The organism is Flavobacterium anseongense (assembly GCF_021608185.1).
GTDB classification, from domain to species: domain Bacteria; phylum Bacteroidota; class Bacteroidia; order Flavobacteriales; family Flavobacteriaceae; genus Flavobacterium; species Flavobacterium anseongense.
The window spans coordinates 1-42714 of record NZ_JAKIHN010000013.1 but is presented as its reverse complement, the minus strand read 5'-3'; the positions used below and the strand labels follow the sequence as shown (position 1 = coordinate 42714).

The window sequence follows — 42714 nt, the reverse complement described above, 5'->3', positions numbered from 1 at the left end:
TAAAGTGATTCCTGCATTAGTTGAAGACACAAAAGTTGTATTCACCTGAGAAGGAACAACCGGAGCACCGTTAAGTGTATCGTTTGAAAGTACATTAGTGTAAGCCGTTCCACCAACATAACCGTTGATAGGAGCAGCTGTATCATTCACAGCATCAATCACGGCAGCCGTAACTGAAACAGAAACTATAGCTTGGTCGCAATTCGATGGATTTAAAACTTCACAGATTTGGTATGTTAATGTATATGAGCCGGCAGGTGTACCAGGAGCAACGATTACGTCAGTTCCTGATAAAGTGATTCCTGCGTTAGTTGAAGACACAAAAGTTGTATTTACCTGAGAAGGAACAACCGGAGCACCGTTAAGTGTATCATTTGAAAGTACATTAGTGTAAGCCGTTCCACCAACATAACCGTTGATAGGAGCAGCAGTATCATTCACCGCATCAATTACTGCAGCAGTAACTGAAACAGAAACTACAGCTTGGTCGCAATTCGATGGATTTAAGATTTCACATATTTGGTATGTTAATGTATAAGATCCTGCAGGTGTTCCAGGAGCAACAAGTACGTTTGTTCCTGATAAAGTGATTCCTGCATTAGTTGAAGACACAAAAGTGGTATTCACTTGAGAAGGAATAACTGCAGCACCGTTAAGCGTATCGTTAGCCAAAACGTTAGTAAATGCCGTTCCACCAACATAACCGTTGATAGGAGCAGCAGCATCATTCACAGCATCAATAAGAGTAGCGGTAACAGGAACAGTAACTACTGCAGTTGAACAACTACATGTTGCTGAAACTCCGCAAATTTGATAAGTTAAAGTATAATTTCCGGCAGGAGTTCCCGGAGCAACAACTACATTAGTTCCCGACAATGTAACTCCGGGATTAGTTGAAGAAATAAAAGTAGTAGTTACTTGTGAACTTGTTATTGGGCTTCCGTCTAATGTATCGTTTACTAGAACATTAGTAAATGAAGTTCCACCTAAATAACCATTAACAGAACTTCCGGAATCATTATTAGCTGCAAATACTGCGGCACTAACATTAATTGTTTGTGATTCAGTACTTGTATTGTTACAAACGTCTTTTGCAGTCCAAGTTCTTGTAATTGAATACGAGCCATTACAATTTGTTGGAGTAGGCACATCATTAAATGTCAATGTTACTGAACTACAAGCATCAGTTGCAACAGCTTGTTGGAATGATGGAGTTGTACCATAACTCACAGTACTCGGTGCAGGTAAAGCAGTAAATGTAGGAGCCGTTGTATCGTCAATAGTAATTGTTCTTGATACAGAAGCTAAAGCCCTGCCACAGATGTCTGTTGCAGTCCATGTTTGAGTTACTTTTCCGTTACAACTACCAGGAACTGTTGTTGTGAATGTTGATGAATTTGAAGTTCCGTTAATTAAACAGCCACCACTTAATCCATTACTAAACGGAAGTGTACTGGCAGCAGGCAATCCACCACAAGTTACTGTAATATCCGCAGGAGCAGTCATTGTTGGTAAAGCAGCCGGACTAACAGTAATAATTCTTGAAACAGAAGCTAAAGCTCTGCCACAAGAATCCGTTGCTGTCCATGTTTCAGTTACGTTTCCTCCACAAGCATTTGGAGTTGCAGTAAATGTTGATGTGTTTGAAGTTCCACTTATCAAACAGCCACCACTCAATCCATTAGTAAACGGAAGTGTGCTTGAAGCTGGAAGTGCACCACAAGTTACTGTAATATCTGCCGGAGCAGTCATTGTAGGTAAAGCTGCTGGACTTACTGTAATAATTCTTGAAACCGGAGCCAAAGCTCTACCGCAACTATCTGTTGCTGTCCATGTTTCAGTTACTGTTCCGCCACAAGCATTAGGGGTTGCTGAAAAAGTCGAAGGATTTGAAGTTCCGTTAATTAAACAGCCACCACTTAATCCATTAGTAAAAGGCAGTGTGCTTGATGCAGGTAAACCTCCACAAGCGACAGTTATATTTGCAGGAGCAGTCATGGTTGGCAATGCAGCCGGACTTACTGTTATGTTTCTGGATTGTGTAATTGTTCTGCCATAGATGTCTGTATATGTCCAAGTTTCAACTACTGTTCCACCACATGCACCACTTGGTGTTTGGGAACTTAAAGACGAGGTAACGGAGCCACTTATTAAACAAGCTCCCGAGGCACCATTTGTATAGCTTAATGAGCTTGTTGTGGCAGTACCACAAGGAACCGTAATGGCATTTGCAGTAGTAAATACAGGAACAGGTGCTATAGAAGCGACAACTGTTCGAGATTTAGTAATAGTACAACCGTTAGCATCTGTAATTACTACAGTATAGGTTCCAGGTACCAAACCTGTAAGATCTTGGCTTGTCGATTGCCCAGAAGGGATAACACCACCGCCTGAAGCAGTCCATAAATAAGTATAAGGAGCTGTCCCTCCTGTTGGTGTTAAATCTAATGATCCGGTTGCTGAACCACATTGTGAATCAATGTTCGCAAATTCTCCGTTTACACCACCGTTAACTGTTATAGATGGAATTTTTCCGCACTTAGGCGAAATGTTCAGTGGATCTAACGGACAGGTTTCATTATTAGCAGAAGTAGTCCAAGCTTCCCAGATATTAGAAATTTTGATAACATCCCCACAGGTGTAAGTAATATTACCAAAGTTCAAATAGGTTATTGTTCCACCTGGTAGTGGACCGTTACATCCTGTTCTCGTTGTGGAAGAAATTAATGCACCTGTGGTACCACTGTAGATTTCTATCGTTCCCCAAAAGGCAAACGAAGTTCTGGTGGACCCCGTGGTGTTATTAATTCCCAGCATTAAGTTTCGTGTAATTGTTGTCGGGGTAGGACATGAATTACATGGACCTCCACCGGTTAATGTGGCCGCAACAACCTCAAGGTCTTTAGACGTACACGATGTATTGGCTGGTGGAAAAGTCTGCGCAAAGGACATTGAGATACAAAGTAAATTCAGTATCAAGAAAGCGCACAAATTCTTCGAAAGTGTAAAATTTGATTTCATACAGTTAGGTTTAGTCGAATAGATTTGAAAAACAGCATTTTGGGCAGGGAGTACTTTTGTAGGCGTTTATGAAGTTGATAGAAAATTGGGGCTATTCTATTATACACAAAATTAGTTTTGGTGCATTTTTAAAAACCATTTTATCTATGAACGGCATAAAAAATCGACGAAATGCAATTTTTCCTAACGATTCTAGTTCTCGATTATGTTTTTTTTGGGGTTAATATTGATTTTTGACATGATAGATTTGGGTATTTTTAGGGTTAATTTTTTGTAATTATTTATGTTTTACAATTCGAAAGTAGATAGTTTTAATCAAACTACCAAAAAAAACATCGATAAAGTGCATAATTTTATAGATAAAGTGCATAATTTAACGTTTTTATATAGAAAAATACTACAAGAATTAAATTTTAATAACTTGTTTATAACATATTTTATTTTTAACAATTATTTATAATTCTTTTTAGTTTCAATTTCAAAATGAAAGTAAAGTTGAATTTAACCTCTATAACCAATTTTAGAAATTAATTATTTTGACAGTATTTACGTTTCTAAACTCTTTAAATAAAATAGATTTTGTATGATATAAAAACTTAAATTTATGCTATTAATAATCTTGGATATTTTATCATGAAACAGCTAATAGTAATTCGACACGCCAAATCAAGTTGGGAAGCACCGCTTCGTGATATTGACAGACCGCTAACAAACAAAGGCATTCATGATGCACATTTAGTTTCCTCATATATTAGTGACCTAATCCCAAAATCATTTGTCGTTTGGAGCAGCATTGCTAAAAGAGCTTCGGAAACCGCCATTATTTTTGCCCAAAACATTTCATTTCCTATAGAAAGTATTACGTTTAAAGAAGAGTTATACACTTTTGATGAAAGAAAACTGGAACAAATTATCAAATCATGTCCAAATGATTATGATAACTTAATTCTTTTTGGGCACAATGAGGCAATTACAAATTTTGTCAATAAATTTGGGAACATCTTTATAGATAATGTTTCTACTTCCGGATTTGTAAATATTATATTTGACAATAGTTCTTGGAGTGAAATTGAAAAAGGTGTTACCAAGAAAGTTGTTTTTCCAAGTGATTTAAAATAAATATGAGTATAGGTACAGGTTTTAGATATATAGACAGAGAAAAAAGTTGGCTGGCATTTAACGCCAGAGTTTTACAGGAAGCAGCTGATGAAGCTGTTCCTTTATTAGAAAGACTTCGTTTTATAGGTATTTTTTCAAATAATTTAGATGAATTTTTCCGTGTCCGATTTGCCGCTATTCGTCGTTTGAGTTTATCGGGCGTTTCGGGAGAAAAGATTTTAGGCGGAATTTCAGCCCAACAACTCGTTAAAGATATTACCGAAATTGTAATAAAACAGCAGGCAGAAAGCTTGCGTGTACTCAATGAAATTGAAAAGGAATTAGTAAAACAAAATATCATCATCATCGATGAAAATGAAGTTTCTGAAGAGCATGAAAATTTTATTAAAGATTTTTTTATTCAAAAAATAAGCCCGGAACTAGTTACGATTATCTTAAATGACTTAGCAGAATTTCCTCTGTTAAAAGACACATCGGGTTATTTAGCAGTCAAATTGGTAATGAAAAGCGAGCAAAAATCGGGTATGTTGGGCTTGGTAAAAAAAACAAAACCGGAAGTGCGTTATGCTATTATCGAAATTCCAAAAAACACCAATCGTATCGTAGAACTTCCCAACAAAGACGGTAAGCAGTATTTGATATTACTTGATGATTTAATTCGCTATAACCTGAGCAGTATTTTTAGCATTTTTGATTACGAAAGCATTTCGGCTCACATGATAAAAATCACTCGCGATGCCCAGTTGGATATTGATAGTGACATGAGCAAAAGCATGCTAGAGAAGATTGCAACATCAGTAAAAGACAGACGTATTGGCGAACCGGTTCGGTTTGTTTACGATCAACATATTGAAAAAGACACACTCAAATTTTTCCTTTCCAAAATGGGAATTGATGTTAATGATGGAGTTATTCCCGGAGGAAGGTATCACAACCGTCGTGATTATATGAACTTTCCAAACCTTGGACGATTTGATTTACTGTATCCTCCAAGAGTGCCACTTCCTGTGGATGGTTTATCATTTGAAGGTAGTCTTTTGAATAAAATTGCCAAAAAAGATTATCTGATAAATGCACCGTTTCAGTCTTTTTCTTATGTTATAAAATTCCTGCGAGAAGCCGCTCTCGATCCAAAAGTAACTTCGATAAAAATTACTTTGTATCGTTTGGCAAAAAATTCTCAAATCATAAGTTCGCTTATTAATGCAGCCAAAAACGGAAAGAAAGTTACAGTTCAAATCGAGCTTCAGGCGCGTTTTGATGAAGCCAGTAATATTTCCTATGCAGAACAGATGCAACAAGAAGGCATCGAACTTATATTTGGAATCAAAGGATTGAAAGTGCACAGTAAAATATGTTTGATTGAGCGAATTGAAGACGGAAAGCTTAAGAGATATGGTTTTATTTCTACCGGAAATTTCAACGAAAGTACTGCCAAAATCTACACCGATTTAACGCTTTTTACCAGTCACCAACAAATCCTGAAAGACGTCTCTAAAATCTTTGATTTCTTCGATGTTAATTACAGAATTCATCGCTACAAACACTTAATCGTATCACCGCATTACACGCGTACTAAGTTCTACAAGTTAATTGATAGAGAAATAAACAATGCCATCATAGGTCGTCCCGCTTACATTAATTTAAAAATGAACAGTATTTCTGATTACCCAATGATTGATAAATTATACGAAGCCAGTAATGCCGGAGTAAAGATTAAATTACAGGTGCGAGGAATTTGTTCCTTAATTCCAGGCGTGAAAGGAATGAGCGAAAATATAGAAGCCGTTAGTATTGTGGATTACTTTTTAGAACATACTCGCTCTTTTATTTTTTGCAATAACGATGATCCGGAAGTTTATATTTCCTCAGCCGATTTTATGACACGAAATTTAGACGGAAGGGTAGAAGTGACCTGTCCGATATATGATGAAGATATCAAAAAACAAATTATTGATACCTTTAATGTAGGCTGGAAAGGAAACGTAAAAGCCCGATATCATTCAGAAAAATTCGAAAACAAATACCGTGTTCGTGCGGAAGGAGAACCTATTTTCAGAGCCCAACACGAAACCTACAACTATTATAAGGAAAGACTTGAAGGAAACCCAAATAACCAAATAACCGAATAACCAGATTTAATGATTTCAATTAAAAAATATGCAGCGATTGATATTGGTTCCAATGCCATGCGATTGCTCATTACCAACATTGTTGAACAACAGGATAAAGAAACCCAATTTAACAAAAGTGCCTTGATTCGGGTGCCAATTCGTTTGGGACAGGATGCATTTACCGTTGGTGAAATCTCGGATGAAAATATTGACAGAATGATTGATGCCATGAAAGCATTCAAACTGTTAATGAAAGTATATAAGGTAGAAAAATACAAAGCCTGTGCAACATCTGCTATGCGAGAAGCTTATAACGGCAAAGAAGTAGCTACTATTATAAGAGAAAAGTGCAATATAGATATTGATATCATCGACGGAAAAATTGAAGCTACTATAATCGCGTCATCCGATTTGCACGATTTCCTAAAAACCGACAAAACTTATTTATATGTTGATGTTGGTGGCGGAAGTACCGAATTCTCTTTGTTTGACGATGGTAAGATGATAGCATCCAAATCGTTCAAAATTGGAACAGTTCGTATGCTTAATAATATGGTAAGCGATATTGTTTGGGAAGAAATAGAAAAATGGATTAAGTGCAACACGGAAGAATTTGATGAAGTAATCCTCATTGGTTCCGGTGGAAACATCAATAAACTATTCAAACTTTCAGGAAAACTGCAAGACAAACCGTTGTCGTATTTATATTTAAATTCACAATACCAATACTTGAATTCATTGACTTATGAACAACGCATTGCCGAGTTAGCATTAAACACTGACCGTGCCGACGTTATAATACCAGCAACAAAAGTCTATTTAAATGCTATGAAATGGAGTGGTGCCCGACAATTGTTTGTCCCAAAAATTGGTTTGGCTGACGGAATTGTAAAAGCAATGTATCAGGGAAGTTTATAAAATTACTCATTCACTTCCAACCCAAACAAATTCCGCATCAGTTCTAAATTCGGATTCAATTCAACCAAACGATTGTATTTGTCTTGTGCTGTATAGCTTTTTTTGAGCACCAAAGTTTCATTCACTTTTACTTCTATAGAAATATCGTGATTGTGCAGTTTTCCGCGTAAGTAACCCAAAAGATCAGGTCTTTCTTTTTCAAAATCTATCTTTGAGCTTTCATTCGGCAACTCATGAATAATGGTTGTCCCTTCAAGAATTGGGTCATTAATAGTTAACAAAGAGGCTATGATTCGGTAGCCTTTATCTTCCATACGTTGCGCGTATTTTAACCATTGCTCGAGCATTTCCGTTTCGGTAAAAGGTTCATTAACGTGCTGAACTACTTCTTTAACGGTTGATTTCAGTGTCTCGGCCATTTCTTTCTTAGCACGAATGCTGGCTAAAGACATAGCGGAAACTTTTGGTTGTCCGTTATCTGTTATCGGTTGTGGGTTATGGGTTGTCGGTTGTCGGTTGTCTGTTATCGGTTTTGGATTAATAGTTGGGAGTTCTTCAACTTTTTGAATAACTTCATCTACTTTTATTTCTTCCAACTTTTGGCTTCCAGCTTCCAGCTTTCTGCTTTCAGAAACGTCAACACTTTGTACTTCGTACTTCGTACCTCGTACTTCAGCAATCGAATAATCATTTTTACGATAATACGTAGGCGGAATTATAAACTCAGGCTTTTTTTTTTCTCCATCAAAACCGATAGAGCTTAATTGCATTAGCGCGAGTTCTACCAAAAGGCGTTGGTTTTGAGAAACTTTATATTTCAAATCACAATCGTTTGCAATGTCGATGCCTTTTAACAAAAACTCCTGCGATACTTTTTGCGATTGTTGCCCGTATAATTTTTGTGCTGCTTCACCCATTTCTAACAACGAAAGTGTAGCCGGGTTTTTGGCAACTAATAAGTCTCTGAAATGCGATGCCAATCCGGCAATGAAATGATGACCATCAAATCCTTTGGATAAAATATCATTATACGCCAACAATACTTCCGGGATTTTGTGTTCCAAAATCAAATCGGTTATGTTAATGTAGGTTTCATAATCCAAAACATTCAGATTCTCCGTAACCGCCTGACGCGTTAAGTTATTTCCGCAATACGAAACTACTCGGTCAAAAATCGACAAAGCATCACGCATAGCCCCATCTGCTTTTTGTGCAATGATGTGCAAAGCGTCGTCTTCAAATGCTACACCCTGACTTTTCGCTACTTCAGCCAAATGTTCTTTAGCATCTTTAACCGTAATTCTTTTAAAGTCAAAAATCTGGCAACGCGATAATATCGTTGGAATAATTTTATGTTTTTCGGTCGTAGCCAAAATAAATATAGCGTGCTTTGGTGGCTCTTCCAAAGTTTTCAGAAAAGCATTGAAAGCAGCCGAAGAAAGCATGTGAACCTCGTCAATGATATATACTTTATATTGTCCGGTTTGTGGTGGGATTCGAACCTGATCAATCAGGTTTCTAATGTCATCAACCGAGTTGTTTGAAGCAGCATCCAATTCAAATACATTAAAAGCAAAATCTTCATTTGGATCATCATAACCGGGCTGGTTAATTTTACGAGCCAAAATTCGGGCGCAGGTAGTTTTTCCAACACCTCTCGGACCCGTAAATAAAAGGGCAGAAGCCAGGTGATTGCTTTCTATGGCGTTGAGCAAAGTGTTGGTAATCGCTTGTTGTCCGACAACGTCTTTAAACGTTTGCGGGCGATACTTACGGGCTGATACTACAAATTGTTCCATTAGCATTTTACTGGATTACAAATATAGAATAATAGTTGATTTGGTTATTTGGTTATTCGGTTATTTGAAGATTTTTTACTAACAATTAGAAGTCTTAATAGTTAATAATTTAATTGAATCAGCGTTTAAAATTAGTGAACTGCCAACCGACAACTGACAACCAACAACTTATTTATTTCCTTTGATGCTCAATTCAAGTAAAACCTGTGCGGCATGACTTTCGGAATTGGCGGAAAAACCAGCCACAAAAACGCCTTTTTCTCCTGTATTCGATTTGATGCCATAAACAACAGCTTCTTCATCCGGACTTGTATCACCCTCATAACGATATATATGCAGAATTTGATAATTCTCAGGATTGTTCATAATCGCTTCCTCCTGCAGATTAAAATCCACAACAAAATCCATAGCTTTAAGTTCTTCCAAAGCCTTTAAAACAGAAGCGTAATGATACCTGTTTTTCATGATAAGTTCTTTCTATAAAGGTAAAAAATATTTCCCAAATCTTAAACTTCGTACTTCGTATATCGAAAATCGTACTTTAATTGGTTACTTTTGCCTCGCAGACCGCCTTATCGATTCGCCTAAGGCGAATAGGAAAGTCCGGACACCAGAGAGTAGCATATTGGGTAACACCCAACCGTCGAAAGACGAGGACAAGTGCAACAGAAAGCAAGTACAGTTCGGCTGTAGTGAAACCAGGTAAACTCTATGCGGTGAAATTCCAAGTATATCGGCATTTAAGGATTACTCGTCCGTTGTCGAAGGGTAGGAAGCTTGAATCAATGAGTAATTGTTGGTCTAGATAAATGATAAGGGTTCACTTCGGTGAATACAGAATCCGGCTTATAGGTCTGCTTTTTTTTCTTTAGAAGCACACGTTTTGTCTTTCAATCACTAATGCTCCCGCCATCCGCGCTACATGCCTGCCTGTCGGCAGACAGGGTAGCTTGCTACTGTCGGGGCTATCGGGACGTTATTCTTCTTCTTCCTCTGATTCAAATTCAAAAAAAGAAAACACCGAACCACCATAATTCTTTTGGAAAGAATAATTAGGCATTTGATCAAGCTTGGTGTATTTTGAATGCTCTACGACTAATATGCCTTCTTCGTCTAACAATTCGTTTTCAAAGATTAGTTCAATGATTTTTTCGAATTCCTTTTGTTCCATTCCGTAAGGCGGATCAGCAAATATAATATCGTAATTGCCGGTATGTTTTTCCAGAAATTTAAAGACATCACTTTTTATTGCTGTAATATCAAAGTCAAATTCTTTTGAAGTCTTTTTGATGAAGTTTACGCAGCCCATATCTCCATCAATACAAAGAATTGGCGAACAACCACGAGAGGCAAATTCATAGCTAATACTCCCTGTGCCGGCAAAAAGTTCCAAAACTTTCAGTTCCGAAAAATTAAAATGATTATTCAAAACATTGAACAAAGCTTCTTTGCTCATATCAGTCGTAGGACGAACCGGAAGATTTTTTGGAGGCGTTATTCTTCGACCTTTATATTTACCCGAAATAATTCTCATGAATGTAACAAGATAAAATGCTCACGCTTTTCAGCATCAGTCAAATTGCTTTGCATAAAACTTACATCAAACAAATTGGTGTTTCGCACATATTTATAAGCAATCTTATAAAGCGCATCATCTTCGGCAATTTTGCCTAATAGTTCCAATTTGAAATTCTCAGGATTCAGTTGCAATTGCTCTGCGGTAAATAAGATATAATAAATAAAATCTTCTGGAGTTTTGTATTCAAACGTATTGTAAAGTTGCAGCCTCTGATTTTGGATAACTACAATTTCAAAATGAGTATCGCTTACATGCACAAACATTTGGCGCTCTTCGTTGTTTTTTGAAACATCCAACAATTTTTTTACCAAAATGGTGTTCGCGTGTTTGTAATCAAAAGTGCCAAATTGGTCGATGAAATAATTGTTCAGATTCACATACGGAATATACACATTGTTCATTTCGTAATTTCCCAATTCATCATACGCAAAGAAATCGGTTTCAAAAACCTTGGTATTGAACTGAAGATAACTTCCTAAATAGTCTTCATCAAATAAAGCAGTCGGCACAAAAGTCGAAAGATTATTGCTGTGAATAATAACAACTTCGTCGTAACCGGCTTTGAGTTCGGGATTATTCTCAAATGCTTCGGCAAACAAATCTTCAATTTTGGTCGTGAGTTGGAATTTACCTAAAACAACATTTTGTAACTTGGTAGCTTTGTTCGTAAGCGTATCAAACGTAGCAAAAGACAAACCTTTCAGCGAAACCTGAATTGCCAGTTTTTGATACATTTTGTCTATAACACTACTGTTTTGCCACATAATCGTCTTTGTTTGTTGCGGAAGGCAAACTTACAAATTTATGCTGAACTTGTTTCAGTATCTGGAATATATATAGTAAAAATGTACCATAAATAGAAATCGAACACCTATATTTGAAATTCAATTTTATAGTATTTCCAAAATGACTTCCAGCCAGTTTTACAGTGAGTTACAAAAACAGTTTCCGTTTCAACCGACTGTAAAGCAGGATATTTTTTTTCAAAAGATTGCTGATTTCCTTACCAATTCTAATTCCAACGAAATTTTTGTCCTAAAAGGTTACGCCGGAACCGGAAAAACCACAGTGATTTCGACCATAGTAAATAATCTTGGTGCAATTAATAAAAAGTATGTTTTGCTGGCACCAACCGGAAGAGCTGCTAAAGTCATCGCCAATTATTCGGAGAAACCTGCATTTACAATTCACAAGAAAATTTATTTTCCCAAAAAAGGAAAATCAGGTGGTGTTACGTTTACGATGAAGGACAATAAGCATACAAATACGGTGTTTATCGTCGATGAATCGTCAATGATTTCGGATGTGAATACTGAAGCCAAACTTTATGAAAATGGTTCGTTGCTGGATGATTTAATTTCCTTTGTCTATAACGGAAAAAACTGCAAGATGATTATGCTTGGGGATACAGCTCAGTTGCCACCGGTACAATTAGATGTTAGTCCGGCTTTGGATACCGAAAAATTGGCGTTGAATTATGGCAAAGAAATTTTTTCAATCGAGTTGGATGAAGTAATGCGTCAGGAAGAATATTCCGGGATTTTGTATAATGCAACCGAACTACGGGAATTATTAAAAAGTCATTTTCCGGATGATTTCAAATTCAGCTTAAAAGGTTACAAAGATATTGTTCGTTTGACGGACGGTTTCGATATTCAGGATGCTATTCAAAGTGCCTACAGTAATTACAGTATTGAAGACACTTGTTTTATTGTGCGTTCCAACAAAAGAGCGAATCAGTATAACCAGCAAATTCGTTCCAAAATTTTGGATAAAGAAAGCGATTTGTCGGTTGGTGATTATCTGATGGTTGTAAAAAACAATTATTTTTGGTTAAAAGAAACTGATGAGGCAGGATTTATTGCCAATGGCGATATTATTGAGGTTTTAGAAATCTTTGGTTTCAAGGAATTATACGATTTCAAATTTGCCAAAGTCAAAATCAGAATGGTCGATTATCCCAACCAGAAACCTTTTGAAACGGTTTTGCTATTAGATACAATTACAAGCGAATCACCATCATTAACCTATGAAGAAAGCAACCGATTGTATCACGAAGTAGTAAAAGATTACGAAGGCGAAGCTCAATACCGAAAATTTTTAAAAGTAAAAAGCAATGAATATTTTAATGCGCTTCAGGTAAAATTCTCCTATGCAATTACGTGTCACAAATCACAGGGCGGACAATGGAATACTGTTTTTATTGAACAACCATACCTGCCAAACGGCATTGATATTGATTATATTCGCTGGCTTTACACAGCAGTGACGCGTGCCAAAGACAAACTGTATTTGATTGGATTTAAAGATGAAAATTTTGAAGACTAAGTCTCTATTCTAGTAGACTTTGTCAATAAAGCTACACTCATCCAATACAAAGCGAGAATTGGTCCGGCCGGAATAAAGAAAAATAGTAAAAATTTTATGTTATCCGGAAAGTCAAAACCATAGATATAAACTCTTATTCCGGTATAAACACCAAGAAGGCAGTAGATTGTCAATAGTACAAATGACCATTTCTTCATAAGGTAGGATTTCGCCAAAATCAACCCAAGCCATATAATTAAAGTGTATTCTATTATTCTGCCAACACCTCCAATAGGAAGTCCGGGTAATTGGTAGTGGGCTTCAAAATCGGCTGCATTTTTTCCTTCATTTACCCATAGTTGTAAATTTTCAGCATAATGGTAATTCATGTTAAACTCCCAAAGAAATTCGGCAACAGCAGCAATAAAAAGAAGTACAATTAATTTATTCCAATTGGCAAATTTATCCCAGCGATTTTTGATAATCAATATAAATCCGGCTGCAAAAAGCAAGGCCGCTAATGTTAGTATTATATATCTATAATGTTCTCTTTCGGTATGTTGCAGCATATTGACACTAAAATCGGGTTCGCCTAAGCCTAAAACACCTGCAATCACTGCTCCCAAAAGATAAAGCAATACATAACCAAGTAATAGTTGTTTGGGTAAATTTTTGTTTACAAGTAACAACAAAAGACCAACAGAAATAATTGCATAAACAAAATTTAATATGGCAAAAGTGCTTAAAGAATTCCCTTCTGTATATGGTGAGTGACCGAATAAAAAAACGACACCAACAAATGGTAATAAAAACAAAAATAGACTTCCGATAAACTTTAATATTTTCATAACCAGAGTTTTAAGTTAATCAAATATAGTAAAGAACTTTCGATAAGAAAAATGAGTAGTAATTAAAACTACCACAGTTTATTTACTCTTTAACAATCTTCTCCGTATTTGTTCCTTTATCAAAATTCATTCTTAAAAAGTAAATGCCTTTTGGTTGGTTGGAGACGTCTAATCTTAAGTTGGTATCATTTGACTTTTTTGAAATCAATACTTTTCCCTGAATATCAACTAGCTCATACGAATTTATGATTTCGGTTGCTCTGACATTAATCATATCTACGGTTGGATTTGGATAGATATCATAGCTATAGGTATTAAAATCATCCATGCCAAGCGTGGTATATTCGCCCTGCAAATACAACGATACCGGAATATAACCTTGTGCATCAACAAATACAGCAGTTGGAACCGTGATTTTAAACGAGTGATTTCCGGAAGCTAAGTTTGTTAAATTTATAGTTCTTATAGGTATTACGGCACCCGGACACCAATTACTAAATTGTTGCCACTGAAACGGAGCTCTTGGACTGCTGCCATAAATTCCGTTTGGTTGGGTATTATAAACTCTGTATGGCTCACACGTTAATTCTCCCGGTCTGTAATTTAAGATTTCTACATCGTCATGATATATATAATGATATCTTCTGTTGTATTCCTCGCCACCTGCATTGGAACCATGATTAGAAGTTATTAGGGTATATTTAGCATTGTTAATGTTCTGTGGCAAAGTATAGTTTATCGTTCTGATAGTTTCACCAATTACGTCAGTTGCTCCGACTTGATAATTGTTTAAGTCTTTTTTGAAATTCAAAGGCAATAAAAAAGTATCGTTAGGAATTGTTGTGTCAGTATTGGTAACAAAATTCAGCGTTCCATAAAATACATCAGTTCTGCCACTACAGCCTGCTACTTGTGTTTGCGCCGCATACGGAACACCAAAAACTTCTAATTCTACCCAAAAATCATAAGCATAATTCAAAGCACTATCCTTTAAAATTTTGGCAGCGTTATCAACAGTAAAGGTATATGGTACATCAACAGGCGATATGTTTTTGTTCATAAACGGAGTAATAAAACGTCCTAATTCGATTTTTTGTGCTGTATTTGTGTTGTAGGTAGCATCGCCTTTTGGTACCAAAACCAAATTAACATTACCAATTCGGTCATAATTATCACAGGCAGCCGAAATTGTAACATCAAGTCGTAATGTACTTCCAATTTGAGCAAGTTGTTCAGCCGATAATTTAGTGGTAAATAAATCATTTCGTAATCTCACAATTCCGGGATCGGTTGGTTCATTAACTAAACCGGCATAACCGTCATAAAATAAAGCGCGATTGTAAACAGAAATTGTAGTTTGTGCTTTTGTTGAATTTAAAAACAAGAAAGCCAGAAAAAGAAATAGTAGTTTTGTTTTCATTTTTAAGTAGTTAGTGTTGTTGTCTACAAACCTACAAAAAACATTCAATATTTTTATTTAAAAATACTTAGTAACTTAGCCACTCAGAAACTCAGTAACTTAAAAAATGAAAATCATCGCCGTTATTCCAGCTCGTTATGCTTCAACACGTTTTCCTGCCAAGCTGATGCAGGATTTGTGTGGGAAAACCGTTATTCTGAGAACCTATGAAGCAGCCGTAAATACCGGATTATTTGACGATGTATTTGTAGTTACTGATTCGATTCTGATTTATGACGAAATCATTAACAATGATGGCAAAGCAATTATGAGTGTCAAAGAGCACGAAAGTGGCAGCGACCGAATTGCAGAAGCAGTAGAAAATCTGGATGTTGATATTGTTGTTAATGTACAGGGCGATGAGCCATTTATCAACAAAGAGCCATTAGCAAAAGTATTGGATGTTTTCAGAAATGATTTTGATAACAAAGTCGATTTGGCTTCGCTTATGTTTGAGATAACAGACAAATCAGAAATAGAAAATCCAAATAACGTAAAAGTCGTAACCGATCAAAACGAATTTGCACTCTACTTTTCACGTTCTGTGATTCCGTATCCGCGCGATGAAAATGCCGGAGTTCGCTATATGAAACACATCGGGATTTATGCCTTCCGCAAACAAGCGCTTTTAGATTTTTATCGTTTACCGATGAAATCGCTCGAAGCTTCCGAAAAATTAGAACAACTTCGCTACTTAGAATTTGGGAAACGTATCAAAATGGTTGAAACCAACCAAGGAAGCATCGGAATTGATACGCCCGAGGATTTAGAACAGGCAAGAAAGCTGCTTTAAGACTACTCTATTTTATCTTCTTCAAAATAACCTTTGCTTTTGACCTTTGTTGTGAAGAAGTTCAAAAATAAAACCACAAAAGATAGGAAGAACATAGCTTGCGATGTAACCAATACTTTTCCGTAAGTTGTAATGGGATAATAATCCCCAAATCCAATTGAATTTGAACTCACCACACTGAAATAAATGGAATCAAACCAATGTTCAAAAGGTTTATTCATGTTATTTCCTAAAGTGTATAAAACGCCAAATGCAATAGTAATCTCGAGATAATTAAAAAACAACAACAGCATAGAACGTTTATAGGAACGTGGACGCGAAAATAAATCGGATGCAAATATCAATGTTGGAATATAGAGCACCGTTTCCATCAATACATATACTAAAATATAAATGAAAAATTGATGCTTTTGCCAACTGTTATATAGTATTAAAAAAGGGAAAGCGACTTTCATCAAAATATAGAAATCCATAGCCAAGTCCTTATAAACAGGATTTACTTTACTGGCAAATGTTTTTATGTAAATTCCCGGAAAAAGCAATTGGCTAATCGACAAAAAGAGACGAAATATTTTTTCAATTCCATTGTCACTTTGATGGTCATTGTTCCAAATGGATTTAATGTTTAATATCCTTTTCTGGAAGGGACTATATCTTGGAATCACAATTGACGAAACCTCTCCGATTAATAATTTTCTAAAAAATCCCATTAGCTTAATTTTTTTATGGTAAACAATTCATTGTGCACTTCCACTTTGGGATACATTCTTAGAGAATAATTTCCGCCAAATTTCGATTTATAAATCTGATTGCGTTCTTCCTGAGCTTTGTTAATCACCATCGTATTAAACAAAATAAAACCGTTAAGATTCAGCAGGGAATTGATTCTTTGGATAAAAAAATCCTGAAATAAAAAGTTCGGCATATTCGTATCTTCAAAAATATCAATGATGATCAAATCGTATTTTAATTTGGTTTTTAAAACATATTCAAACGCATCATCAATCACAATTTCAAGATTCGGAATTTTATCCAATTCAAAATAGCTTTTGGCGATATCAATAACGGCGGAGTCAATTTCAACACCGGTAATTTTTCCTTTGAATTTGATTTCATTTACCAAAGTTTTAATGACACTGCCACCAGCGACACCAAGAACTAAAATGTTTTCAAAATTCCTAATCCGCTCAAAGCCTATGTATTTCAGACCTTTTCTGAGAATTCGTTGCAAACTTCCATACGAATAATTGGTGCTTTTACTGTCTAAAACCAATTCGCCATTGTTCCAGGTAACTTCAAGCGATTTGCTTACCGCAGAGTTTTTTTGGTGAACGTTAATCGGAATAAAATAGCTGAACAGTTTTCGAATCATCAATAAATATTTTTCTCAAAAGTAAGGCAGAAATACTAAATTTACACAAAATATTGAGCATGAAACAGCGACTTTATAAATTTATTTTCTTCCGATTACTTGGCTGGAATTTGATTGGTACCTTCGATGACTCAATCAAGAAATGCGTTGTCATTGTTATTCCACATACAGCGAATGTTGATTTTTTTATTGCCTTATTGGTTCGCGGAATCTGGAATGTTAAAATCAATTTTGTCGGTAAAAAAGAATTGTTTGTTTTTCCGTTTGGTTATTATTTCAGAAGTGTTGGCGGCGCACCATTAGACAGAAGTGGTGGGAAAAACAATGTAGATGCAACGGTTGATGTTTTCAATAAGCATGAAACTTTCAGATTAGCATTATCGCCCGAAGGCACACGGAAAAAAGTAACAGAACTCCGCACGGGATTTTATTATATTGCGTTTAAAGCCAATGTTCCTATCATTCCGGTTGCATTAGATTATGGCAAAAAGGAAGTCAAAGTCGGCAATCCGTTTGTGGTAACGGGCAATTACGAAGAAGATATGAAAGGTATTTTGCCATTCTTCAAAGGTGTCAAGGGCAAAAATCCGGAAAGAGGATTCGAAGTTTAAAACCAACTAAAAAGTTTTCTCGTAAATGGTTAAGTCAATATTAACTAATAAAACTATTTACAATGAAAAGAACAATTTTAACTTCGGCCTTGTTGTCTTTAATCATGATTTCATGTTCAGACGACACTAATTCTTCTGCAAACACTGAAAACCGTTCTGCAAACAAAGACTTTAAATTATTTACAACCAGTAACACCAGCGGAAGGGTTTCTGTTACTGATTTGAACACCTCAATGACTTCGAGTTTTACCGTAGCTTCAACAGATGCTGATGGTGCTTACTACTTTGATGACAGTGATGAATTTATTTTAGCTTCACGTTCCAACAACAAAATAGAATTGTATTATGATGTTTCCGAAGCAGTTGCCACTAATGCAGCATCACTTTCTTATGGAACTTCAAGCACTTCCGATTTTAATAATGCAAGAGAAATTGCTGTAGTTGGAAACAAAATTGTGGTAACACAAGACCAAAATGCAGCTAACGGTAACACCAATAAACTATTAGTTTATGAAAGAAATGCTACCGGAATTAGTTTGCTAAACAGTTATACCGTGAATTTTAAAACATGGGGAATTCATTTAGATGGCAACACTTTATACGCAGTTGCAGATCTTACTTCTGATTTAGTTGTTTTTGAAAACTTCTTTGCTAATGCAGATGGTGCAATTACCCCAACCAAAAGAGTTGTCATTGAAGGATTAGTAAGAACACATGGAATTACTTATGTCAACAGAAGCAATACTATGGTTTTGACCGATGTGGGAAGTGCAACCTCAGATTCTGATGGTGGAGTTATTATAATCAAAGGATTTACAGATGTGTTGGCTGAAACACCAAATATGGGAACGATTGCTATGAAAAAACAAATCAGAATCTATGGGGCAGCAACTTCTTTAGGAAATCCGGTGGACGTGGCTTATGACAATTTTACTAAAACAATTTATGTAGCCGAAAGATTAAACGGTGGCGGAAAATTGCTGACTTTTGACTTGCCACAGACGAATGGTAATTATGCTCCAACAAGTTCACGAACTGAAGCTGGAGTTAGTAGTGTGTACCTTTTGAGAAAATAATTTTTCTCTTTTAACGTTCACAAAAAACCTTTGATAGTTATTATCAAAGGTTTTTTTATGCAAATGATTTTCGTTACTTACATTTGTATAAATTTAGTTTATGGATTATTTACAGCTACATCAACAGTATAAAGAAGAATCAATTTTTGGGCGCTATATTACTTTAGAACATATAGAACCCTTAATTTTAAAACATCAAGCTGAAATTATTGGTCAATCCGTTTTAGGGAAACCAATTTATAAATTGCAATTCGGAACCGGGAAAACCAAAATCCTGATGTGGTCACAAATGCACGGAAACGAAGGCACAACCACAAAAGCATTGTTTGATTTTATAAATTTTTTACATTCCAATACAAAAGAAAGTAATGCTATTTTAGCTAATTTCACCTTTTGTATGCTGCCAATGCTTAATCCTGATGGAGCAAAATTATATACCAGAGAAAACGCCAACGGCATTGATTTAAACCGCGATGCACAAAATCTTTCACAACCGGAAAGCAAAATTTTAAGAAAAGCATTTGAACTATTCCAACCCAATTATTGCTACAATCTTCACGATCAAAGAACTATTTATGGTGCTGGAGATAAAGGTCATTCCGCTACAGTTTCGTTTTTAGCACCGGCTTTTAATGAAAATCGTGATATTAATGAAGTTCGTATTAAAGCTATGAATGTTATTGTGGCGATGAACAATACTTTGCAACAGTTTATACCAAATCAAGTAGGACGATTTGACGATTCGTTTAATTTAAATTGTGTTGGAGATACTTTTCAATACTTAAATGTACCAACCATACTTTTTGAAGCGGGCCATTTTGCTAACGATTATGAACGGGAAATTACCAGAAAATATATTTTTATTGCTTTAGTTTCAGGAATTATGTTCTTTAACGAAAACGATATAGTTCTCAACGAAATTGGCGATTACCTAAAAATTTCGCAAAATAAGGTCGTATTTTATGATTTTGTTTATAAAAATGTCAAAATAAATTATGATAATAGCGAAAAAATTATCAATTTTGCTGCTCAGTTCAAAGAAGTTCTAAATAGCGAAAAAGTAACTTTTGTAGCAGAGATTGCTCAAGTCGATAATTTAGAAAATTATTTTGGTCATGTAGAAATTGATGCTAAAGGCGAAACCTATACTGACGGCGAAAGTAATTTTCCAATTCTGGAGAAGAAAGCTGACTTTTATTTGGGAAGTATTAAAATTGTTAATGGGAATAAGTTTAGTTAACCATTGCTTTTACACTTTGAGCTTTAGAATTAGATTATCAAGCAAAATTATATTTTATGAGTAAGTTTAAATTAGACGAAGTAGACCACCAAATCTTGGATATGTTGATTGACAACACTAGAATTCCTTTTACGGACATTGCAAAAAAGCTGTTGATTTCAGCAGGAACTGTGCACGTAAGAGTTAAGAAAATGGAAGACCAGGGAATTATTATGGGTTCTTCATTGTCATTGGACTATGAAAAATTAGGCTATTCTTTTATTGCTTATGTTGGTGTGTTTTTGAATAATACTTCACAAACTAAATTTGTTTTAGAAAGAATCAACGAAATACCTTATGTTACTGTAGCTCACGTAACGACAGGAAAATTTAATATTTTCTGTAAAATTAGAGCAAAGGATACCAAACATGCAAAAGACGTAATTTTTATGCTTGATGATATTGATGGCGTTTACAGAACCGAAACGATGATATCATTAGAAGAAAGCATTAACGACAAAAAACGTTTGATGCACACTATATTCCAAGAATTAGATTAAGAACTAATATTTTATTATATAATTCTAAACCTCATTCTCTCCGGCGAATGAGGTTTTTTTAAATAATTGAATTTAAAACTGTTAGCCATGTACACCTTACCTAAAATTGAGCGTTTTAACCAAAATGTTTTATCAAAATATCATATCTATAACAGCGTTTTTATAACGTTACCATTTGATGCCATTGATAATACCGGAGTATTATTGCCTTTGTTTGCCGAAGTTTGTGATGCAGGATTTAAAAAGAATTGGTCACCAAAACAGATAGTCGATTTCTTTGCCGAAAAGTATTTAGACAAAGCTTCCGAAGAAGAAAAAATCGATTTAATGTTTCGATTTATTCAATATGTTGAGCGTCAAATTGTACTTTTTGATGCTATTGAAGATGCCGCTTTTCCTGTGGTGAATAATTTGGAAGGTCGAGGCTCGTTGCGCGATATCAAAGAAAAATCAGAAGCTAAAGACAAACATGAAGAACTTATTAGTTTTCTGGAAAATTTTAGTGTGAGAACAGTTCTAACAGCGCATCCAACACAGTTTTATCCAGGTTCAGTTCTTGGAATTATCACCGATTTGACCGAAGCCATTCGTCAAAATGATTTATTACAAATCAAACAATTGTTAGCACAACTTGGAAAAACACCTTTCATCAAAAAAGAAAAACCAACACCTTTTGATGAAGCTGTAAGCTTAATTTGGTATCTCGAAAATGTATTCTATCAAACTATTGGAGAAATGATGCTGTACATGCAGAAAAATTTATTTGATGGTAATACGATTGAAAATTCAATTATTAATTTGGGCTTTTGGCCTGGTGGCGATAGAGATGGTAATCCTTTTGTAACTCCGGAAATTACTGAGAAAGTTTCGAAACGATTGAGAACCTCAATACTTAAATGCTATTATTTCGACATCAGAGTCCTTAAAAGAAAGCTGACTTTTAATCAAGTTGATAAAATAATTGCTAGCATAGAATATAGATTGTATCGTTCTGTTTTTTATTCTCAAGGCGAATTATTTATTTCTTTAGACGAATTAATTAATGAGCTCAATATTGTAAAACAAATCATAATTAATGATCATCAGTCTTTGTATTTAGACGAAATTAATATGTTGCTGCAAAAGATAAATGAGTTTGGATTCCATTTTGCGGCTCTGGATATTCGTCAAAACAGCCGCATTCACAATGCCGTTTTTAATGATATCACAGCATTTTTGAAAAGGGAAAAAGAAGTTTATTTTCCGGAAAATTTTGAAACACTTTCCGAAGAGAACAAAATGGAATATATTTCAGAACTTCATTTTGATTTAAGCAATCATTTTTTTGAAAATGAAATCACTCGCTCTACTTTGGATACGATAAAACTGATGCGTGAAATACAGGATCAAAACGGTGAAAGAGGTTGCAATCGTTATATTATTAGTAATAACGAAAGCGCCTTAAATGTCATCGAAACCTTTGCGATGTTCCGTCTACTGAATTGGGAAAATCCAACCGTTGATATTGTGCCACTATTCGAATCGGTTGACGATTTGCATCATGCGCATGAAATCATGGAGCAATTGTATAAAAATACGAAGTATCGAAATCACATAAAGCATCGAAAAGATAAGCAAACTGTGATGCTTGGTTTTTCAGATGGGACCAAAGATGGTGGTTATCTGATGGCGAATTGGAGTATTTTTAAAGCTAAAGAAATGATTACCGAAGTTTCCCGAAAATACGGAATCAAAGTCATTTTCTTTGATGGTCGTGGTGGACCACCAGCGCGTGGCGGTGGAAAAACACATAAGTTTTATGCGTCTTTAGGCTCGACTATAGAAAATCAGGAAATACAGGTTACTGTGCAAGGACAAACCATTAGTTCTAATTTCGGCACGATAGATTCCTGCCGTTATAATCTGGAAAATTTGTTGAGTGCCGGAGTAGCCAATGCTGTTTTTAATAAAGAAGAAAATAATCTTTCGATTTCCGATAAAGGAATTATCGATGAATTGGCCGCCATTGGGTATCAAAAATACCTGGATTTCAAATCGCATCCGAAGTTTATTCCCTATTTGGAGGAAATGAGTACATTGAAATACTATTCTAAAACTAATATTGGAAGTCGTCCTTCTAAAAGAAACGCTTCTGAACAATTGAATTTTGCCGATTTACGTGCGATTCCTTTTGTAAGTGCGTGGAGTCAAATGAAACAAAATGTACCTGGATTTTTTGGTGTCGGAACCGCTTTAAAACAGTTTGAAACCAACAACCAATGGGAAAAAGTGCAAAGTCTCTACGATAATTCTTTGTTCTTCAGAACCTTGTTAGAAAACACTGCAATGTCTTTAGCCAAATGTTATTTCCCGTTAACGGCTTATATGAAAAACGATAAAGAGTTTGGCGAGTTTTGGCAAATTATCTATGATGAGTTTTCAGAAACCAAACGTTTGTTGCTCAAGATTGCCGGGCATAAAGAACTCATGGAAAACTATCCTGACGGAAAGGCTTCTATAGATATGAGAGAGCAAATTGTATTGCCGTTGCTTACCATTCAACAATATGCTTCGTCACAAATCAATGAAATCAAAAAGCATAAAAAAGGTGAGGAGAAATTGCTAAGTGCTTATGAAAAGCTAGTTACGAGATCACTTTTCGGAAATACAAACGCCAGTAGAAATTCGGCTTAGTATTAGTTTTTTTAATTTGACAGATTAAATTTTATTGGACAAAATACTACGAGATTGGATTATTTGTGTACCTTAGACAAAGTTTTTTAATGTTACCAATAATCTTAATTGAGTTAATATGAAAAAATACGCACTTCTCGTTTTAGCGTTTTTTCTTTCTGTATGCAGCTTTGCTCAGAAGAATAGCAAAGCTTCAACCAATAAAAAAATAGAAAAAACAAAACCAATTCCACCCAAAGAGGAAGTAGTTGCTCCGGCATTTACCAAAATCAAAGTCATAGAAAACTACGAGAGAGTTTTAGAGAAAGGTTACAAAACTGAAGCAATGCTTCAGGCTGTAGCCGATTATCGTTTTTTTGCTGAAGATATGGTTGCGGCAGCTAAATGGTATGCACAATTATTTGAATTCTGCCCGGATGAATTGGAAGCTGTTTATTACTACAGATATGCCGAATCACTGAAAAGTATTGGTCAGACTGAAAAAGCAAAAGAGATGATGGCGCTGTTTCAAATTAAAAAAACATAAAAATTCAGGTATTTTACCTCACTACATTGGTTCATAAAATTCATAGAAAATAAAGATAAGGAGCAGAATATTTTTGTACCTTAGATACAGTTTTTGAATATTGACAATAATCTTAATTGAGTTGATATGAAAAATTATGTACTTCTCTTTATAGTTATTTTTTTTTCTTCTAGTGGTTTTGCTCAGAAGAGCAATAAAGCCCCAACAACCAATAAGAAAACTGAAAATGCACAACCAACTCTCGAGAAAACTTCTACTGAAGAAGTTGCAGTCGTAGCTTATGCTGTCGAAGAAACCATAAACATGAAATTTGGAGGAAGAACCACAACTTATGCGGTCTCGAGTTTGGATTTAGTTGACAAAAACGAATTGGGACCAGACAACACCAGAGTTATTAAACCCAAATACGTAAAGGTAAAACCAAAAGAAGTCTTACCTGTTGTAGACAAACTATCGTCTGTTTCGGTTGTTACGACTCCGTCCGTTATTATACCTGTCAAAGTTGATCAAACAGTTCCAAATGGAAAATTACTTTACACCAAAATAAAGATCATAGAAAACTATGAAAGGGTTTTAGAGAAAGGCTACAAAACGGAGGAAATGCTCGTAGCAGTAGCAAATTACCGTTTTTTTGAAGATGATTTGGTTACTGCTGCCAAATGGTATGAGCAACTATTTGAATTCTGCCCGGAAGAATTAGAAGCTGTTTATTTTTACCGCTATGCTAAGTCATTAGAATGTATTGGTCAAATTGAAAGGGCCAAAGAGATGATGGCATTATATCAGATTAAAAAAATGTAAAATAACAGACATCTTTGCCAAAAAAAATAGTGAACTTTGTTATACATAAAATCAGCTATCATGAAACCATCCGATTTACAACCTGAAGAATTTGCAGGGCATTTTGCCACTTATATCAACCAAGTTTCCGAAGAATACACCTTAATAGAAGAACTCGAAATCTCGGTGCATCGCTTCATAAAATTTGTCCAAAATATCCCGTTAGATAAATTTGATTACCGCTATGCAGAAGGAAAATGGACCATCAAAGATATCATCCAACATTTAATTGACGCTGAAAGAATATTTGCTTATCGTGCTTTGCGTTTTGCTCGAAATGACAAGACTCCTTTGTCAAGTTTTGAAGAGAACGATTATGTTGACGAAGCCAATGCAAACCAGAGAAGTATACAGGATTTATTAACCGAGTTGGCTGTTGTCAGACAAGCGACTTTGTCTTTATTCAAATCATTTTCAAACGAAGAATTATTGCGGATAGGAATCGCATCCAATAATCCAATGTCAGTTCGTGCTTTAGGATTTACTATTATTGGTCATCAAAATCACCATCAACGGGTGTTTGAAGAAAGATACTTAGATTAAAAATTCTAATAACTAAAAAACAAATTCCAAATAAATTTCAAAAAACAAATCCCAAATTCCAACTGTGTATACTTTGGAATTTGGGATTTATAATTTGTAACTTGAGTTTTGGAGCTTATTTGAATTTTAAAATTTGAAATTTTATAAACTTCTTCGAAGTTTATTCATCGTCATCTTCGTCTTCAACAAAGTTATCTGAGACATCAAAATCCTCATCGTCATCGTCATCATCGCCATCGTCTGAACCGCCTTTGTCATTTAATAAATCTTCTTCTTCCTCATCGTCATTTTCATTTGGTACATCATCATCATCATCTAATCCTTTAATTGGATCAATGGGTTCAACTACTGCATCAATATCTTCTTCGTCATATTTTTCCATACGACTGGCTAATTTTGTGCTTACTTTTACCAAGTAAATAGTGTCTTCTGTTTTAACTTCAACAGCTTCAATTAACTCGTTTTGGGCATTTCTAAAACGAATAATATCGGAATCGTCGTAACCTTCTGGGAATTTATCTACCAATAAATTCAGAATGTCACCGGTTAGTTTCGCATAGTCTACAATAATTCTTCTCATAAAAAAATATTTTATAAATCTAATATGTAAGCAAATATTAAAGGTACAACAATTGTTGCATCCGATTCAACAATAAATTTGGGTGTATGAATATCTAATTTTCCCCAAGTGATTTTTTCATTTGGAACAGCTCCGGAATATGAACCATAACTGGTAGTCGAATCAGATATTTGGCAGAAATAGCTCCAAAACGGAACTTCGTGCATTTCCATGTCCTGATACAACATTGGTACCACACAAATTGGAAAATCTCCTGCAATTCCACCACCAATCTGGAAGAAACCTAATCCTTTTCCACTTGAGTTTTTCGGATACCAATCGGCCAACCACATCATATATTCTATACCACTTTTCATAGTGGTAGCATTAAATTCTCCTTTGATACAATAGGAAGCAAATATATTTCCCATTGTGCTGTCTTCCCAACCCGGAACTACGATTGGTAAATTCTTTTCGGCTGCAGCCACCATCCAGGAATCTTTTGGATCAATTTCATAGTATTGTTTCAGCACACCCGAATTAATCATTTGATACATGAATTCATGCGGAAAATAACGTTCTCCCTTTGCGTTGGCATTGTTCCAAATGTCATATAAATGCGATTGCAATCTGCGGAAAGCTTCTTCCTCAGGAATACACGTATCGGTAACCCGATTAAAATGATTTTCTAATAAATCCCATTCTTCCTGTGGACTCAAATCTCTATAATTTGGTACTCTTTTATAAGAATTGTGAGCTACCAAATTCATAATATCTTCTTCTAAATTGGCACCGGTACAAGAAATAATGTGCACTTTATCCTGACGAATCATTTCGGCTAATGATTTCCCAAGCTCGGCCGTACTCATAGCGCCGGCAAGTGAAATCAACATTTTACCATTGTCAAGCAAATGTTCTTCGTATCCTTTTGCGGCATCAACAAGCGCTGCTGCATTGAAATGAAGGTAATGTTTTTCTATAAACTGGCTAATTGGTCCTTTGCTCATTTTAAGTTTATTGTTTTATTCCGCTGCGCTTCAGTACTTTGTTTCGCATTGGGTAATGCTTGTAGTTTATGGGTCAAAGAAAACCTATTTTTTTTATAACTACAAACAAATTTTTTACATTTTTTTATGTTCTAAATACTGCTTACTGCTACTGCAAATTGCAAACTATTTCTTTTGGTATCCTAATATTTTCAGGACATCGTCAGAAGTTTGTTGTTCTGAGAAAACCTCAGTTGACAAAAATCCGTTTACATCTCTATCAATTAAAATATGTTTCGGTTGTGGAATCAAACAGTGATGCAAACCGCCAAAACCACCAATAGTTTCCTGATAAGCGCCAATGTTGAAAAATCCAATGTACAATGGCTTTTCTTTATTGTATTTTGGAAGATATATAGCGTTCATATTCTGCTCAGAGTTGTAATAATCATCACTGTCACAAGTCATTCCGCCTAATAAAACTCTTTCATAAGTATCGTTCCAACGATTCACGGCCAACATGATAAAACGCTTGTTAATAGCCCAAGTATCTGGCAAAGTTGTGATAAATGAACTGTCAATCATGTTCCAGGCTTCTCTGTCGTTTTGTTGTTTCTGATACAAAACCTGATAAATTGCTCCACCGGATTCTCCAACAGTAAACGAACCAAATTCGGTAAAAATATTAGGTACATCAACTTCCTCTTCATCACAGGCGATTTTAATTTGATTGATGATTTCGTCAATCATATATTGATAATCAAATTCAAATGCCAAAGAATTTTTTATTGGAAATCCACCACCAATGTTTAATCCATCAAGTGACGGACATTCTTTTTTTAGCTGAATGTAAACCTTTATACATTTTACCAATTCGTTCCAATAGTAAGCGGTATCATTAATTCCGGTATTGATGAAAAAGTGAAGCATTTTCAACTCCAATTTATCATTTTCCTGAATCTGTTTTTTATAAAAGTTCAAAATGTTTTTGTATCCAATTCCTAAACGGGAAGTATAGAACTCAAATTTTGGTTCTTCCTCGGCAGCAATCCTGATTCCGATTTTGAATTTACCTTTAATTTGCTCCTGTAACAAATCTAATTCCTCATAATTATCAATAATCGGAATGGTATTTTTATGGCCATTGTTAATCAAACGGGCAATGTTTTCGATGTATTGGTCGCGTTTGAAACCATTACATATAATATAAGTGCTTTTGTTAATTTTTCCGTTTTCGAGTAAATTCTCTACAATATTAATATCGAAAGCCGATGATGTTTCGATGTGAATGTTATTCTTGAAAGCTTCATTCATTACATATTGAAAATGAGAGCTTTTGGTACAATAGCAATAATAATATTTAGCTTCATAATTATTTTTTTCCATTGCATTTCTGAACCAATTTTTGGCTCTTTTAATGTTGTTGGAAATTTGAGGCAAATAAGTAAACTTTAAAGGCGTGCCGTATTCTTCTACAAGCTTCATCAAGTCGATATTGTGAAATTGCAGTTGGCTTTCTTTGTTTAAAGTAAATTCTTCCTGCGGGAAGTAATAGGTTTGGTTAATTAAATCGAAATATTTAGTGTTCATTAAGAAGTGAAATTATGGATTAATCTATTTTATAAAAACAAAATAATCTATAATTCAAACTCTAATATTAGCGTAAATAATAGGAAGCTTTTCCTGAAATAAAAAAGTAACTGGAGAACACAAAGCCAATAAATCATTTTTTATTACGTAAAAATGATTAGAAGCAGTGAAGAAATTTAGATTGATTTCTTGACTGTAAATACTGTAAACAGAAGCGTTGGCTCTTTTTTTCATCAGGGCAAATGTAAAAAAATATTATATTAGAAATGTACTACTTGCAATAAAATTATGTTAACTTTTATAATCGGCAAACGATTTTATAATTAATTCATTTTCAACCTCTTGATTGATTTTAATATTTCCGATTCCGTCCAGCAATGCAAATTGTATTTTCCCGTATTCATTTTTTTTGTCGTGTATGAGTAAATCGAGTATAGGCTGCAAGTCATTTTCTTCAAAAATTATGGTTTCAAAAATAGTATTTATTGAGTCTTTAATTTCTAGATATTCAGCTGCTGAAAGTAACTTTTTCTGCCATGAAATATAACTTTCTAAAATCATTCCAACAGCAATAGCTTCGCCATGTAACAAGGTTTTTTTGCTTTCGCTTTCAAGAAAATAACTTTCTATGGCATGTCCTAAAGTGTGACCAAAATTCAATGCTTTTCGGATGCCGTTTTCGGTAGGATCCTGCATCACGATTTCATTTTTAATTTCGATGGAACGATGAATTAATTTATCAAAATCTTTAAAATCAACTTCACTTAAATCTCTGAATTTTGTCCAATAATCAGCATCAGCAATCAGTCCGTGTTTTAGCATTTCTGCCAAACCGGAACGCATTTCGTTTTGTGGCAATGTTGTTAGGTATTCTGTATCAATTAAAACCATTTTTGGGACATTGATAACGCCAATTTGGTTTTTTAAGTTACCCAAATCAACACCATTTTTGCCTCCGACAGAAGCATCTACCATCGCTAGTAGCGTAGTTGGAATATGAACAAAATCGATTCCTCTTTTAAATGTTGACGCTACAAATCCACCAATATCAGTAATCACACCACCACCAATATTAATGAGCAGACTTTTTCTGTCACCACCTAATTCGGTTAAAACGGTCCAAATCTCGACACAAGTATTGATGTTTTTCTCGATTTCACCAGCTTCGATTTCAATAATTTCGATAGTTTTATCGGTCGCCAAAAATGGTAAAAATCGTGATAAACAATACTCGTTTGTATTAGTATCGCTTAAAATAAAAATAGTGGAGTAGCTATTTTCTTCAATAAAAGTATTGAGAAATTCATATCCGTTTTCGCTGAATAAAATTGGGTAGCCATTCGCGGCTATTGATTGCATCATTGTCTAAAGTGTGTTCAGCAAAATAAGGGATTTTTTTTCTAATAACGCAATAAGTTTTATTAATTGGTTTTTACTTTTTTGTCATAAATATGTTTTAAATTTGTTTAACTTTACATAAAAAACAATAAACAAAATGCCAATAACCACAAAAACAGATTTAGACGATATCGCTATTGACCGAATTATTGAAATGGCTTGGGAAGACAGAACTCCGTTTGACGCCATTAAGTTTCAATTCGGACTTAATGAAGCCGATGTCAAAGTATTGATGAAAAGAGAATTAAAATTTAGTAGTTATAAACTTTGGAGAAAACGTGTCGAAAGTTGCAAGACAAAGCATGTAGCAAAGCGAGTTGAGGGAATAGAGAGGTTTAAATGTAGTTTACAACGAGCAATAACAAACAACAAAATTTCTAAGCGATAAATTATGCAAAAGGATAGACCAGACAATATAGTTTACTCTGAAGATAAAGGGTATCATGCCAATATAATGCCTTATTCCACTAATGTTGGAGCTCCTGTAATCAAAATAGATGATCTTGTTTCTTGGAAAAGTAGAGGAATTAGCACTGTTAACAAAGAGTTTGAAAATAAGTTCAACGATCTTAAAACACAATACCAAAATTTAATGGATGAATACCAATGGAACGAATTAGTATACAATGCGAGATTTTCATTTGAGCCTGTAATTGGAGAAATTTATCATTTGTATGTTGGCGATGATGGAATCAATTTTCTTTCACTAATTTCTCCACAAGAATGGAATAAAGAACACATCGGGACATTCAAATTAAATAGTGATAAGAAGTGGATTGTGTTGAATAAAAAAGACAATGTTTTTCAATAAATTCAGAAATAATAAGTGATGCAGAAACATATCTCTTTTGATGCTATAATGGCTATGGAAAAACAAGAGCGTGTCCATTTTGTAAACAGTTTAGGCGGATTCAAAAGTGTTTCTCTTGTCGGAACCGCCGATAAAAGCGGAAAAACAAACCTTGCTATTTTTAGTTCTGTTTTACATCTTGGAGCTAATCCACCATTGATAGCTTTGATTTTCAGACCAAGTCCGCCTGAGCGAAACACTTTGAGTAATTTACTCGAAACCGGTTTTTATACTTTGAATCATATCAATGAAACTATCTATAAAAAAGCCCACCAAACTTCGGCACGCTACGAAAAAGGAGTTTCTGAATTTGATGAAACAGGGCTGACACCTATTTATAAAAATGATTTCAGCGCCCCTTTTGTAAAAGAAAGTCTAGTGCAAATCGGAATGGCTTTCAAAGAGAAAATCGACATCACAATCAATAATACCATTATGGTTATTGGCGAAATTGTTGAAGTTTATTTTCCGGAAAATTGCCTTGGTAAAGAAGGATTTATCGATTTGGAAAAAGCGAATACCATTACATGTTCCGGTTTGGATAGCTATCATAAAACCATTCAATTAGACCGATTGAGTTATGCCAAACCCAACAAAGAAGTAACTTCAATACTTGAAATTGAATAAAAAAGACATAAATATTGTTTGGTTTAAAAGAGATTTGAGATTAACCGATCACGAACCTTTATTTCATGCACAACAATCGGGTTTACCTATTTTACTGCTTTATTTTTTCGAACCTTCAGTTATGGCTTACGATGATTCAGATGTTAGACATTGGCGTTTTGTTTATGAATCAATTCAAGGCTTGCAAACCCAATTAGATTCGGTTGAGGCTAAACTCTACTTTTTCCATAATGAAGTTAAAGATGTTTTCGCAGAAATTATAAAAGAGTATGACGTGAAAACCATTTTTTCGCATCAGGAAATCGGAAATAAAATTACGTTTGACAGAGATATCGAAATGCAAAAGTATTTTACTGAAAATGCAATCGAGTGGAGGGAATTCCAACTGCACGGTGTAATTCGCAAATTAAAATCGAGAAAAGACTGGGACAAACGTTGGGAAAATGTAATGCGTGATACTCCTAAAATGATTGATTTAAATACTTTAAACATCCAAAAGTTAGATTCCGATTTATACAATAAATTAAAAGGAGAAAAACTCAGTAAAGAGATTACAACAAGCAATAAAAACTTCCAGCAAGGCGGCGAGTTTTGGGCTTGGCGTTATTTAGATAGTTTTGTAAAAGAACGCCATGTTAATTACAGCAAGCATATTTCAAAACCTAATTTAAGCCGAAAAGGATGTAGTAGATTATCGCCTTACTTGGCTTACGGCAATATCAGCATGCGGATGGTTTATCAATACACCAATCAATATTATGAGAAGTCTTCTAATAAAAGGGCTATGCTCAATTTTGTTTCCCGCCTGCATTGGCACTGTCATTTTATGCAAAAGTTTGAGGACGAATGCCGAATGGAATTTCATAATATCAACACTGCTTTTGATGTAATAATTAAGTCTAAAAATGAAGTTTATATCCAAGCCTGGCAACAAGGAAAAACCGGAGTTCCCATAGTTGATGCTTGTATGCGATGCGTGGTTGCAACGGGTTATCTCAATTTTAGAATGCGGGCAATGGTCGTGTCTTTTTTTGTGTTTAATCTTTGGCAGGATTGGCGTGAATTGCATTTTTTAGCAAGACAGTTTTTAGATTACGAACCGGGAATTCATTATCCGCAGTTACAAATGCAATCGGGTGTTACCGGAATCAATACGGTTCGAATTTATAATCCAATCAAAAACTCAGAAGAGCACGATAGCGAGGGAATTTTTATCAAAAAATGGTTACCCGAATTAGCCAATATTCCAACTCATCTAATTCATGAACCATGGAAATTGAGCTTAATTGAACAGCAATTGTATCAATGTGAAATTGGAAAAGATTACCCAGCACCAATTGTTGATATCGAAGCAACCCGAAAATACGCAAGTGATATTATCTGGAGTTTTCGCAAAACGGATGAAGTCAAGGCAGAAGGAAAGCGAATTTTGAAAAAACACGTAACAAATCCAAATTCAAATAAAGCAACCAATGCGCGGAACAAAAAAACAAAACTTACCAAGTAAGATATGTGAGGTTTGCAACCGACCTTTTTCCTGGCGTAAAAAATGGGAGAAAGTTTGGGAAGAAGTCAAATATTGTAGCGATAAATGCAGAGCTAATAAAAATGGAAAATAATAAAATACTTCGGTTAATTTTAGGTGACCAATTAAACAGCAATCATTCTTGGCTCAAAACAGTGAATGATTCTGTTACATATGTTATGATGGAAGTCAGAACCGAAACGGATTATGCGCAGCATCACATTCAAAAAGTAGTCGGTTTTTTTAGTGCGATGCGTTCTTTTGCTACTGAATTACAATCTAAAAAGCATAAGGTGATTTACATTCATTTAAATGATAAAAACAATTTGCAATCATTTGAAAAGAATTTAGACGCGATGCTTAGTCAAGGAAATTATGCTCATTTTGAATATCAATTGCCTGATGAATATCGATTAGATGTTTTATTAAAAAAGTATTGTGCACAACTTTCAATCTCACATTCCGTTTTTGATACGGAACATTTTTTCAGTACAAGAGAAGAATTAGGCGACTTCTTTGAAGGAAAGAAAATGTACTTGATGGAAAGCTTTTATCGCAACATGCGAAAGAAGCACAATGTTTTAATGGAAGGCGATAAACCAGTAACAGGTCAGTGGAATTATGATAATGATAATCGAAAAAAACTGCCTAATAATCACAAACCAACGCCACCATTAGTTTTTAATAATGAAGTCACTCAATTTGTTTCTGAACTAAGGGATACAAACGTTTCAACTATCGGAACTATTGATGCCACAAATTTTGTTTGGCCAATAAACCGAGAACAATCATTAGCCTTACTCGATTTTTTTGTAACCGAATGTTTGCCGTTATTTGGCTCTTTTCAGGATGCGATGACTCCAAACGAATGGTCGTTATATCATTCCAGACTTTCATTTTCTATGAATGTTAAAATGATTTCTCCCAAAGAAGTTATCGATAGAGCGATTCAGGAATGGGAAAACCGCAAGAGTGAAATAGAATACAACGAACTCGAAGGTTTTGTTCGTCAAGTTATAGGTTGGCGCGAATACATGCGTGGAATTTATTGGTTAAAAATGCCCGAATATGCCTCCTTGAATTTCTTTAATCACACTGAAAAATTGCCCAATTGGTTTTGGACAGGAAAAACAAAAATGAATTGTCTAAAAGATGCCATAACACAATCTTTAAATTATGCCTACGCGCATCATATTCAGCGATTAATGATTACCGGAAATTTTGCTTTGTTGGCAGGAGTGCATCCTGACGAAGTAGATGCTTGGTATCTTGGGATTTATATTGATGCTATCGAATGGGTTGAGATTACCAACACACGAGGCATGAGTCAGTTTGCTGATGCTGGAATCGTAGTGACAAAACCCTATGTAAGTTCGGCTTCCTATATCGATAAAATGAGTCATTATTGTGGAAGCTGTTTCTATAAAAAAGCATTGAAAACCGGTGAAAAAGCATGTCCGTTTAATAGCTTGTATTGGAATTTTTATGATAAACATGAAGATAAATTATCCAAAAATCCACGTATCGGAATGATGTATAACGTTTGGCGAAAAATGAAACCCGAAGATAAAAGTGTTTTGTTAGAACAAGCCGATTATTATCTGAAAAATATAAATGAGTTATGAGAAGAAGTATAGTTTGGTTCAAAACCGATTTGCGATTGCATGATAATGAAACATTGGTAAAAGCAATTGCTAAGAGCGACGAGATTATTCCGGTGTATTGTTTTGATGAAGCTCAGTTTGAAGTAACGAACTATGGTTTCCAAAAAACAGGAAGTTTCAGAGCACAATTTTTATTAGAATCCGTTGCCGATTTAGATAAAAATCTTCGTGAATTAGGTTCTGGTTTAATCATTTTAAAAGGAAAGCCTGAAATTGAAATTCCAAAAATAGTTCAGCAATACCAAGCATATAAAGTCTTTGCCAAGCGCGAAGTTGCTTACGAAGAAAAACAGACCGAAGCGCTGGTTCAAGCCGAACTTTTTAAATTGCGATGTGAATTCGAAACACTCAGCACAAGTACTTTGTACCATGCGGAAGATTTACCCTTTTCTATCAAAGACATTCCGGATGTTTTTACCAATTTCAGAAAAAAGACTGAGAAGGATGCTGTGATTAGAACTGTTTTCCAAAAACCACTTCGAATTAAATCTCCTAAAATTCATGAAATCAATTTACCTGGTTTAAGCGATTTGGGTTTGGATAAAATTGCAATTGATTCCAAAGCTGTCCTTCAATTTAAAGGTGGCGAAACCGAAGGATTACAGCGTGTTCATCATTATTTTTTTGAAACAAAATCGGTAGCCAATTATAAACAAACGCGCAACGGAATGATTGGTGCCAATTATTCATCCAAATTTTCAGCTTGGCTGGCTTTGGGTTGCTTGTCCCCAAGAGAAATTTATTTCGAACTCAAAAAATATGAAGAACAATACGAAGCCAATGAATCGACTTATTGGTTGGTTTTTGAATTGCTGTGGCGTGATTATTTTAGGTTTATGATGAAAAAATACCACGCTAAATTTTTTCAATTAGCCGGAATTCAAAACAAAGGAATTACAGTTAACAAACACAATATTCAGGTATTGCAAAGTTGGATTGATGGTGCAACCGGAGTCGATTTTGTTGATGCTAATATGATTGAACTTAAGTCAACTGGATTTATGAGCAATCGCGGGCGACAAAATGTAGCCAGTTATTTGTGTAACGATTTGAAACTTGATTGGCGTTACGGAGCAGCTTATTTTGAGCAGCAACTAATCGATTATGATGTTTGCAGTAATTGGGGAAATTGGGCTTATTTAGCCGGAGTCGGAAACGACCCAAGAGGCAATCGTTATTTTAATATCGAGAAGCAAGCACAGGATTATGATAAGAATAAAGGCTATAGAAATTTATGGTTGAGCCCTTTTGAGAATTAATTATTTCACTTTAATGAATGATAATGAGATTACTTCAAACTAGTTTTTTTTAATCGAATAATTCGTAAAACTCTTTTTATATTTGTTGCACTATTACAAATAAAATGGAAAAGATTTTCAACAACACCCAAGTTGCCTTTGCACTTAAAACCGATACCGAATTAGAAAGAGCTTATTTTTTATTCAAAATGATTGATAATGAGCCGTTAGTACGAATTGGAACTGCGGTTACTAATTTTGCTTTAAAGGCGCACTTGCCGGTTGAAAGTCTGATTAGAGCTACTGTTTTTGATCATTTTTGTGGTGGAACTACGGAAGAAGATTGTCTTTCGGTTGTCGATAAAATGTTTACCAAAGGTGTTTCATCTGTTTTAGATTATTCGGTTGAAGGTAAAGAAGAAGAAGAACAGTTTGATGCTGCGTTGCAAATGACATTGAAAACAGTTGAATTTGCTAAAGAAAGAAAAGCAATTCCGTTTGCCGTATTCAAACCAACAGGTTTAGGGCGATTTGATTTATATGCCAAAATAGGAGAGAAGCAACCTCTTTCATCTGAAGAAAAAAGGGAATGGGAAAGAGTTGTGGCTCGTTTTGATTTGATCTGTAAAACGGCTCATGAAAAAGATGTAGCACTTTTAATTGACGGAGAAGAAAGCTGGATGCAGGATGCAGCCGATGATTTGGTTACCGAAATGATGCGGAAGTATAACAAAGAAAAAGCGATTGTATTTAATACACTTCAGTTATACCGTTGGGACCGATTGGATTATTTAAAGAAATTGCATGACCAAGCCAAAGCCGAGGGGTTTTTTATAGGAATGAAAATCGTTCGTGGTGCGTATATGGAGAAAGAAAATAGCCGCGCCGAAGAAATGGGTTATCCAACACCAATTTGCGAAAGCAAAGAAGCCACCGATATTAACTATGATGTAACGATGGAATATATGATGGATAACTTAGATTGCATGTCTATTTTTGCCGGAACACACAATGAATCAAGCTCTTATAAACTGATAGAAATGATGCAAGCTAAGGGAATTGCTAAAAATGATGAACGAATTTGGTTTGGACAATTGTACGGTATGAGCGATAATATCAGCTATAATTTAGCAGAATATGGCTACAATGTTGCCAAATATTTACCTTTTGGACCTGTTCGTGATGTTATGCCGTATTTGATTAGAAGAGCCGAAGAAAATACATCGGTGGCTGGACAGACGAGCAGGGAATTAAATATGTTAAAGGCTGAAAGACAACGAAGAAAACATAATAGATAGAAAATAAAAATTAGTTTGTTGAGTTTTTTTATAGGTCAATTTCCTTTAAAAAATTACTTTACCGATAATAAAATCAATATCTTTGGGTTTTTGTGTTTTATAAAAATCCCAAGTTTAAACTCAAAGTCCTACTAAAAAGATATTTAAGATGAAGTTAACCCCATTTTTATACAAATCATTATTAATTTTAATTACACTATTCTCTTTTCAGGGATTTTCACAAAATTTACTGAATAACGGAAATTTTGAAACGGGAACTGTTGTAGGCTTTTTTAGCAATGGAGCAGGATATGTTAGAATATTCCCTCCGTTTTCCGGCACAACATCGCCTGGTAATTGGGCGCTAACTGACAATCCACAACCAATGAATACTGCATCTTTTGTTGCATCAGGTGATCATACAACTGGTGTTGGTATTATGATGGTTATTGATGGTAACACAACAGGAGGTCAACAGAATTTTTGGGAAGCAGGAAATGGTGGTAGTGGTGTTTGTGGTTTGACTGCCGGTGTACAATACACTTTTAGTTATTGGATTAGGTCGGTTTATGGAAGTGTATCCGGCACACCTACACCAGCGGTTATTGGAGTTCAAATTCTAAATGCGAGTGCTGTAACACTTGTTTCAGGTAATCTTACTGCACCTCCGACAGCTTCGGGTTGGCAACAAGTAGTATTTACTTTCATAGCAAATGGGGCATGTGCCAATATAAAACTCTATAATAATAACACCAGTGCTGATGGCAATGATTTTGCAGTTGATGATTTTTCGGTTACGGCTCCTCCATTACCTTTATCGCTAAGTTATATTTCAAGTAATCCGACCTGTCCCGCTACTGCTACTGGTTTAATTACAGCAACGGCAAGCAATGGAGTTCCTCCATATACCGTTTATAATTTGACAGGTGCTGCCACGCAAAATAATACAACTGGAGTTTTTTCAGGCTTATTAGCAGGTAATTATACTGTTTCGGTTACTGATAGTAATGGAACAACAGTTTCAACAAATGTTACTCTTGTAGATCCTCCGGGCTTAACAACTAGTGCTGATACAAGTATTTGTTCTGGTAGTCCAACGACTTTAACGGTTAGTGGTGGCTCATCTGTTTATAATTGGACAGCTAATCCGGCTGATCCAACTTTAACTACACCTAATTCCTCAAATCCAACTGTTAGCCCAACACAAACTACGATTTATACTGTTACATCGCCCAGCACTTCTAATGTTAATTTAATTTCCAATGGTGATTTTTCGTCAGGTAATACAGGATTTATCTCTTCATATACTTATTATAGCCCGGCAAATATAACATTTGTGCAAAGAGCTTACGGGATTGTCGTCAATCCAAATACTTGGGAGCCCGGATTTTCGGCTGCATGTGTAGATCATACCACAGGAACCGGTCCAATGATGGTTGTTGATGGTTCTACATCAAATGGAGGAAACGATATGGTTTGGGGGCAAAACATCGCAGTTAATGCGGGTCAAAATTATACTTTTTCTTATTGGTTACAAACAATAGCTTCGGGTAGCCCTGCTATTATCAGAACAGTAATTAATGGTGTATTAATTGGAACTGCAAATGCTTCAGCTACAGTTTGTGGTTGGACTCAATATACTTATGTTTGGAATTCAGGAGCAAGTACCTTAGCCCAAATTCAGTTATTTGATTCGAATGTAAGTGCCGGTGGTAACGATTTTGCGCTGGATGATATTTCCTTTACTACTACTCTCACTTGTAACTTAACAAAGAATATTACGATTACAGTAAATGCATCCTCAGCACCAGTTATTTCTTGCGGAACTGCTACAGCAAGTTCTGTTACTTTTAACTGGGCAGCAGTAACAGGAGCTACAGGTTATACGATATCTTATTCTATTAATAGTGGACCATTAGTTAATGTAGGAAGTATTGCATTGACAACCTATACAGTTAATGGATTAAGTAGTGGAAATTCTGTTCAAATATTTGTGACTCCAACCGGAGTTGGATGTTTAGCAGCTTCTAATGCTACTTGTACTACGACTTCAGTTGCACCTTGTCCAACACCTACAGTTAGTGTTACACAACAACCAACTTGTCCTATTCCAACAGGAACTATAGTATTTACCAGTCCATTAAATCCATGTGCGTTGACACTACCAACGGATCTTTTTATTTCAGAGGTTACAGATGAAAGTACTGGCGCATTATCTTATATAGAAATCTTTAACGGAACAGGAACACCTAAAAATTTGGCCAATTACAAACTTAAAGTTTATAACAATGGAAATCCGGGACCTTCGCTTAACTGTGACTTTCCACTATCAGGAACTTTAAATAGTGGTGATGTTTATGTTGTATCGGTTGGTACAGTGGTCAATGCCGGTGGTGTTGTGCCCGATTTGGTAGTTGCTGCCTGTCCTGGTTTTAATACAAATGACAATGTCCGATTAACAACAATTGGAGATGTTGAGATTGATTCATGGGGAAGAACTGATGGTGTTGATTTCACTCCGGGGAATCAATCGGGTTATACCTACAGAAGAAATGTTTGTGCACCACATCCAAGTTTAACATGGGCTCCTGCCGATTGGGCAGCATTAGATCCTCAAGATTATACTGATGTTGGTACTTATCAAATGGCTATTTATGAATATAGCGTAAATGGAACAACGTATCAGTCTAGCCCAACTTTTACAGGTTTAGCACCGAATACTTATAATGTAACGATTAGAGATTTAATATCAGGTTGTATTTCAACCCCAATTCCATTAACAATAAATCCGATAGCCACGATTGCACCTCCGACTGTTAACCCAATAACCTATTGTCAAAATGCAGTGGCAGTTCCTTTGACCGCAACACCTAGTGCTGGTGGGACTTTAAATTGGTACGGAACTAATGCAACCGGAGGAACTGCTTCCGGAACTGCACCAACTCCTCTAACAACAGGAGCAATAGGTTCTGTTGTAAATTATTATGTAAGTCAAACTATTGGTGGATGTGAGAGTACAAGAGCTGTTATTGCGGTAACTATAGGAGGCAACGCTCCAACAGCAACACCATTTTTATTTTGTGATGGTGCCAATACAACCCCTACATCCGTAGCTTTTGATTTTAATAATGTTGGACAAACCAGTTTCTCTTATAGTTACAGTATTGCAGGAGGTCCTCCTGTTACGGGTTCATTGGTAGCACCATCACATTTTGATGTTCCTGTTTCTGCCCCGGGAACTGAAGTTACTTTTACTATAACATGGAATGGTATATGTACACCAAGCCAAACGAGAACCTGTTATGCAACTTGTACTACTACACCAGTATTAAATATTACAAACCCAGCAGCAGTTTGCTCTCCAAACACTGTTGATATCACAGCACCTGCTGTAACGGCAGGAAGTACTGGAGGAGGGACATTAAGTTATTGGACTAACGCAACAGCAACGACTGCACTCACTAATCCAACGGCAATTGCAACTAGTGGAACATATTATATTAAAAGTTCTTTAGGCGGTTGTACAGATATTAATCCTGTAGTTGTTACTATAAATCCTTCACCATCCTTAACCATAACAAATCCGGCTGCTGTTTGTGCGCCTAATACAGTTGACATTACGTTACCGGCAGTCACTGCAGGAAGCACAGGCGGAGGAACATTAAGCTATTGGGTGAATCCGGCAGCGACAACTGCACTTGCAAATCCAACAGCAATTGCTTCAAATGGAACGTTTTATATTAAAAGCACAGTTGGAACTTGTGTAGATATTGAACCCGTTACGGTTACTATTAATCCAACACCAGTTTTGGTCATAACAAATCCGGTTGCTGTTTGTTCTCCTAACACAGTTGACATTACCTTGCCTGCAGTCACTGCGGGAAGCTTAGGAGCAGGAACCTTAAGTTATTGGACAAATGCTGCGGCAACAACTGCACTCGCAAATCCAACTTCGATTGCGACAAGTGGAACATATTATATTAAAAGCACACTTGGAAGTTGTTCAGATATAAGACCTGTGGTAGTAACAATTACTACTCCTCCGGTCTTAAGTATAACCAATCCGGCAGCAGTTTGTTCACCAAATACAGTTAACATAACATTACCGGCAGTTACAGCAGGAAGTACAGGGGGCGGAACTTTAAGTTATTGGACTAACGTTGCGACTACAACGGCTTTAGCAAACCCAACTACAGTTAGTGCAAGTGGAACGTATTATATTAAAAGTACTGTTGGAACTTGTGTTGATATTGAACCGGTTACTGTTACTATTAATCCAACACCGGTTTTAAGTATAACCAATCCGCCAGCAGTTTGTTCACCAAATACAGTTAACATAACATCACCGGCAGTTACCTCAGGAAGTTCAGGCGGAGGAACCTTAAGTTATTGGACAAATGCTGCGGCAACAACTGCACTCGCAAATCCAACTTCGATTGCGACAAGTGGGACATATTATATTAAAAGCACTCTTGGAACTTGTTCGGATATTAAACCAGTGTTAGTAACAATTAATCCGACACCAGTTTTGGTCATAACAAATCCGGCTCCAGTTTGTTCACCAAATACAGTCGACATAACATTACCGGCTATTACAGCAGGAAGTACGGGAGCAGGAACCTTGAGTTATTGGACAAATGCTACTGCAACAACCGCTTTAGCTAATCCAACTGCTATTGCAACTAGCGGAACTTATTACATAAAAAGCACACTAGGAAGTTGTTCTGATGTTGAACCGGTTGTGGTTACCATTAATCCAACTCCGATTTTAAGTGTAACCAATCCGGCAGCAGTTTGTTCACCAAATGCAGTAGATATCACATTACCGGGAGTTACAACCGGAAGCACAGGTGGAGGAATCTTGAGTTATTGGAGTGATGCAGCAGCTGCAACTGCTTTAGCTAATCCAACTGCTATTGCAGCTAGTGGAACTTATTATATAAAGAGCACACTTGGGAGTTGTTCCGATATTGAACCAGTTATTGTTACTATTAATAACCCTAATTTAATAATTACAAACCCAACAACAGTATGTGCGCCGTCGACAGTTGACTTAACATTACCGGCTGTTACAGCAGGAAGCTCAGGTGGCGGAACATTGAGTTATTGGACTAACGCAGCAGCTACAACAGCTTTAGCTAATCCAACTGCTGTTGCAATTGGAGGCACTTATTATATCAAAAGTACAGTCGGAACTTGTTTTGATATAGAACCTGTTGTAGTTACTATCACTGCTAATTTTGTTGTGAATAACCCGTTACCATTGCAAAAATGTGATCCGAATAATGATGGATTTGAAACATTTGACCTGACACAAACTATAAATAGTATTACAGGTGGAAATCCGGGCTATACTGTTAGCTTCCATGAAACCCAAGTTGATGCAGATGTTGCCGGAACTTCCATCCCTACACCAGCCAATTATGATAATATTAATCCTTTTTCACAAACAATTTATATTAGAGTTTCTTCAAATACTTCAACTTGTTATCAGGTTGTTCAATTGCAATTAGTTATTAATCCAACCCCAGAGGCTACCGATCCTGATGCTTATGAGTTATGCGATTACACCGGAGCAGCAGGCTTTGAGACTTTTGATCTAACGACAACCATCTCAGATATT

36 protein-coding genes and 1 other RNA gene are annotated in these 42714 nt (G+C 35.6%); 23 read left to right on the top strand and 14 right to left on the bottom strand.

Annotation, left to right across the window (positions count from 1 at the left end; all coding sequences use genetic code 11):
- Positions 1-3021: beta strand repeat-containing protein (locus tag L1S35_RS12975; RefSeq protein ID WP_236401377.1), on the bottom strand; the 3021-nt coding region annotated here is incomplete at its 3' end.
- A 633-nt stretch (positions 3022-3654) separates the two neighbouring features.
- On the opposite strand from L1S35_RS12975, the gene L1S35_RS12970 reads away from it, so the two are divergent.
- Genes L1S35_RS12970 through L1S35_RS12960 form a run of 3 tightly spaced genes read left to right on the top strand, consistent with a single transcriptional unit; the run spans position 3655 to position 7172 of the window.
- Positions 3655-4140: a SixA phosphatase family protein gene (locus L1S35_RS12970; RefSeq protein WP_236401375.1), complete on the top strand. Its 486-nt coding sequence runs from the start codon at positions 3655-3657 to the stop codon at positions 4138-4140.
- A 2-nt stretch (positions 4141-4142) separates the two neighbouring features.
- Positions 4143-6272 carry a polyphosphate kinase 1 gene (gene ppk1 / locus L1S35_RS12965; RefSeq protein ID WP_236401373.1) on the top strand — a complete coding sequence of 710 codons (2130 nt, stop codon included), beginning with the start codon at positions 4143-4145 and terminating at the stop codon, positions 6270-6272.
- 9 nt (positions 6273-6281) lie between these two features.
- Positions 6282-7172, top strand: a complete 891-nt coding sequence (locus L1S35_RS12960) for a Ppx/GppA phosphatase family protein (RefSeq protein WP_236401371.1) — start codon at positions 6282-6284, stop codon at positions 7170-7172.
- Between the two features lie 2 nt (positions 7173-7174).
- Here the strand turns inward: L1S35_RS12960 and L1S35_RS12955 are convergent, their stop codons facing one another.
- Together L1S35_RS12955 and L1S35_RS12950 are read right to left on the bottom strand one after the other, a co-directional pair.
- Positions 7175-8971, bottom strand: a complete 1797-nt coding sequence (locus L1S35_RS12955; RefSeq protein ID WP_236401369.1) for a DNA polymerase III subunit gamma/tau — start codon at positions 8969-8971, stop codon at positions 7175-7177.
- Positions 8972-9139: 168 nt separating this feature from the next.
- The gene (locus L1S35_RS12950) at positions 9140-9436 is read right to left on the bottom strand and encodes a hypothetical protein (RefSeq protein ID WP_236401367.1); all 297 of its coding nucleotides are present in this window, start codon (positions 9434-9436) and stop codon (positions 9140-9142) included.
- A 94-nt stretch (positions 9437-9530) separates the two neighbouring features.
- Here L1S35_RS12950 and rnpB point away from each other — a divergent pair.
- Positions 9531-9836, top strand: an RNA gene (rnpB, locus tag L1S35_RS12945) — RNase P RNA component class A.
- A 111-nt stretch (positions 9837-9947) separates the two neighbouring features.
- On the opposite strand, the gene rsmD is transcribed toward rnpB, so the two are convergent.
- Both rsmD and L1S35_RS12935 read right to left on the bottom strand, forming a co-directional pair.
- Positions 9948-10505, bottom strand: a complete 558-nt coding sequence (gene rsmD / locus L1S35_RS12940; protein ID WP_236401365.1) for a 16S rRNA (guanine(966)-N(2))-methyltransferase RsmD — start codon at positions 10503-10505, stop codon at positions 9948-9950.
- Positions 10502-11314, bottom strand: coding sequence for a DUF3822 family protein (locus L1S35_RS12935; RefSeq protein WP_255700860.1), 813 nt, complete (start codon positions 11312-11314; stop codon positions 10502-10504). The genes rsmD and L1S35_RS12935 overlap by 4 nt, the downstream gene beginning before the upstream one ends.
- 142 nt (positions 11315-11456) lie before the next feature.
- On the opposite strand from L1S35_RS12935, the gene L1S35_RS12930 reads away from it, so the two are divergent.
- Complete coding sequence (locus L1S35_RS12930) at positions 11457-12878, top strand: ATP-dependent DNA helicase (RefSeq protein ID WP_236401363.1); 1422 nt, start codon at positions 11457-11459, stop codon at positions 12876-12878.
- On the opposite strand, the gene L1S35_RS12925 is transcribed toward L1S35_RS12930, so the two are convergent.
- A complete protein-coding gene (locus tag L1S35_RS12925) occupies positions 12875-13705 on the bottom strand; it encodes a hypothetical protein (RefSeq protein WP_236401361.1) in 831 nt (276 codons plus the stop codon). The genes L1S35_RS12930 and L1S35_RS12925 overlap by 4 nt on opposite strands.
- A gap of 82 nt (positions 13706-13787) precedes the next feature.
- Positions 13788-15125, bottom strand: coding sequence for a peptide-N-glycosidase F-related protein (locus L1S35_RS12920; RefSeq protein ID WP_236401359.1), 1338 nt, complete (start codon positions 15123-15125; stop codon positions 13788-13790).
- 106 nt (positions 15126-15231) lie between these two features.
- Between L1S35_RS12920 and kdsB the strand changes: the two genes are divergently transcribed.
- Entirely contained in the window at positions 15232-15957 is a 726-nt protein-coding gene (gene kdsB / locus L1S35_RS12915; protein WP_236401357.1) for a 3-deoxy-manno-octulosonate cytidylyltransferase, read from the top strand.
- A gap of 2 nt (positions 15958-15959) precedes the next feature.
- Here the strand turns inward: kdsB and L1S35_RS12910 are convergent, their stop codons facing one another.
- Positions 15960-16667: a potassium channel family protein gene (locus L1S35_RS12910; protein WP_236401355.1), complete on the bottom strand. Its 708-nt coding sequence runs from the start codon at positions 16665-16667 to the stop codon at positions 15960-15962.
- Positions 16667-17329 carry a spermidine synthase gene (locus L1S35_RS12905; protein WP_236401353.1) on the bottom strand — a complete coding sequence of 221 codons (663 nt, stop codon included), beginning with the start codon at positions 17327-17329 and terminating at the stop codon, positions 16667-16669. Before L1S35_RS12905 ends, L1S35_RS12910 begins: the two co-directional genes overlap by 1 nt.
- Positions 17330-17388: 59 nt before the next feature.
- On the opposite strand from L1S35_RS12905, the gene L1S35_RS12900 reads away from it, so the two are divergent.
- The 8 genes from L1S35_RS12900 (at position 17389) to L1S35_RS12865 (ending at position 25377) form a co-directional block, all read left to right on the top strand.
- Positions 17389-17940: a 1-acyl-sn-glycerol-3-phosphate acyltransferase gene (locus tag L1S35_RS12900; protein ID WP_236401350.1), complete on the top strand. Its 552-nt coding sequence runs from the start codon at positions 17389-17391 to the stop codon at positions 17938-17940.
- A 62-nt stretch (positions 17941-18002) separates the two neighbouring features.
- Positions 18003-19016, top strand: a complete 1014-nt coding sequence (locus L1S35_RS12895; protein WP_236401348.1) for a hypothetical protein — start codon at positions 18003-18005, stop codon at positions 19014-19016.
- 100 nt (positions 19017-19116) lie between these two features.
- On the top strand, positions 19117-20256 hold the full coding sequence (locus L1S35_RS12890; RefSeq protein ID WP_236401346.1) for a M14 family metallopeptidase: 1140 nt from the start codon (positions 19117-19119) through the stop codon (positions 20254-20256).
- A gap of 56 nt (positions 20257-20312) precedes the next feature.
- Positions 20313-20795, top strand: coding sequence for an Lrp/AsnC family transcriptional regulator (locus L1S35_RS12885; protein ID WP_136152651.1), 483 nt, complete (start codon positions 20313-20315; stop codon positions 20793-20795).
- 87 nt (positions 20796-20882) lie between these two features.
- Entirely contained in the window at positions 20883-23468 is a 2586-nt protein-coding gene (locus L1S35_RS12880; RefSeq protein ID WP_236401381.1) for a phosphoenolpyruvate carboxylase, read from the top strand.
- 118 nt (positions 23469-23586) lie between these two features.
- Positions 23587-23994 carry a hypothetical protein gene (locus tag L1S35_RS12875; protein ID WP_236401344.1) on the top strand — a complete coding sequence of 136 codons (408 nt, stop codon included), beginning with the start codon at positions 23587-23589 and terminating at the stop codon, positions 23992-23994.
- A 126-nt stretch (positions 23995-24120) separates the two neighbouring features.
- Entirely contained in the window at positions 24121-24795 is a 675-nt protein-coding gene (locus L1S35_RS12870; RefSeq protein WP_236401342.1) for a hypothetical protein, read from the top strand.
- 60 nt (positions 24796-24855) lie between these two features.
- Positions 24856-25377 (top strand): DinB family protein, encoded by a 522-nt coding sequence (locus tag L1S35_RS12865; RefSeq protein WP_236401340.1) that lies wholly within the window; start codon positions 24856-24858, stop codon positions 25375-25377.
- A 160-nt stretch (positions 25378-25537) separates the two neighbouring features.
- Here L1S35_RS12865 and L1S35_RS12860 read toward each other — a convergent pair whose 3' ends face one another.
- The 5 genes from L1S35_RS12860 to aroB all read right to left on the bottom strand — a co-directional run bounded on the left by L1S35_RS12860 (position 25538) and on the right by aroB (position 29871).
- Complete coding sequence (locus L1S35_RS12860; protein ID WP_236401338.1) at positions 25538-25957, bottom strand: DNA primase; 420 nt, start codon at positions 25955-25957, stop codon at positions 25538-25540.
- Between the two features lie 11 nt (positions 25958-25968).
- A complete protein-coding gene (locus L1S35_RS12855; RefSeq protein ID WP_236401336.1) occupies positions 25969-26943 on the bottom strand; it encodes a deoxyhypusine synthase family protein in 975 nt (324 codons plus the stop codon).
- Positions 26944-27108: 165 nt separating this feature from the next.
- Positions 27109-28512 carry a type III PLP-dependent enzyme domain-containing protein gene (locus L1S35_RS12850; protein WP_236401334.1) on the bottom strand — a complete coding sequence of 468 codons (1404 nt, stop codon included), beginning with the start codon at positions 28510-28512 and terminating at the stop codon, positions 27109-27111.
- A 54-nt stretch (positions 28513-28566) separates the two neighbouring features.
- Positions 28567-28746 carry a hypothetical protein gene (locus L1S35_RS12845; protein WP_236401332.1) on the bottom strand — a complete coding sequence of 60 codons (180 nt, stop codon included), beginning with the start codon at positions 28744-28746 and terminating at the stop codon, positions 28567-28569.
- 57 nt (positions 28747-28803) lie between these two features.
- Positions 28804-29871 carry a 3-dehydroquinate synthase gene (aroB, locus tag L1S35_RS12840; protein WP_236401379.1) on the bottom strand — a complete coding sequence of 356 codons (1068 nt, stop codon included), beginning with the start codon at positions 29869-29871 and terminating at the stop codon, positions 28804-28806.
- 136 nt (positions 29872-30007) lie between these two features.
- Between aroB and L1S35_RS12835 the strand changes: the two genes are divergently transcribed.
- The 9 genes from L1S35_RS12835 to L1S35_RS12795 form a co-directional block, all read left to right on the top strand.
- Positions 30008-30298 carry a TIGR03643 family protein gene (locus L1S35_RS12835; protein WP_236401330.1) on the top strand — a complete coding sequence of 97 codons (291 nt, stop codon included), beginning with the start codon at positions 30008-30010 and terminating at the stop codon, positions 30296-30298.
- Between the two features lie 3 nt (positions 30299-30301).
- Entirely contained in the window at positions 30302-30721 is a 420-nt protein-coding gene (locus tag L1S35_RS12830; RefSeq protein WP_236401328.1) for a DUF2452 domain-containing protein, read from the top strand.
- Positions 30722-30739: 18 nt separating this feature from the next.
- The gene (locus L1S35_RS12825; RefSeq protein WP_236401326.1) at positions 30740-31387 is read left to right on the top strand and encodes a flavin reductase family protein; all 648 of its coding nucleotides are present in this window, start codon (positions 30740-30742) and stop codon (positions 31385-31387) included.
- Positions 31380-32894 carry a cryptochrome/deoxyribodipyrimidine photo-lyase family protein gene (locus L1S35_RS12820; RefSeq protein ID WP_236401323.1) on the top strand — a complete coding sequence of 505 codons (1515 nt, stop codon included), beginning with the start codon at positions 31380-31382 and terminating at the stop codon, positions 32892-32894. The genes L1S35_RS12825 and L1S35_RS12820 overlap by 8 nt, the downstream gene beginning before the upstream one ends.
- Positions 32860-33006, top strand: a complete 147-nt coding sequence (locus L1S35_RS12815; protein WP_236401321.1) for a DUF2256 domain-containing protein — start codon at positions 32860-32862, stop codon at positions 33004-33006. Before L1S35_RS12820 ends, L1S35_RS12815 begins: the two co-directional genes overlap by 35 nt.
- Positions 32996-34537, top strand: coding sequence for a cryptochrome/photolyase family protein (locus tag L1S35_RS12810; protein ID WP_236401319.1), 1542 nt, complete (start codon positions 32996-32998; stop codon positions 34535-34537). The genes L1S35_RS12815 and L1S35_RS12810 overlap by 11 nt, the downstream gene beginning before the upstream one ends.
- Complete coding sequence (locus L1S35_RS12805) at positions 34534-35835, top strand: DASH family cryptochrome (protein ID WP_236401317.1); 1302 nt, start codon at positions 34534-34536, stop codon at positions 35833-35835. The genes L1S35_RS12810 and L1S35_RS12805 overlap by 4 nt, the downstream gene beginning before the upstream one ends.
- Positions 35836-35939: 104 nt before the next feature.
- Positions 35940-37112 carry a proline dehydrogenase family protein gene (locus L1S35_RS12800; protein WP_236401315.1) on the top strand — a complete coding sequence of 391 codons (1173 nt, stop codon included), beginning with the start codon at positions 35940-35942 and terminating at the stop codon, positions 37110-37112.
- Between the two features lie 148 nt (positions 37113-37260).
- A partial coding sequence (locus L1S35_RS12795; protein WP_236401313.1) for a beta strand repeat-containing protein occupies positions 37261-42714 on the top strand: 5454 nt, incomplete at its 3' end.

Bases quoted from the DNA above. Each gene is read 5' to 3' on its own strand.
- L1S35_RS12960 (WP_236401371.1), top strand. From the start codon at position 6,282: ATGATTTCAATTAAAAAATATGCAGCGATTGATATTGGTTCCAATGCC.
- L1S35_RS12905 (WP_236401353.1), bottom strand. From the start codon at position 17,329: ATGATTCGAAAACTGTTCAGCTATTTTATTCCGATTAACGTTCACCAA.
- L1S35_RS12830 (WP_236401328.1), top strand. From the start codon at position 30,302: ATGCAAAAGGATAGACCAGACAATATAGTTTACTCTGAAGATAAAGGG.
- ppk1 (WP_236401373.1), top strand. From the start codon at position 4,143: ATGAGTATAGGTACAGGTTTTAGATATATAGACAGAGAAAAAAGTTGG.
- L1S35_RS12880 (WP_236401381.1), top strand. From the start codon at position 20,883: ATGTACACCTTACCTAAAATTGAGCGTTTTAACCAAAATGTTTTATCA.
- L1S35_RS12920 (WP_236401359.1), bottom strand. From the start codon at position 15,125: ATGAAAACAAAACTACTATTTCTTTTTCTGGCTTTCTTGTTTTTAAAT.
- L1S35_RS12865 (WP_236401340.1), top strand. From the start codon at position 24,856: ATGAAACCATCCGATTTACAACCTGAAGAATTTGCAGGGCATTTTGCC.
- L1S35_RS12890 (WP_236401346.1), top strand. From the start codon at position 19,117: ATGGATTATTTACAGCTACATCAACAGTATAAAGAAGAATCAATTTTT.
- rsmD (WP_236401365.1), bottom strand. From the start codon at position 10,505: ATGAGAATTATTTCGGGTAAATATAAAGGTCGAAGAATAACGCCTCCA.
- L1S35_RS12970 (WP_236401375.1), top strand. From the start codon at position 3,655: ATGAAACAGCTAATAGTAATTCGACACGCCAAATCAAGTTGGGAAGCA.
- L1S35_RS12925 (WP_236401361.1), bottom strand. From the start codon at position 13,705: ATGAAAATATTAAAGTTTATCGGAAGTCTATTTTTGTTTTTATTACCA.
- L1S35_RS12855 (WP_236401336.1), bottom strand. From the start codon at position 26,943: ATGAGCAAAGGACCAATTAGCCAGTTTATAGAAAAACATTACCTTCAT.
- L1S35_RS12875 (WP_236401344.1), top strand. From the start codon at position 23,587: ATGAAAAAATACGCACTTCTCGTTTTAGCGTTTTTTCTTTCTGTATGC.
- L1S35_RS12895 (WP_236401348.1), top strand. From the start codon at position 18,003: ATGAAAAGAACAATTTTAACTTCGGCCTTGTTGTCTTTAATCATGATT.
- L1S35_RS12950 (WP_236401367.1), bottom strand. From the start codon at position 9,436: ATGAAAAACAGGTATCATTACGCTTCTGTTTTAAAGGCTTTGGAAGAA.
- aroB (WP_236401379.1), bottom strand. From the start codon at position 29,871: ATGCAATCAATAGCCGCGAATGGCTACCCAATTTTATTCAGCGAAAAC.
- kdsB (WP_236401357.1), top strand. From the start codon at position 15,232: ATGAAAATCATCGCCGTTATTCCAGCTCGTTATGCTTCAACACGTTTT.
- L1S35_RS12810 (WP_236401319.1), top strand. From the start codon at position 32,996: ATGGAAAATAATAAAATACTTCGGTTAATTTTAGGTGACCAATTAAAC.
- L1S35_RS12835 (WP_236401330.1), top strand. From the start codon at position 30,008: ATGCCAATAACCACAAAAACAGATTTAGACGATATCGCTATTGACCGA.
- L1S35_RS12930 (WP_236401363.1), top strand. From the start codon at position 11,457: ATGACTTCCAGCCAGTTTTACAGTGAGTTACAAAAACAGTTTCCGTTT.
- L1S35_RS12900 (WP_236401350.1), top strand. From the start codon at position 17,389: ATGAAACAGCGACTTTATAAATTTATTTTCTTCCGATTACTTGGCTGG.
- L1S35_RS12850 (WP_236401334.1), bottom strand. From the start codon at position 28,512: ATGAACACTAAATATTTCGATTTAATTAACCAAACCTATTACTTCCCG.
- L1S35_RS12805 (WP_236401317.1), top strand. From the start codon at position 34,534: ATGAGAAGAAGTATAGTTTGGTTCAAAACCGATTTGCGATTGCATGAT.
- L1S35_RS12910 (WP_236401355.1), bottom strand. From the start codon at position 16,667: ATGGGATTTTTTAGAAAATTATTAATCGGAGAGGTTTCGTCAATTGTG.
- L1S35_RS12845 (WP_236401332.1), bottom strand. From the start codon at position 28,746: ATGAAAAAAAGAGCCAACGCTTCTGTTTACAGTATTTACAGTCAAGAA.
- L1S35_RS12800 (WP_236401315.1), top strand. From the start codon at position 35,940: ATGGAAAAGATTTTCAACAACACCCAAGTTGCCTTTGCACTTAAAACC.
- L1S35_RS12870 (WP_236401342.1), top strand. From the start codon at position 24,121: ATGAAAAATTATGTACTTCTCTTTATAGTTATTTTTTTTTCTTCTAGT.
- L1S35_RS12815 (WP_236401321.1), top strand. From the start codon at position 32,860: ATGCGCGGAACAAAAAAACAAAACTTACCAAGTAAGATATGTGAGGTT.
- L1S35_RS12935 (WP_255700860.1), bottom strand. From the start codon at position 11,314: ATGTGGCAAAACAGTAGTGTTATAGACAAAATGTATCAAAAACTGGCA.
- L1S35_RS12955 (WP_236401369.1), bottom strand. From the start codon at position 8,971: ATGGAACAATTTGTAGTATCAGCCCGTAAGTATCGCCCGCAAACGTTT.
- L1S35_RS12825 (WP_236401326.1), top strand. From the start codon at position 30,740: ATGCAGAAACATATCTCTTTTGATGCTATAATGGCTATGGAAAAACAA.
- L1S35_RS12885 (WP_136152651.1), top strand. From the start codon at position 20,313: ATGAGTAAGTTTAAATTAGACGAAGTAGACCACCAAATCTTGGATATG.
- L1S35_RS12860 (WP_236401338.1), bottom strand. From the start codon at position 25,957: ATGAGAAGAATTATTGTAGACTATGCGAAACTAACCGGTGACATTCTG.